The sequence below is a fragment of the Actinokineospora bangkokensis genome, from assembly GCF_001940455.1.
GTDB classification, from domain to species: domain Bacteria; phylum Actinomycetota; class Actinomycetes; order Mycobacteriales; family Pseudonocardiaceae; genus Actinokineospora; species Actinokineospora bangkokensis.
Genome location: NZ_MKQR01000002.1, coordinates 169,906 through 219,029, shown reverse-complemented (window position 1 = coordinate 219,029; position 49,124 = coordinate 169,906). Strand labels below are relative to the sequence as shown.

Below are 49,124 nucleotides of genomic sequence, written 5' to 3'. Positions count from 1 at the left end.
GGCGTGGGATTGTGGGGGTATGAGCGGTGGGGCGGGTGAGGGGTTGTCGGCGGGGACGTTGGATGCCGTTGACCGGGCTTCGGGGAAGTTGGCCTCGGCCGCTGTGGCCGCGATGGACGAGCAGTTCGCGTGGTTCGGGCGGATGCCCGCTGACCAGCGGGCGTCGGTGCTGCTGGTGGCGCAGAACGGGGTGGCCGGGTTCACCGCGTGGCTGCGGGACCCGCGGGAGGCGCTGCGGCTGACCACGGACACCTTCCGGGGGGCGCCGCGGGACCTGTCGCGGTGGATCAGCCTGCGGCAGACCGTGGAGATGGTGCGGGTGTCGCTGCAGGTGTTCGAGCAGCTGGTGCCCGACCTGGCCGCCGACGACGCCGAGCGGGCGGTGCTGTCCGAGGCGGTGCTGCGCTACGGGCGGGAGGTCGCGTTCGCCTCCGCGATGTCCTACGCCTCCGCCGCCGAGGCCCGCGGCGCCTGGGACGCCCGGCTGGAGGCGCTGGTGGTGGACGGGGTGGTGCGCGGCGACGCCGAGGAGTCGCTGCTCTCCCGCGCGGCCGCGCTGGGCTGGGACCCGGCCGCCGAGGCCACCGTGCTCGTGGGCAACCCGCCCTCGGAGGACCAGCCCACCGTCGTCTACGAGGTGCGCAGCCGCGCGGCCAGGGCCGGGCGGCCGGTGCTGCTCGGCGTGCAGGGCTCCCGGCTGGTCGTGGTGCTCGCCGGGCCCACCGAGGACCCCACCGACCAGGAGGCGCTGCGGCGGATGGCCACCGCGTTCGGCGCCGGACCGGTCGTCGCGGGCCCCACCACCCCGAGCATCGCCGAGGCGCACCGCAGCGCCTCCGACGCGCTGTCCGGGCTGCGCGCCGTCGTCGCCTGGCCGGACGCGCCCCGGCCGGTGCGCTCCTCGGACCTGCTGCCGGAGCGGGCGCTGGCGGGCGACCCGGAGGCCGAGTGGCAGCTCATCGAGCGGGTCGCCCGGCCGCTGGAGGAGGCGGGCGGCGCGCTCCAGGAGACCGTCGAGGCCTACCTGGCCTCCGGCGGGGTGCTGGAGGCGTGCGCGCGGCAGCTGTTCGTCCACCCCAACACCGTCCGGTACCGGCTGCGCAAGGCCACCGAGACCACCGGGCACAACGCCAACGACCCCCGCGACGCGCTCGTGCTGCAGGTCGCGCTGGCCGTCGGCAGGCTCTCGCGCGCCCGCGGCCTGTGGTGACCGTCGGCAACCGGGGCCGAACACTGGGCGAAAAGGTGGTAGCCGTCACCGCAACGCACAAGGAACCGGGGGCTTTGCCGGTCATTCCGGCCCAAGCTTTGTAGGGTTCCTCCAACAGCCGCTGGGGAACGTGGTGAGCTGGGAGCATGCTGGTCAGGCGGCGTCGGGGTGTTCAGTAGGCAGCGTGATCGCACTCCTCGCACCCGGGCAGGGCTCTCAGGCGCCGGGCATGCTCAGCCCCTGGCTCGACCTGCCGCACAGCGCCGATCGGCTGGCCGCCTGGTCGGAGGTGACCGGGCTGGACCTGGTCCGGCTGGGCACCACGGCCGAGGCCGAGGAGATCAAGGACACCGCGATCACCCAGCCGCTCATCGTCGCGGCCACCCTGCTCGCCTTCGAGGAGCTGGCCCGCCGGGTCGAGGTCCCCGCCGACGTCGTCGTCGCCGGGCACTCCATCGGGGAGTTCGCCGCCGCCGCGATCGCCGGGGTGATCAGCGCCGAGGACGCGCTGGCGCTGGCCGCGGTGCGCGGCCGGGAGATGGCAGCGGCCTGCGAGCTGGAGCCGACCGGCATGTCCGCCCTGGTCCGCGGCACCGAGGAGGGCATCCTGGCCCGCCTCGACGAGCTGGGCTTGGTCGCGGCCAACCGCAACGGCGCGGGCCAGATCGTCGCCGCCGGGTCCAAGGACGCGCTGGCGAAGCTGGCCGCGGAGCCGCCGGAGGGCGCCAAGGCGATCACGCTCAAGGTCGCGGGCGCCTTCCACACGCACTACATGGCCCCCGCGCAGGAGAAGCTGCGCGCGCACGCCGCGGGCCTGTCCGCCCCGGCCGACCCCGCGCGCACCCTGCTGTCGAACCGCGACGGCGCCGTGGTCACCAGCGGCGCCGAGGTCATCGAGCGCCTGGTCGACCAGGTCACCAACCCGGTCCGCTGGGACCTGTGCATGCGCACCATGGCCGAGCGCGGCGTCAGCGCCGTCGTGGAGTTCCCGCCCGCGGGCGCCCTGGTCGGCCTGGCCAAGCGCGAGCTGAAGGACACCCCGAACGTCGCCCTCAAGACCCCCGAGCACCTGGACGCGGTGGTCGAGCTGATCGGGGGTGCCGCGTGACCACGCTCAACCAGCGCACCGGCGCCGCCGCGACCCGCCTGCTCGGCGTGGGCAGCTACCAGCCGGAGCGGGTAGTCACCAACGACGAGCTGTCGCTGATCATGGACACCAGCGACCAGTGGATCCTCGACCGGGTGGGCATCTCCGAGCGCCGGTTCGCGGGCCCGGACGAGCGGCTGGTCGACATGGCCGTCATCGCCGGGTCCAAGGCGCTGGCCGACTCCGGGCTGGCCCCCTCCGACGTCGACACCGTCATCCTGGCCAACTGCACCATGCCGCACCCCATCCCCAACGGCGCCGCCCAGGTCGCGGACCGGATCGGGGTCAAGGCGGCTGGCGCGTTCGACCTCAACGCCGCCTGCGCGGGCTTCTGCTACTCGGTGGGCACCGCCTCCGACCTGGTCCGCGCGGGCTCGGCGGGGCGGGTGCTGGTCATCGGCGCGGAGAAGCTCACCGACTGGGTCGACCCCACCGACCGGGCGAACGCGATCATCTTCGCCGACGGCGCGGGCGCGGCCGTGGTGGGCCCGGCCGACGAGCCGGGCATCGGCCCGGTGGTCTGGGGCAGCGCGGGCGACCTGGTGGACACGATCGGGATGAACCCGACCGGCCCCACCGGCAACAAGGTCCTCTACCAGGAGGGCCAGTCGGTGTTCCGCTGGGCGACCACGCAGATCGCGCCGATCGCGCTGCGCGCGGTGGAGGCGGCGGGCATCACCCCGGCCGACATCGACGTGCTGATCCCGCACCAGGCGAACCTGCGCATCGTCGAGTCGATCGCCAAGAAGCTGCGCGCCGCGGGCGCGCGCCCGGAGATGGTCGTCGCCGACGACATCGTGCACTCCGGCAACACCTCCTCGGCCTCGATCCCGATGGCGATGGACCACATGCGCGCCGCGGGCCGGATCAAGCCGGGCGACGTCGCCCTGCTGGTCGGCTTCGGCGCAGGCCTGTCCTACGCGGGGCAGGTCGTCATCTGCCCCTGAGCGGGCACCACGCGCTCCGGCCGGGCAGCACGCCCGGCCGGTGGAACTACGAGAAGGGACCCAACCCCATGGCGGACAAGCCCAGCGACGCGGACATCCTCGACGGCCTCGCCGAGATCGTCGAGGAGGTCGCGGGCGTTGCCAAGGACGACGTGACCGAGGACAAGTCCTTCGTGGACGACCTGGACATCGACTCGCTGTCGATGGTGGAGATCGCCGTGCAGGCCGAGGACCGGTTCGGCGTCAAGATCCCCGACGACGAGCTGGCCAACCTCAAGACCGTCGGCGACGCGGTCACCTACGTCTCCAGCAACGCCTGAGGCTCCCCCCCGCAGCACCAGCACCACCCCGGGTCCCCCACGTGCCGCAAGGCACCCGGTCAGGCACACCCACCCGTCGTGAAGGAACCCCCCATGAGCAACGTCGATGTCGTCATCACCGGGCTTGGCGCCACCACGCCGCTCGGCGGGGACGTGACCTCCACCTGGGACAGCCTGCTCGCGGGCGGCAACGGCGTCCGCCGCAACGAGGCGGACTGGGTCGAGCGCTTCGGTCTGCCCTCGCACCTGGCCGCCCCGCTCGCGGTCGAGCCGACCGAGGTCCTGCCGCGCGTGCAGGCCCGGCGGCTGGACCGGTGCGAGCAGATCGCGGTGATCGCCGCCCGGCAGGCGTGGGCGGACGCGGGCTTCGAGCTGCCCACCGACGAGCACGAGCCGGTGGACCCGGACCGCCTCGGGGTCAGCATCGGCACCGGGATCGGCGGACCGCTGACCCTGCTCGCCCAGGACGACATCCTGGAGGAGCAGGGCCTGCGCAAGGTCTCCCCGCTGACGGTGCCGATGCTGATGCCCAACGGCCCGGCCGCGCACGTGGGCATCGAGCTGCGCGCCAGGGCGGGCGTGCACACGCCCGCCTCCGCGTGCGCCTCCGGCGCCGAGGGCCTGGCGAGCGCCTGGCAGATGATCCAGAACGGCCGCGCGGACGTGGTCGTGGCGGGCGGCGCCGAGGCGTGCCTGCACCCGATCACGGTCGCGGGCTTCTGCCAGTCGCGCACCCTGAGCACCCGCAACGACGACCCGGCCGCGGCCTCGCGCCCGTTCGACACCGACCGCGACGGGTTCGTCCTCGGCGAGGGCGCGGGCGTGCTCGTGCTCGAGCGCGCCGACCACGCCGCCGCCCGCGGCGCCCGCGTCTACGGCAGGCTGGCCGGCTACGGAATGACCTCCGACGCGTACCACATCACCGGCAACCACCCCGAGGGCTTGGGCCAGATCAAGGCCATCCAGCACGCCGTGCGCACCGCGGGCCTGACCGCCGCCGACATCGGCCACGTCAACGCCCACGCCACCTCCACCGTCGTCGGCGACGTGGGCGAGGCCGCCGCGATCCACAAGGCCCTGGGCGACCACCCGGTCCTCACCGCCCCCAAGTCCGCCATGGGCCACCTCGTCGGCGGCGCGGGCGCGGTCGAGAGCATCATCACCATCCTGTCGCTCTACTACGGCGTCATCCCCGCCACCCGCAACCTGGACAACCTCGACCCCCGCGTGGACCTCGACGTCGTCACCGGCCAGCCCCGCAAGGTCGAGATCACCGCCGCCGTCAACGACTCCTTCGGCTTCGGCGGCCACAACGTCGCCCTCGTCTTCACCGCCTGACCGGCCCAGCACCACCCGGCCCCGCTCCCCGGAGCGGGGCCGTTCCCGTCTCAGACCCGCGGCAGCCGGGCGACGAAGGCGGGCATCACCACGCGGACCCTGGTCTCGGGGACGTCTCCCGCGAGCGCCGCCACGGCCATCCGCACGCCTTCGGTGTCCCGAGCCCCGAACTGCCGCCGCAGCAGCCGGAGCCCGATCCCGGTGACCTCACCGACGACGGGGTGGGCGAGCAGCGCGGTGAACGCCGCCGCCACGGCACCCGCGTCCGCCGTGACCATGATCCGGTAGACGTCTCCCGCGTCCTTGTCCACCAACCGGTCCGGCCGCGCCGCACGCTGCTCCAACCGGTCACCGATCTTGTGGGCCTTGGCCACCAGCAAGGCCACCTCCCCGGCGACGTGCACTGTCACGGCGCGGTCATCCCGGGGGTCGAGCGAACCGATGACCATGGCGCTCCGGTCGACCGCGGCGGTCTCCAGCCCGCGAACCCGGTTCACCGCCATCCGGTCGTGCGGTTCGATGTCCGCGCTGCGCCTCCCGCCGCGGACCAGGGTGAACCCGGTGAGGAGGTCGACAGCCACCTTCGTCGGGACACCGCCCACGGCCACGGTCCGCTGCCACAGGCCGGGCAGGTCGGCGTGCTTGCGCGCGAAGCCCGCAGCGCGCAGGGCTTCTTCGATGCGCGGCTGCTCAGCGATCCCCCTGGGGTCCAGGTGCAGATCACCATCGGAGGTGTACGCGGCCGAGCGCAAGGGGGCAGGGCTCGTGCGCAGGTGCACGGCCTGCCCGCCGACCACCGTGAGGCGGTCGAGGTGGGGTTCGAGCGCCCAGAGGGCGTCGAGCAGGACGCCGCGGGCCGCTGTGGTCAGTTCATCGCGGTCTGCGCCGGGTGGTGCCTTCGACATCGTTCTGCTTCCGGTCTGCGCTGAGGTGTCGCGCGTCAATCGGTCGGGGTGCCGCGGCGCCACACAGCCTCGTTCTCGGCCATCCAGGCCAGCACCGCTTCACCGTCCGCGGGCATCCGGCCGGGGCCCGCGAGGCTGTCGAGCACCAACTGCGGCAATGCCACATGCGGCACGCCCTCGACGTCGCGTGTTTCACGGAAGACCACCTGATCGTGCGCCCGCAGCACCAGGACGTCGGCACCTTCGTCGACGCGCACCATGCCGAGCCGCGTCGCCCACTCGTCCGGGGTGTGCGGTCCGCACTCGACGTACAGCATCAGCTGACCGCCGCTGGAGAGCGGGGAGATCCTGCGCGCCGCCCACGGCCCGGTGATCGCGATGAGGCCTTGGCCGTGGACTCGCCGCACCCGCTCGAGAACTCCCCCCGGACCGTCGGGCGCGACGAAACCGACAGCGGGGTTGTGGCGGAGCAGGTCGTAGGTGCCTGCCCGTTCGCGGAGGAGCCCTTGCCAGTCAACGCGCACGACCTCCCGGCCCACGCGCTCGACCAACATCTGTGAATCCAACTTGGACAGCACCTTCGACACCCACGGCAGGCTGACATCAGCCAGGGTCGCGATGGCCGAGGGCCGCAACGGCGGCGGGAAGTCGACCAGCGCGCGCACGATCCGCCCGGCCCGGGGACCCGCGAGGGTGACGGTGTGCTCGGCCGAGCGCAGGTGCTCCGGCGCCTTGTCCGCCCCCTGCCAACGCACGTGGACGGCAGGCACCGGGACCGACAACCGGATGTTGCCGGTCAGGTCGAGGTAGGAGATGCCCTCCACTTCCAGCAACTCCCGGGTGCGAGGGCTCAACCACGGCGCGACGATCACCAACGTCCCGCCACCGCCCGCAGCGCGCAGGGCCGCCGCGAACCGCACCGTGTGCTTCAGGATGTGCTTCGGGCCGACGGCGTCGAAGAGGTCGAGGATGAGGTCAGCGTGGGAGTCGGGCGATGACCGCGGCGACAAGCGGACCACGGCGTCGTGCACGGTCCCAGCCGAGGCGGAGCGCTGCAGGACCTCCACGGCCCACGCCCCGCCCAGCACGGTGCGGAGTTCTTCCGCGGCCGCATCGAGGAGCGCTCCCGGCCGTGTGCCCGACATGGCCCGAGTTTACTCCCAACGCCAATTTCCCCGAAGGGGAAAATAGACGAACGGGGAAAGTTCCTCCTGGCGTGGCCGGGGTCAGCAGGCGACGTGCTGGGGGGTGGCGGCGGTGCGGGTGAGGTCGAGCAGCCAGGTGCGGTCGTCGGCGCGGGTGAGGGGGTAGACGACGTTCCAGCGGATGCAGGCGACCGGGAGCTCCGGTGGGGCCTGGGCGGGGTCCTGGGTGCTGACGAAGGTCAGCAGGACCACGGCGGTGTCGCCCGCGGTGGTCTCGATGCGGTGGACGACGACCGAGCCGTCCTTGGTGGTGCCGTACTGCTTGCGCCACTCCTTCTCCGGCATGGTGCGGGCCCTGGCCTCGGTCACGGTGGTGACCCAGCGGGCGTAGTTGCGGCCGTTGATGGCGTCGAAGTGGGTCTGCAGGAGTTGGCGGACGGGTTCGTAGAGGGGGTGGGCCACCGCGTCGGCGGTGCCGCGGACGTCCGGGGGGCCGGGTTGGGCGGAGGGGGGCAGCGACACGCCGGTGGGGGCCACGGCCGAGGCCGCGGGGGTGGTGTCGGCCTGGTCGGGGCCGTACAGCTCGCGGGCGAGCAGTCCCGCTGCCGCCGTGACGACCACCGCGACCAGCACCACCGGCAGCACCCACTGCTGCCGCCCCGCCCCCGACTCGCGCACGGCGACCAGCCTGCCACAGGCGGGTGCGGGGCGGCGCCGGGCCTGGTCAGCCCACGCGGTGCAGCCAGGTGACGGGGGCGCCGTCGCCCGCGCGCCGGTAGGGCTCCAGCGCCTCGTCCCAGGAGGCGCCGAGCAGCTCGTCGACCTTGAAGGCGAAGGACTCCCCGCCGCGGGCCGCGGCCGCCACCGCGCGCAGCTGGTCCTCGCCGACGACGATGTCGCCGTTCGCGCCGGTGCGCGCCCGCCACAGGCCCAGGGCCGGGGCATAGCAGAACCGCTCCCCGTCCACGCCCGCGCTGGGGTCCTCGGTGACCTCGAAGCGGATCATCGGCCAGGCCCGCAGGGCGGCCGACAGCTTGGCGCCGGTGCCCGCCTCGCCGGTCCACGCGCACTCGGCGCGCAGCTGGCCGGGGGCCGCGGGTTGCGCGGTCCAGCGCAGCTCGGCGCGGACACCGAGGGTGCCCGAAATGGCCCACTCGACGTGCGGGCACACCGCAGACGGCGACGAGTGGACGTACACCACACCTTGGGTGCTGCCACGGGTGCTCACTGCCTGACCTCCGCTGCTCGACGAGGATCGTCTTCCCCTACGTCCGTCGCGACCGGCGGTGATCACGCTGCGATAACCCGGGATCATTGTGCCCTGCCGCCGAACACTTTGGCCACACGAACGACCAAAGACGCCGACCACCGGGTGAAGTGCGCCGCCCCTGGTGGGCACACCCAGCGACCACCCCGTCGCGGTGCGCCCGGGCGCGGGCCCCGAGGTGCGGTGCGCGCGGTCGCGGGACCGGGTGGCCGGAGGCGGGCGCGGGCCGCCCGTGGGCGTGGTGGCCACCCGGGATACCGTGTCGCACACTGACAGTGGTATTCACGTGACGGTCCCGACTGGGGAGGTACCCGCGGTGCGCACCTTGCGGCTCGGTGGCACCGCGTCCGCGGTCGGGGACGACCTGCGCGCCGCGCTCGCGTCGTGGGGGCGGGGCGATGGCATCGCGGGCGGCGTCGCGCTGCTGGGGTACCAGCCGCCGGACCACCCGGACCCGGTGGAGGCGGTGCTGCTGCTGCCCCGCGCGGTCGTGGTGGTGGTCGGGATCGACCTGCCCGACCCGGCGATGCGCCTGGAGGCGCCGCTGGCGGGGCAGTGGAAGACCGACGGGTGGCCGCTGGTGCGGCCCGACGGCCCGGTGAACCCCGCGGTCGACGCGCTCGCCGCCACCTCCGCGGTGTCCGACGCGCTCGACGCCGCCCGGGCCGAGCCGCTGCCGATGGGCACCGTCGTCGCGGTGGGGCCCTACGTCGGCCAGGTCGCGCAGCCCTCCGCCGACCTGGTGCGCGGGGTGCGGATCCTGCACCCGGAGCCCCGGTCACTGCTGGCCGCGGCGCGCGAGCTGTCCACCCACACCCGCACCTGCCCGGCCACCGACGCCCGCCGCATGCTCTCCGCGCTGGGCGTGCAGGTCGACCACGCCGACCTGGTGGCCGAGGGCTTCGGCGACGTGGTCACCCGCGAGGTCGCGGCGGCGAGCACCACGTTCATCCCGAAGGTCGACCTGCCCACCGGGCGGTCCGAGGCGGCGGCCGAGCCCAGGCAGCGGTCGGTGCGCTGGCTGCCGATCGCGGCGGTGCTGCTGCTGGCGGTCCTGCTCGTCACCGGCATCGCCGTGGCGATCAGCTCCGCCGACGACGACGTCCGCGGCGCCCGGGCCCCGCAGCCCAGCGGCACCGCGATCCCCGTGGGCGGCGTGGGCTTCACCGCCCGCGGCAGCGCCGAGGCCCCCGACTGCGCCGCGCACGCCTACGGCGACGTGCAGGCCTACCTCACGACCGCCGCGGGCAGCGGCTGCGCCAAGCTCATCCGCGCCCGCTACGAGGCCTCCGGCAAGAACGGCGCGAAGGCGGCCGTGCTGCTGTCGGTGCTGCGCTTCACCAACAGCACCACCGGCGCCGAGCTCAAGGCCGTGGCCGACCGGCCCGGCGCGGGCGGGGTCCGCGACCAGCTCGCCGAGGGCGTCGCCTGGCCCGGCACGGCCGCGCCGACCTTCACCTCCGCCGCCTACGCCAGCGGCCGGGAGGGCAACAGCGTCAAGCTCGTGCAGGCCGTGTGGCTCGGCAAGGCCTCCACTCCAGAGGACCCCGCGCTCCAGGACATCGCCACCAAGGCGTTGCAGCTGCACGCGGGCAGCTGACCCCGCTCAGAGGGCCTGCAGGAGCTGCGGGGCGTAGGCGAACAGGCCGGGCAGGCCACCGGTGTGGAAGAACACGACCGTCTCCCCCTCGCGGTACTCGCCGGTGCGGGCGCGGTCGAGGAAGCAGGCGGCCGCCTTGCCGGTGTAGACGGGGTCGAGGGTGACGCCCTCGGTGCGGGCGAACAGGCGCAGGGCCTCCCACATCTGCGGGGTGGGCACGCCGTAGGCGGGGCCGACCGCGCGGTCGTCGAGGACGAGGGCGTCGAGGGTGGGGGCGGGGTGGCCCAGCAGGGCGGCGGTCGCGCTCGCGATGCGCTCGATGTCGGCTCGGGACTCGGCGGCGGTGTGGGAGATGCACGCGGCCTCGACCCGGACCCGGCGGCCCAGCAGTTCGGCGGCGAGGGCGACGCCCGCGACCGTGCCCGCGCTGCCGACCGGGACGAGCAGGGTGTCGGCGCTGGTGCCGAGGGTGTCGAGCTGGGTGAACAGCTCGATGGTGGCGGCCACGTAGCCCAGGGCACCGGTCTCGCTGGAGCCGCCGACGGGGAAGGTGGCGGTGGTGCGGCCCGCCCGCTCGGCGTCGGCGACCAGGCTCGCGTACACCTGCGCGGTCTCCTCCGGGCCGTCGCACAGGTGCACCGCGGCGCCGTAGAGGTGGTCGAGCGCGATGTTGCCGGACTCGTCGTACGCCGCGCCCGACATCGGGACGCTCCTGGTCAGGACCAGGTCGCAGCGCAGGCCGAGGCGGGCGCAGGCGGCCGCGGTCTGCCTGCCGTGGTTGGTCTGCACCGCGCCGAAGGTGATCACCTGCTCGGCCCCGTCGGCCAGCGCGCGGCCGAGCAGGAACTCCAGTTTGCGCAATTTGTTGCCCCCGGCGCCGACCCCGCCCACGTCGTCGCGCTTGAGCAGGGGGCGAATGCCACCCAGCTCCGCCCCCAGGCGCGGGCACTCGTCCAGCGGGGTGGGCCAATGGCCCAGCGGGACGCGTGGGAACGGTGTGAGGTCGATCGTCATGGCGCCACCCTATCCGGCATTCCGGCGGGCCAGGCGGCCGGAAATGCCACAGCCGGGCCGGGCAGCGGGGAACTCTGCGGCGGAACACCCCGAAATTCACCCACCTGCTTTCCCTGTGAACGCCCCTGACCTGCGGTGATGCCCGGCGGCCCGGCTCCGGCCCCACCAGCGGGATTGCGCCGCGGGCGGTGAGCACCACACCGGATCGGATTAATACCCGTACGACACACGGTGGGTTGTGGGGACGAACCGGCGCGCTGCCGATAGGCTTCCGGGTGAGCGCCCGCAATAGCGGGCCCACGTCGGGACGCCACCGGGGGGAATGCGCCCGGCGCCCCAGCGGAAAACGCCCCACACCACGCGGAGGAAACCGTGGCGCAGAAGACCGTTGTCGAACTCGTCGACGACCTCGACGGCGGAAAGGCCGACGAGACCGTGGCCTTCGCCATCGACGGCGTCGAGTTCACCATCGACCTGTCCAGTGACAACGCGGCCCGGCTGCGCGACTCGCTGGCCCCCTACGTCGGCCACGCCCGGCGCACCGGTGGCCGCAAGGCCGCCACCAAGCAGCCCGGCGCGCGCAAGTCGCCGTCCGCCAGCGAGAAGGCCGACAACCAGGCCATCCGCGAGTGGGCGCGCAGCCAGGGCGAGACCATCGCCGAGCGCGGCCGCATCCCGCAGGCCCTGGTCATCAAGTTCCAGGAAGCCCACGGCGGCTGACAGCACCCCCGACCGGCGCCCGCCCCCGCCCGGGGGTGGGCGCCGGTCGCGTGCCGGGGGTCAGAGCCGGGGCAGCCGCGCGGGCGAGGGGACGGCCCAGTCGCCCAGCCGCCGGGCCGCGGCCACCCAGGCGGGCTGGGCCTCCCAGTCGTCGCGGCGGACCCTGGGCAGGATGGCCAGCGCCGCGGCGCGCAGCGCCCGGGCGGCCCCGGTGGCCAGCGGCCCCGGGTAGCCCGCCCGGCCGTGCAGTGCCCTGGCCCAGCGCGGCAGCAGCGAGTAGGACAGGTGCGAGATCGTCGGCTCGTAGACGCGCACGCCCAGCGCCAGCCAGCCGGTGAGCGGCGGGCGGTGCAGGAAGTCGTAGATGACGTCGCTGTCGGGGGTGCGGCGCAGGGTGGGGTGCACGCGGCGGAAGTAGGCGGCCATCTGCTCCACCGAGCCGGGCACCTCGCGCGGGTCGAGGCCCACCAGTTCGGCGCTGGCGCGCTGCTCGTCGAGGTAGCGGTCGGCCTGGGCCGCGGTCAGCGGGTAGCCCGCGCGGCCGCAGGCGGTGAGGAAGGACGACACCTCCGCGCAGTGCACCCACAGCAGCAGCTCGGGGTCGTCGAGGCGGAAGGGGCGGCCGTCCTCGTCGGTGGCCCGCAGGGTGCGGTGCACCTTGCGGACTCGGGCAGCGGCCTCCTGCGCCTGGGCGACGGTGCCGTAGGTGCTGATGCCGACGAAGTCCGCGGTGCGCACGAGGCGGCCGAGCGGGTCGGACTGGAAGTCGGAGTTCTGCACCACGCCCGCGACCGCCAGCGGGTGCAGGGACTGCAAGTAGAGGCTGCGGACGCCGCCGAGCCACATGGCGGGGTCGGCGTGCAGCTGCCAGGTGACCGAGTCCGGGCCGAACAGGCCCAGCTCATCCGCGTCGAGCACCGCAGGCCTCGTCATGCCCCCAGTCTGCCCCCGCGCGGTCGGGGGTGCTTACTTCGCCGACTCGCTGTGCTGCTTCTCCGCGACCGGCTCGCTTTCGGGCGCCCGATCCGATGACCCCTCGGATTCCCGTTCCGGAATATCCGATTCGTCCGCTATTTTGTCCGCGGGTTCCTCGACGTGATCCACAGGACCGCTCCCGGGTTCGTCGCCGCCGGTTTCCCCGGGGTCGGTTTCCCCGCCCTCGGTTTCCTCGCCAGCGGTGTCCTCGTCGTAGTACTCCCACGCCATCTCGTCGACGGTCGCGCGCAGCTTGCGCACCCGGCGGGGCTCGGTGTCGCGACCCAGGCTCAGGAACGCCATCGAGTACAGCGACAGCCGCTCGCCGTCGCCGGTGAGCAGCACCGGCCTGCGCAGCACGCGCCCGGCGGGCACCTCCACGTCGACGATGTCGTCCCAGTCGACCACCCGGGAGCGCACCAGGACGGAGCGCTCCTCCACGCCGTCGTCGGTGAGCCGCACGCCGGAGTTGTAGAAGGTGTCGATCAGCACGAAGCTGAACACGATGAACACCCCGGCCAGGGCGAAGCCGAGCACGTCGTCGAGGCCGATGAGCGACAGCGACACCAGCAGCACCAGCAGGCCCAGGCCGACGCCCCACCACCGCCACCGCGGGTGCAGCTCGTACGGCAGCCGCGGCGGCTCGGCGGACCGCTCGACGGCGGGCTGGTCGTCCACGTCCCGTCACGCCCTCTCGCTCGGCGACACCGAGAGCCGAACATAGTCGGCCGACCGCCGCCTGCACACCAGCCGCAGGCCACAGTCCGGTGACGACGGCGAAAGTGCTCACTTCGTGCGCCGTCCGGGACGAGAACAACCCCGGTTTGGATGATTATCGGATCAACAAGTCCGCCGCCGGAATTTCTCACGTCAGGCTGTGTTGGCCATCACAAGCATTTGTGTACGATTCCCGGCGAGCAGGGCGGCGCACCGCGCCACCGGCGATCAGGCGAATTAGCGAGGACGGCGCCAGTGGGCCATGCCGAGCGCGATCAGGCGCAGCTGCTGCTCGGCCGTGCCGACGACCTCGGCCAGCGCCCGCGGGTCGCCGGAGACGTCGAGCAGCGCCGTGACCACGGACAACATCGCCCCGACCATGAGGTCGGCGACCATCCGCAGGTCCTCGGGGTCCCACTGCCCCATGCCCGGGTAGCGGGCGAGGTCGGTGGCCAGCTCGCTGCCCAGCAGCCGCAGCTCACCGGCGATGGATTTGCGCACCGCGGCCACCCCGCCATAACGCTCCCTGATCAGGAAACGGAAATGCGGCTGGTGGTCGCCGACCTGGCGGACCAGAATCGCCACCGACCCGCGAATCGCGTCGTCGGCGGGTTTGGCCCTGGCCGTGCGCAGCATGGCCCGCAGGGTGCGCATGCTCTCCTGCACCAGGGCCACGCCCAGCTCGTCCATGGACGGGAAGTGCCGGTAGAAGGCCGTGGGCACCACCCCGGCGGCCTTGGTCACCTCGCGCAGGCTCAGCCCGGCCAGGCTGGTGTCCTCCAGCAGCCGCAGCGCCGAGTCGAGCAGGGCTTGGCGCGTGCGGCGCTTGCGCTCCTGCCGGGTACCGGCAGCGCTCGCCACATCCGCCACGCCGATGAGCCTATCGCCCCTGTTGGCGGGGTCGCAGGCGCGCACTGTTCGTCAGCTCACACGGGGCAGGCGTTGACACACCCGGTCGCCGCACGTTGTGCTTTCGGTGCACGCACGTTCACTGAAACTCCCGGAGCGACCCAGGAGGAAGGGACACCCCGGTGACCGCACAGATGGACCGCAAGCGCAGGTTGCCCGGATTGGGCCTGCTCGAAGCCCTGGCGACGCCGCACGGCATCGACAGGTACCTTGAGCTGGTCCACCCCATGCTCACCATCCGCGAGCTGCGCGGTGAGGTGACACGTGTGCACCGGAGCACCGCGGACTCGGTGACGCTGACCATCCGCCCGACCCGCCGCTGGCGCGGGTTCACCGCGGGGCAGTTCGTCCGGGTGGGGGTGCGGGTCGACGGCGTCCGGCACACCCGCTGCTACTCGCCCGCCACCTCCGAGCACAGCGCGGACGGGCGGTTCGAGCTGACGGTCAAGGCCCACGACCGCGGCGTGGTCTCCCGCTGGCTGCACGCCAACGCCCGCCCCGGGCTGGTGCTCCAGCTCGCCCCCGCCGAGGGCGAGTTCACCCTCCCGGCCACCCGGCCGGACCGGGTGCTGCTGATCAGCGGCGGGTCCGGCATCACCCCGGTGATGTCGATGCTGCGCACGCTGTGCGACGAGGGCCACCGCGGCGAGGTCGTGTTCCTGCACTACGCCTACACCGAGGCCGACGTGCCGTACCTGGCGCAGCTGCGCGAACTGGCCGCGGCCCACCCCAACGTGCGGCTGCTGCTGGCCTACACCGACGTCGACGGCGGCGACCTGAGCGGGTTCTTCACCGAGGAGCACCTGCGCGCGGCGGCGCCGTGGTTCGCCGAGGCCGACACCTACCTGTGCGGGCCGCCCGGGCTGATGGCGGGCGCCCGCGAGGTGTTCGCCGCGCTCGGCGCCGCCGACCGGCTGCGCACCGAGGACTTCGCCCCCGCCCCGGTCACCACCGACGCCGCCGACGCCACCGGCGAGGTCACCTTCGGCCGGTCGGGCACCACCGCGGCCAACACCGGGCGCACGCTGCTGGAGCAGGCCGAGGCCGCCGGGCTCAGCCCGGCCTACGGCTGCCGGATGGGCATCTGCTTCACCTGCACCTCGGTCAAGACCTCCGGCTGCACCCGCGACACCCGCAACGGCGAGCTGTCCACCGACCCCGACACCGAGATCCAGCTGTGCGTCTCGGTGCCGGTGGGCGACGTGGACATCGACATCTGACGGCCCGCCCCCGAGTTCCCTGGAGCCACCCGACATGAGCACCCCGAAGAACCCCAGGCTGACCCCGGAGCAGTTCGAGGCGCTGGGCCGCGACCTCGACGCGCTGCGCCAGCGCCTGCTCGACGACCTGGGCGAGCAGGACCGCAAGTACATCTACGACGTGGTCAAGGTCCAGCGCGCTCTGGAGGTCACCGGCCGCGGCCTGCTGATGGCCAGCTCCTTCCCGCCCGCCTGGGTGGCGGGCACGGTCGCGCTCTCGCTGTCGAAGGTCCTCGACAACATGGAGATCGGCCACAACGTCATGCACGGCCAGTACGACTGGATGCGCGACCCGGCGCTCAACTCGAAGATGTTCGAGTGGGACACCGTCGCCCCGGCCGAGAACTGGAAGCACTCGCACAACTTCGTCCACCACACCTACACCAACATCGTGGGCAAGGACCGCGACATCGGCTACGGCGTGCTGCGCATGGACGAGGGCCAGCGCTGGCAGCCGTACTACCTGGGCAACCCGGTGTACGCCACGATGCTGATGCTGTTCTTCCAGTGGGGCGTCATGCTGCACGACCTGGAGGTGGACAACCTGCGCACCGGCCGCAAGAAGTGGTCGGAGACCGCGGGGGTGCGCCGCCGGATGTGGCACAAGGGCCTCAAGCAGGTGCTCAAGGACTACGTGCTGTTCCCGGCGCTGAGCGGCCCGCAGTTCCTGTCGACGCTGACGGCCAACGCCACGGCGAACCTGGTGCGCAACATCTGGGCCTTCTCCATCATCTTCTGCGGGCACTTCCCCACCGGGGTGCAGAGCTTCACCCAGGAGGAGACCGAGGACGAGACCCGGGGCGAGTGGTACTTCCGGCAGATGCTGGGCTCGGCGAACATCACCGGCAGCCCGCTGTTCCACATCATGACCGGCAACCTGTCCCACCAGATCGAGCACCACCTGTTCCCGGACATCCCGGCGCGGCGCTACCCGCAGATCGCCGCCGAGGTGCGGGCGATCTGCGAGAAGTACGGCCTGCCCTACAACACCGGCGGCCTGGGCAAGCAGCTGGGCTCGGTGGCGGCCAAGATCGTCAAGCTGGCGCTGCCGGACCGGTTCTGGGCCAAGCCGTCGACCCCCGAGCGCGGGGGCAAGGACGGCCGCGCGCTGCGCGTGGCGTGAGGGGGCTGCCGTGCTGAGCGAGCAGGAGACGGCCAAGGACGTGGTGCAGGAGATCGCGGAGTCGACCGCCGAGCACGTCGGCCGGATCGCGCAGATCATCACCGGCGCGGTGGTGGGCGTCATCCGCGAGATCGGGGACCTGGCGTCCGAGGTCTTCGAGGTCCGCGAGGCGGGCAGGCGCGCGGTGGCCGACCGGCCGCCGGTCGAGGAGTGACGGGACCGGTCCCGGGGACGGAGCACCGGGCAGGGGTATCCGCAGTGGACAGTCGTCCCCGACCGGCGGACCCACGACCGGAGTAGCACTACCAGGTGGCGCACCGCGCGGTTGTCGCGGTGCGCCACCGCTTTGTTGGGGCACGAGCCGCAGAGCGCGGCCGTCACCGGTTCCGACTTCGCTCCACAGTGGTCACACGATCGAGGGCTCGTCCGCGCGTTCGCCGCTCTGCCAGGCTCGACCTCGACGTCACCGTCAGCGAAGGGGAGCAAGCAGAATGCGCACAGCGACTCGACTGGGCCTGATCGCGGGCACCACGGCCCTGGCCATCGGCCTGGCGGCGGGCACCGCCTCGGCCGACACCGGCGCGGTCACCACCACGACCGCGAACGTCTCCACGCAGGGCATCGGCGTGGGGATCGGCATCGGCGGCAGCGTGGGCGGCACCCTCGGCCTCGGCCTGGTGCTCGACCTCAACGGCCTGCTCGACCTCAACCTCAACGGGCTCATCTCGATCGGCATCGACCTGGGTCGCTGACCCCGGCCCGACCACGCGCGACGCCGCCGCTCCCCCCGGGGAGCGGCGGCGTCGCGCTGTCCGGTCCTCGCTGGTGCGGGCGCCCCCGACGGCCGTGGTCGGGGGCGCCCGCGCGCGCGGACCCCACCGGGCGGCCTGCCAGGCCCCGCCGTCGTGGCGACGGGGTCAGGCGGCTTCGCGGCCGCCCGCGGGCGGCCGTCCCAGGGAGGGCACGCGCGCGGGCGCGCGCCTGCGGCGCTGCCCGAGGACGGGGACGGGCGGCGGGGCGGGCAGCGGGCGCAGGGCGGCGCGCAGCGAGCGCAGCAGCTGCGGGAGGCCGTCGCGCACGGGGGTGGGCCGACCGGGGTGCGGGCCCGGTTCGGCGGAGGCGCGCAGCGCGGCCGTCACGCGGTCGGTGTCGCGCGCCGCGGGGGCCAGCACCCAGGTGGGGCCCGCGGTCCCCGGGCGCGGCGGTCTGCGGTCCATGTCGTCCTCGCTCGTCGGTCGCTCGGTCGTGGCGGCACCGCGGCGCGGCCCGGAACTGCTCGCGGAATGCGCGACCGGGTGTGGAAAAGCGATAATCCCGCGGATTCGCCGTTGAATGCGGTGCCACCGGAGCGCAACGGTAGTACACCGATCGCACCCGCGGCGATGGGGCGTCCCAGCGGATTATTCCGGCCCCGGAATTGACACCGACCGGTCGCCAGCGTTGTTTCCCCGACCAGCCACCGGACGTGGGCGGGCAGTGGTGGACGATCGGCGGGATGATCACGTCATCGGGGAGATGTCGTCACGCAGAGCGTGGGTCAGCTCACCCACCGTTGCGCTCCGATTATTCCACTGGCAGGATTAATCCTGTTGAGGGACACCCTTTCGAGTGGGAGCCAGGATGACGTCTGACGAGGGCGGCGCTGCCCGCACCCACCGCGCGTGGCGCGCGGCGGGGCAGTGCGAGCCCAACGGCGACTGCGTCGAGGTGCGGCCGCGGACCGCGGGCGGGGCCGACGTGCGCGATTCCAAGAACCGGGGCCGCGGCACGCTGACGTTTCGGCACAGCGCGTGGGCCGGATTTGTGGATTCGTTGAGAATGCGCTGAACCCCGTCACGCGGAGCACACCGGTGCGCGGAATCACGACGCAGGGTGGTGGAACCGATTAATCGGCAGCACCGCCGGGTGATGTACGGCCACGACCGGGCACGGCTGCACTACCCACCGTCATATACCCTGGACCGGCTGTGGTCGGCCGGACCGGGAAGGTGGAGACCGGGTGCAGGACAACGCCGCGCGCCGGGCCCTCGCCCGCCGCATCCAGGCCGCCAGGCAGGCCGGGTCGATGACCCAGGCCGAGCTGGCCGAGCACCTGGGCTGCACGCAGAGCAAGGTGCAGAAGATCGAGGCGGCCAAGGTCGGGGTCAAGGCCGAGGAGCTGCGGCTGATGCTGCGGGTGCTGGCCACCCCCGACGCCGAGGCCAAGGAGATGGTGCTGCTCGCCGAGCGGCTCAGCGAGCGCCGGATGCGCTCCGGGCTGCAGGAGACCGACGAGTTCGCGCTGCTGGTGGACCTGGAGTCCACCGCGGAGACCATCCTGAGCTGGCACACCGAGCGCATCCCCGGCCCGTTGCAGTCCGAGCGGTACATGCTCAAGCAGTTCGAGGTCGCCTGGCGCGGCGGGGTGACCCAGTCGGCGGTCACCGAGCGGTTCCGGCGCAGGCAGGCGCGGCGGGAGATCTTCACGACCGCCGACCCGCCCGCCTACCGCGCGGTGCTCAGCCCGTCGTGCCTGCAGCGGCTGCCCGGCGGGCGCACCAGGGGCCTGGTGCTCGACCAGGTGGAGCACCTGCTGTCCATGGTCGCCGCCCACCCCAACCTCGACCTGCGGGTGCTGCCCTACGAGGCGCCGCTCTCGCACGTGCACTCCGGGTTCACCCTGCTGGACTTCCGCGGCGGCGACCCGGAGAGCTTCGCCTACATCGAACTGCCCGGCGACGCGCGCACCATCACCAGCACCGCCAAGCTCAACGCCTACCGCACCGAGTGGCAGCGCATCGCCGAGGCCGCCCTCGACCGGGAGGCCTCCGCGGACTTCCTCCGCGCCATGGTCGACTGACCGCCCCACCCGGTCACCCCCGATCACCCCCGCCTGACCCACCCAGCCCCACCGGGTCCCAGACCCACCCAGCCCCACCCGCCGCGCAGCACAACCCGGGAGCACCCGTGCGAGACGACCTCTCCGACCCGATCCCCCCAGCGGGCATCGACCTCGACCGGCCCAGCGTGGCCCGGGTCTACGACTACTACCTCGGCGGCACCGCCAACTGGGCCGTCGACCGCGAGTTCGGCAACCGGGTGCTGGCCCAGTTCCCGCTGATCCGCGACGTGGCGCTGGCCAACCGGCTGTTCCTCAACCGGCTCGTGCGGCACCTGACCAAGCTCGGCGTGCGCCAGTTCCTCGACATCGGCGCGGGCGTGCCCACCGCGGGGGCCACCCACCAGGTCGCCAGGGAGATCAGCGACGACGTGCGGGTGGTCTACGTCGACAACGAGCCGGTGGCGGTCGCGCACGCGGAGATCCTGCTCGACGAGGAGGGCTCGCGGGACAACAACGCCGTCATCTCCGGCGACCTGCGCGAGCCGGACAAGCTGTGGGCCGAGGCCTGCGCCACCGGCATCCTCGACCCGGAGCAGCCCGTCGCCCTGCTGCTCATCGCCGTGCTGCACGTGTTCCAGCCCGGCCCGGACGGCGACGACATCGGCGCCGAGTGCGTCGCCCGCTACCGCGAGCTGCTGCCCAGCGGCTCCTACCTGGGCATCTCCCACATCAGCGACGACGGGGTCCCGCCCGCGCTCGACGAGAAGCTGGTGGCCCTGCGCGAGATGTACGACCGGTCCTCGGCCAGCCGGGGCATCTGGCGCTCGCGCCCGGAGATCTCCGCGCTCATGGGCGACTTCGAGCTGCTCGACCCCGGCATGGTGTGGACCCCGCAGTGGCGCCCCGAGGAGACCGGCCCCAACGCCCCCCGCATCTCCTTCGCCGACCCCAGCGAGGCCGTCGTCTGGGCGGGCGTGGCCCGCAAGCCCTGACAGCGCGCGGCGGCCCCGGGGGGACGGGTGTCCCCCCGGGGCCGCCGGGCAGGCCCGCTAGCCGATGTCGACGTAGTCCTTGAACTGCACGGTGATCGAGTGCTGGTCCGACGGCCAGTTCCGCGCCGCGATCGTGCGGGTCGCGCCGCCGCTGCCGCGCACGGTCTCGGTGACCCGGACGGTGCGCCCGGCGTCGGGCTGGGCGGGCACCCGCAGGTCCGTGCCGGTCACGAACGGCAGCAGGGCGAACGGGGGCAGCACCAGCCCCGGCGCGGAGACCCCGTCGCAGCCGTCGTCGAAGACGAAGGCCCCGATCACCTGGCGCAGCCGCGGGGCGGTGGCGGCGGTGACGACGTCCACGCCGTCGAACCGCAGCCGGTCGTCGGCGCCCGGGGCGAGCTGGTCGCCCCACCACTCGCGGTTGCGGATGACGGTGAAGGCGGAGTGGCCGGGGCACCGGTCGACCTGGTCGGCGACGCCGCCGGGGCTCGCGACCGGCAACCGCACGAAGCGGTCCGAGCGCTCGAACGGCTCGAAGTAGAAGTGGTGCACCAGCTCCCCCGGGCGCACCAGCTCGGCCTCGTAGTGCGCGCGGCCGTCCACCCGCAGCGGGCCGAACGAGCCGTCCGCGCCGGTCGTCACCGAGTGCGCGGGCGCCCCGACCCGGGCGCCGGTGCGGTCGTCGAGCAGCCAGACCCGCAGCTGGCCGACGAGCCCCCGGTTCTGCGGGTAGAGCGCCGCCCGCCCCGCGATCACGACCTGCCCGGGCAGCTCGGGCAGCACCGCGGTGGTCGTGGCGGGCCGGTCGCGCAGGAACCGGAAGATGTGCCCGAAACCCTCGGCCGAGGTGGTCGACTCGGTGTGCGCCGAGTTCGGCAGGTGCACGTTGGTCGCGCCGCCGATGGACCCGTTGGGTTGCAGGCTGCTCCAGAGCGCGAGCGTCGGCACGCCGCCGGGCGGGGTGGCGCTGGTGCGCCCGTCGACGTTGACGTACCGGCGCACCGTGGCCGCCCGCGCGGGCGTGCCGAGGTAGGCCTGCGCGATCCCCGTGCCCCTGGAGTGGGCGATGAGGTCCACCTGGGGCGCGCCGGTGCGGGCGCGCACGCCCGCGATGAACTCGTCGAGGCCCGCGATCGCCTGGTCGTCGGTGGTGATGCTGGAGTCGTACTCATAGGCGTGGAGCAGGTCGTCGGCGTACCCGTTGACCGAGAAGCGCTTGGCGTTGGACTGCCACTGCTGGGCGGAACCCTGCTGGCCGTGCACGAACACGACCGGGGCGAACCCGCTCGGCGCGGTCGCGGCGCCCGCCGGGGCGACCGCGGTCAGCGCGGTGGCGACGAGCGCCAGCAGGCAGGCGACCACCCCCGCTCGGCGCCACCGGCGCGGTGTCATGGCGTTCATGCTCCTCCTCCGTGGTGGGTGGGCAGCCCGACGCCGCTGTGCACGGCCTCGCGCAGGTTCTCCCGCTCGTCGGCGGGAATGGAAAATCCTGAATGGACAGTGCAGGCCCCGGCGGCGGGGCTGCCGCGTCGGGTGGGGCCGCGCCCGCGCAGCCGCTCGACCCCGGCCCACCGGGCACGGGGGAGGTCGTCGACGGGCGGGGCGAGCGCGGCCACGGCCAGGCCGACGCGGTGCTGAGGGCGGAGCGGCATTCCGGCTCCCGCGGCGTTGGGGAAGGGGACCACCGGAAAGTAGCCGGCCCCTGACGCTGCGCACCAGGACGCGCGCCGATCGTGAGACCGCTGTCGCAGACCTCAGCCCGCGGGCCGCAGCACCGCCCTGGCGGCCTGCTCGGCCACGTCCGGGTCGACCGCGACACCGCCGAACAGCTCGGCGTAGAGCACCGACTCGACGATGCGGACGTAGAGGTAGGCGAGCTGGTCGAGGTCCGGCCACGCCTCAGCGGGACCGCGCACCTCGCGCAGGATGTCCCGCTGCGCCAGCACCGCCCGCCGGTGAACCCCGCCCGCGGCGTTGAACAGCACCCGGGCGGCCGTCTCCGGCTCACCGCGCAGGAACTCCCGGAACGGCCCGGCCTGGCGCAGCTGGTCGACGAACCGCCGGGTCACCTCCAGGACGCCGTCGACCCCGCCGCGCCTGCGCTCGCGCCGCGCCCGCGCCAAGGCCCGCTCGCCCAGCAGCCAGAGCACGTCCGCGAGCAGGCCGTCGCGCCCGCGCACCACCCGGTACAGCGTGGCCCGGCTGATGGCCAGGCCCACCGCCAACCGGTCCATGTCCACCGTGCCGTGCTGCAGGAAGAACCGGCAGGCGCCGCGCACCACCTGCTCCCGGCTCACCACCCGCCTGCCCCCGCCCGGCCCCGCCATGGCGCCTCCCCGCTCCCGCAGGCCCGCCGGCCCGCGCTCCGACCCATCATGGCCCCGGGCGCAATCCCCACCCCTCGGCGTCAGCGGGGTACCGGGGTCACATCAGCGGCGGGATGACGGCGTCGATCAGGTGCGGGCCGGGCTCGGCCAGCGCCCGGCGGAACTGCTCGGCCAGCTCCTCCGCCGTCGTCGCCCGGCTGGCCGGGACGCCCATGCCCTCCGCCAGCTTGACGAAGTCCAGGTCGGGGGTGCCGATGTCGAGCAGCGACCGGGCCACCGGGCCCGCGGACTCGGCGCCCACCCGGGACAGCTCGACGCGCAGGATCGCGTAGGCGCGGTTGTTGAGGATGACCGTGGTGACGTCGAGGTTCTCCCTGGCCATCGTCCACAGCGCCGAGATCGTGTACATGGCCGAGCCGTCGGCCTGCAGGCACACCACGGGCCGGTCGGGGCAGGCGACCGCCGCGCCGACGGCCACCGGCAGGCCCTGGCCGATGGACCCCCCGGTGAGGGTGAGCACGTCGTGGCGGGGGGCGCCCGCGGTGGCGGCGGGCAGCACCAGGCCGGAGGTCTGCGCCTCGTCGGAGATGATCGCGCCCTCGGGCAGCAGGGCGCCGATGACCTCCACCCAGTTCTGCAGGGTCAGCTCACCGGTGGGCAGCGCGGGCCGCGACGGCTCGGCCAGCACCGGCTCGGTGCCGGGGGCGACCAGGTCCGCCAGGCGCTCCAGGGCGTCCGCGACGTCGTCGGCCGGGGTCGCCACGGTGTGCACCGCGCAGCCCTCGGGGGTCAGCTCGGAGGCCTTGCCCGGGTAGGCGAAGAACGACACCGGCGCCGCCATGCCCGCCAGGAGCAGGTGCTTGACGCCGGTGAGCTGCCACTGCGCCTGCTCGGCCAGGTACCCCAGGCGCTCCACGGCGGGCAGGCCCGCGCCGCGCTGGATGCGGGCCGGGAAGACCTCCGCGAGCACCTTGGCGCCGGTCGCGGCGGCGATGCGGGACGCGGCGCGCAACCCGCGCTCCAGGCAGCCCGCGGCGCCGAGCAGCAGCGCGGTCGACTCCCCCGAGCGCAGCGCGTCCGCCGCGGCCGCCAGCACCGGGTCCTCGACGAGCAGCGGGGCCGCGATCGGGGCGGGGTCGGCCACCACTCCCCCCTCGCCCCACGACACGTCGGCGGGCAGGATCAGGTTCGCGATGCGCCCGGCGGCCGCGGCGGCGACGGCCTCGGCGGCGTCCGCACCCACCCGCGCGGTGTCGGTGGTGGTGCGCGTCCAGCCCTCCGTCCACGCCGCCAGGGTCTCCACATCGGACTCCAGCGGGGCGTTGAGCGGCTTGTGCGGCAGCGCGTGGTCACCGATGACGTTGACGATCGGCGTGTGCGCCTTGCGCGCGTTGTGCAGGTTCGCGCCGCCGTTGGCCAGGCCGGGGCCCAGGTGCAGCAGGGTGGCCGCGGGCTTGCCCGCCATCCGGGCGTAGCCGTCGGCGGCGCCGGTCACGACCCCCTCGAACAGCGCGAGCACACCGCGCATCTCCGGGACGTCGTCGAGGGCGGCCACGAAGTGCATCTCCGAGGTGCCGGGGTTGGCGAAGCACACCTCCACGCCCGAGTCGACGAGGGTGCGGATCAGGGACTGGGCGCCGTTCATGTCGTCCTTCGGCCGGAGGGGAGGGGTGCTGGTCTCGTCGGGGGTCAGTGCGTTTCGGGCGTCAGAGCAGGACACCGGGGTTAAGCACGCCCGCGGGGTCGAAGGCCTGCTTGAGCCTGCGCATCAGCTCGACCTTGGCCGGGTCCTCCAGGGCCAGGAAGTGCTCGCGCTTGGCGTGGCCGATGCCGTGCTCGCCGGAGATGGCCCCGCCCAGGGCCATCGCGGCGGCGAACAGCTCGTGCAGCACGGTGGACCGCGTCGCGGTGTCCTTCTGGAACACCGCGAGGTGGACGTTGCCGTCGCCCGCGTGCCCGCAGCCGATCACGAACGTCTGGTGCGCCTGGGCGATCGCGGTGACCCTGGTCATGAACTCGGGCAGGGCGGCGCGCGGGATCACGGTGTCGATGATGTCGTCGGCGCCCGCGGCCTTGGCGGTGTAGAAGGCGCGCTCGCGGGCCTCGATGAGCTTGCGCGCCGACCCGGCGGGCAGCACGTAGGCGTCGACCGCGCCCAGCTCGGACAGCAGCTGCGCGACCGCCTCCACGTCCTCGTCGAGCCGTTCCTGGGTGCGCCCGTCCAGCACCACCACCAGGTACGCCTGGGCGGACTCGCGCACGGCGTCGGGGATGCCCAGCTGGAGGTCGGCCGTGTGGGTGATCGCCGCCATCGTCATGCCGTCGATGTACTCCAGGACCTGCGGCTGCAACCCGCTGCCCACCACCCGCGGCACCGCGCGGGTCACCTCGGGCAGCCCGGCGAACGGCGCGAGCACGGTGGCCTGGTGCGCCACGCGCGGTTGCAGCTTGAGCACCGCCTCGGTGACCAGGGCGAGCGTGCCCTCCGAGCCGACGATGAGCTGGGTGAGGTCGTAGCCGGTGCTGGCCTTGGCGAACTTGCCGCCGGTGCGGATCAGCTCGCCGGTGGGCAGGGCCGCCTGCAGGCCGAGGACGTGGTGGCGGGTGACGCCGTGCTTGACCGCGCGCATGCCGCCCGCGTTGGTGGCGATGTTCCCGCCGAGGCTGGCGCTCAGCTCACCGGGGTAGACCGGGTACACCAGCCCGTGCTCGGCGGTGCGCGCGTCGAGCTCCTGCAGGGTGACCCCGGGTTGGACGACGGCGACGTGGTTGTCGGTGTCGATCTCCAGCACCGCGTTCATCCGCTCGAACGAGACCACGATCCCGCCCGGGCTGGGCACGGCCGCCCCGGACAGGCCGGTGCCGGACCCGCGCGCGGTGACCGGCGTGCCCGCCTCACTGGCGGCCTTGAGCACGGCGGCGACCTGCTCGGCGGTCTCCGGGCGGACGACGTGCGCGGGCTCGCGGCCCGCCACGGTCAGGCACTCGTCGTGCCCGTCGTCGGGGCCCGGGGTGGTCGGGCCCCCGGTGATCTCGGTGAGCCTCGCCGCCAGTGCCGCGTCCGTCATTGGACCCCCTCCGCTCCCGGGTGGGGCCCACGATAGCCGTCAGCCGGTCGGCAGCGCGGTCGACGCGGCCAACCGCTTGAGCGCGGCGGCGGCGGCCCGGCCCGCGCGGGTGGCGCCGATGGTGCTGGCGGACGGTCCGTACCCGACCAGGTGCAGGCGCGGGTGGCCCGCGACCTGGGTGCCGTCCATGGTGATGCCGCCGCCGGGGGCGCGCAGGTGCAGCGGTGCCAGGTGGTCGAGGGAGTGCCGGAAACCGGTGGCCCACAGGATCGTGTCGGCGGCGACGAACCGCCCGTCGTCCCACGCCACTCCGTCCCGGGTGACGCGGTCGAACACGGGCAGCCGGGTGAGCACCCCGGACTCCTGGGCGGCGATCACCTCCGGCGTGCGCACCAGCCCGGTCACGCTCACCACGCTGGCGGGCGGGCGCCCCTCGCGCACGGCGTCCTCCACCATCGCCACCGCTTCGCGCCCGAGTTCGGGGGTGAACGGCCCGTCCCGCCACACCGGCGGCCGCCGGGTGACCCAGGTGGTCGCCGCGGCCCCGGGCGCCAGCTCCATCAGGGCCTGAACGCCGGACGCGCCGCCGCCCACCACGACGACGCGCTTGCCCGCGAACTGCTCGGGGCCCCGGTAGTCGGCGGTGTGCAGCTGGGTGCCCCGGAACGTCTCCTGCCCCGGGTAGCGGGGCCAGAAGGGCCGATCCCACGTGCCGGTGGCGCTGACCAGCGTCCGCGCCCGCCACGTGCCCTGCTCGGCCTCGACGGTGAACACCGCGCCGTCGTCGTGCACGGCCGTGACGCGCACCGGCCGCACGACGGGCAGGTCGAACTCGCGCTCGTAGGCGCCGAAGTACGCGCCCACGACCTCCGAGGCGGGCCGGGAGTCGTCGGCGTGCGGCAGGGCCATGCCCGGCAGGTCGTGGATGCCGTGCACCTTCCCCAGCCGCAGGCTCGGCCAGCGGTGCTGCCACGCCCCGCCCGGCCCGGGGTTGGCGTCGAGCACGACGAAGTCCAACCCCGCCCGCCGCAGGAAGTACGCCGTCGACAGCCCGGCCTGCCCCGCACCGATGACCGCGGTGTCGAACACCCGCCCCGCGCGCTCCCGCTCGCTCGCCATGCCCAGCACAACGACCCCCGTGCCCGATTCCTTCCGCGTCGATCCCTCTTGCGCGGATTCCTCCTGCGTGGATCGCTCCTGCATGGATTCCTCCTGCGTTGATTCCTCCTGTGTGCCCGGCTCCCCTGCGGTGTCGGTCACCACCCCGGTAGGTGCGACCTGCAAGCGAAGTAGCCTCACCGGCGAGATGAACACGCACACCAGCCTCGTGGCCCTCGGTGACTCCTTCACCGAGGGCATGTCCGACGACCTGCCCGACGGCACCTGCCGGGGCTGGGCCGACCTCGTCGCCGCCCGCCTGGCCGCGCTGACCCCCGGGTTCCGCTACGCCAACCTCGCCGTCCGCGGCAAGCTCGTCCGCCAGATCGCCGACGAGCAGCTCGCCCCGGCGCAGGCGATGGGCGCCGACCTCGCGTGCTTCGCGGGCGGCATGAACGACGTCATGCGGCCCGGCTGCGACCTCGACGCCGTGACCGGCCAGGTCACCCGCATCGCGGACGGCCTGGCCGCCTCGTGCGGGCGGCTGGTGCTGATCCGGGTGATCGACCCCTCCCGCCGGATGCGCGGCGGGGCGCGGCTGCTGCCCCGGGTCCACCGCCTGCTTGCCACCGTGGACGCGCTGGCGGACAAGCACGACGCGGTGGTGGTGGACCTGTTCTCCTCCCGGGTGTTCGACGCGCCGGAGCTGTGGGCCGAGGACCGCATCCACCTCAACGCCGAGGGGCACCGGCGGGTGGCCGAGGCCGTGCTGCGCGCGCTGGGGCTGCCGCCGGAGTTCGACTGGGACGAGCCGGTGCCACCCTCGCCCGCCCAGCCGCTGCGGGAGCGGGTGGCCGCTGACCTGCGGTGGGCGCGCAAGCACCTCGGGCCGTGGATCGGGCGGCGGGTCACCGGGCGGTCGTCCGGGGACGGGCGGTCGCCGAAGCGGGCCGAGCTGCTGCCGTTCGAGTGACCGCCCGGCCGCGCGGTCAGACGGTGAGGACGAGCTTGCCGCGGAGGTGGCCGCCGTCGAGCAGCCGGTGCGCATCCGCGACGCGCTCGAACGGGAACGCCTCCTGCACGTGGACCCGGAGCCTGCCCCGCTCGACGAGGTCGACGAGGCCGCGCAGGGCGATCTGGTCTGGTTCGACCCCGATCCCGCTGAAGCGCATGCCCGCCGCCTCGTACCTGGCCGCGAGCGCGGTGTCCTCGTCCGCGACCGCCGTCACGAAGTGCCCGCCCGGGCGGAGCACGGCGAGCGAGCGCTCGGCGGCGTCACCGCCGAGGGTGTCGAGCACGACATCGATGTCGCGGACCACCGCGGCGAAGTCGACCTCGGTGTAGTCGACGACCTCGTCGGCGCCGAGCCCGACGACGAACTCCCGCTTGCCGCCGCTGGCGGTCGTGGTGACGTGCGCGCCCAGCGCCTTCGCGACCTGGATCGCGACGTGCCCGACCCCGCCGCCCCCGCCGTGGACCAGGACGCGGTCCCCGGCGGACACGCAGGCGATGTCGACGAGGCCCTGCCACGCCGTCAACCCCACCACCGGCAACGCCGCCGCCTCGACGTGGGACAGCGACGCGGGCTTGCGCGCCAGGTGCACCGCGGGCGCCACCACGAACTCGGCGTAGGCGTTCGCCGCCCGCGGGAACAGCGGCATGCCGAACACCTCGTCGCCGGGCTGGAACCGCCACGTCCTGGACTGCTCGACCACGCCGCTGATGTCCCAGCCGAGGACGAACGGCGGCGCACCCAGCAGCGGGAACTCACCCCCGCGCAGGCGCGCCTCCAGGGGGTTCAACCCGATCGCCGCGACCCGGACGAGGACTTCGGTCGGCAGCGGCTCGGGCCGGGGCGCGTCGACGGTGGTGAGGACCTCCGGTCCCCCGATCGCGTGCTGGGTGATGACTCGCATGGCTCTCCTGGCTCAGTGCGTCGACGAGGCGGCCGCCCCATCGGGACCAACCCGATGGTCGTCGCGGGCGCACGGGTGCTGCCACCGGTTTCTCGACAGGAAATACCGATAACCCGCCAGCCCGGGTCTAGCATGGTTCCCGTGGCCGCCCCCGTCGACGATCCCCCGGGCTGCGAGCCGTTGGCCCACGGCGAGGACATCGCCGCGCACTCCCACGACTTCGGCCAGCTCCGCTACGCCGCCTCCGGCGCCCTGGTCACCGCCACCCGGGGCGGCACCTGGGTGGCCCCGGCGAACCGCATCAACTGGGTGCCGGCGTTCCACGTCCACAGCAGCCGCTCGCACGGCAGGACCGACGTCCGGTTGCTGCGCGTCCCGGCGCACCTGGCCGAGCGCCTACCGGCGGAGCCCGCGGTGTTCGCGGCCAGCGCGCTGCTGCGCGAGGCCTTCCTGGCCCTGGTCGACGACCACGACCCGCCGGACAGCCCCCGCGCCCGCCTGCTGCTCGACGTCGTCGTCACCGAACTGGGCCGCGCACCGCAGGAGCCGCTGCGCCTCCCGGAACCGGTCGACCCGAGGCTCAAGGCCGTCACCGACCTCCTGCACGCCGACCCGGCGACCCCGGCGACCCTGACCCAGCTCGGCCGCCGGACCGGCGCGGGCGAACGAACCCTGAGCAGGTTGTTCAGCCGCGAGCTGGCGATGAGCTTCCACCAGTGGCGCACCCTCCTGCGCGTCCAACGAGCACTGCTCGAACTCGCGGACGGCACCCCGGTCTCCGACACCGCGCTCCGCCTGGGCTGGGCCAACCCCAGCAGCTTCATCGACGCCTTCACCCCCCTGGTGGGCCAAACCCCCGGCCGCTACCAAGCCGCGGCCCGCACCACCCCGTAGACCTTCCTCACCCACACACATGCGACCCGACCTCCCCCGTCCACAAGCACCAGTCCTTCCTGAGAACCCGCCCCCCTACGAATGCGGCGCCCCGGCCACGACAATGCCCGATGCCGCAGGCGAGGCGGAGCGACACCGAGCACCCCTCTAGAGTCCCCCCATGGCATGGGATTTCGCGGTCATCGGCGGTGGCATCGCCGGTGTCTCCGTCGCCGCTGAACTGGCCGAGCACGGGTCCGTCGTCCTCCTGGAGGCCGAGGGCGAGCTGGCCCGCCACACCACGGGCCGGTCCGCCGCCGTCTACCTCCCCAGCTACGGCGGCCCCGTCGTGCGCGAGCTGACCACGGCCAGCCGCGCCGGGTTCGACGCGCGCTCCCAGGACGCGCCGCTGCTCACCCCGCGCGCGACCCTGTGGATCGCCGCCACCGAGGCGGGGGCGGCCGAGCTGCCCGCCGAGCCGATCACCACCGCGGAGGCGAACGAGCTGTGCCCGGTGCTGCGCACCGGCACCCTCACCGGCATCTCCGTCGACCGCACCACCTGCGACATCGACGTCATGGGCCTGCACCAGTCCTACGTGCGCGACCTGCGAGCGGGCGCGGGCACCGAGATCCGCATCGGCGCCCGCGTGACCGCAATCGAGCGCCAGGGCGACGGGTGGCTGATCGACACCCCAGGCGGCACCGTCGCGGCGGGTCAGGTTGTCAACGCGGCGGGCGCTTGGGCCGACCGCGTCGCAGCCCTCGCGGGCGTTCCCACGCTCGGGTTGCGGCCCCTGCGCCGCACCATCGGGATCGCCCCGGCGCGCGAGGTCGACCCGGGGTGGCCGATCGTGTCCGACATGGAGGACACGTTCTACTTCCGCCCCGAGGGGAGCCAGGTCCTGTTCTCCCCCGCCGACGAGACCCCGTCCGAGCCCGTGGACGCGCGCGTCGACGAGCTCGACGTCGCGCTCGCGCTGGAGCGGGTCAACGCGATGACCACTTTGGACTTGCGGTCGGTGCGCACGACCTGGGCCGGGCTGCGGACCTTCGCCGCCGACCGGGAGCCGGTGGTGGGCGCGCTGCCGGACCACCCCGGGTTCCACTTCTTCGCCGGGCAGGGCGGCTACGGCATCCAGATGGCGCCCGCGCTGGCCCGGGCCGCCGCCGCGATCATCACCGGCGGGACGCCGGGCGTGGCGGCCGAGCGGGTGTCGCCCGCCCGGCTCGTCTGACTCACCCCGCGCGCCACCCGGGGTCGCGGCCCGCGGCGGCGAGGGCGCGGTCCAGGGCGGTCGCGCCCTCGCCCACCGGGACCTCCGCGCCGAAGACGCCGTGCTCGCGGGCCATGGGGGCCATCCCCGCCACGTAGGCGGTGAAGGCGTCGACCACCTCGGGGGTCACCGGGAAGGGCGCGTCGATGGCGCGGGCCAGGTCCCAGCCGTGGGCGACGAGTTCACCGAAGGCCATGGAGCCGACCTGCGCGGCCGGGATCGGGCCCCGGGTCATGGTCGTCTCGCCCTGCCACGCCTGCGGTTCCGACCAGGCCTCGGCGGCGTCGCGCAGGCCCGACCGCAGGTGGTCCTGCCAGTCCGGGCGGGTCAGGTACTCCTGCTCGACCTCGGTGTCCGGGCGGGGCAGCTTGCGGGCGCTGCGGGGGGAGACGACCGCGTTCCAGTGGGTGAGGTGGTTGAGCAGGTCGCGCACGGACCACCCCTCGCACGGGGTGGGGCGGTCGAGGTCGGCGGGGGTCACCCGGTCGAGCACGATGAGCAGGGAATCGGTGGCGGTGGCCACGAGCTTCGGGTTCTGCATGGCGGGCAGGCTAGTGACCCCGGCGCGGGCTCCGAGCGGGACACCCGGCGGTGGCGCGGGGGGCGGTCGTACGATCACCGTCTTCGACGACGAGGAGGCACGGGATGTCCGGGGTGCGGGTCGAGCGGATCGGGACCCACGCGTTCACCGCGGCGAACGACCGGGGCGCGCGGGTGCGGGTGGGCCGGGTCGGTGAACCGGGCGCGTTCACCCCGGTGGAGCTGCTGCTGGCCGCGGCGGCGGGGTGCGTCGGGATCACCGCGGAGGACCTGGTGGTGCGCCGGACCTCGCCCGGGGCGCGGATCGGGGTCACCGCCGAGGACGTGCGCCCGGTCGGCGCGCACCAGCTCGACGCGGTGGACCTGGCCGTGGACCTCGACCTCGACGGCCTCGACGACGCCGCGCGCGCCGAGCTGGTCGCGGTGGTGGAGCGGGCCGTGGGCATGGTCTGCACCGTCACCAGGACGTTGAAGGCTTCCACCCGGGTGGACATGGCTATCCGGTGATCACCGCGACCACCGTGGTGCCGGGCTTGAACTCCCCGGCGGCGGCGCGGGCGTAGACGCCGTAGAGCATCTTCGCCACGTACAGCCGCTCCACGGGCACGGCGTGGCGGCGGGTGAACTCCTCGGCGAACTCGTCCAGCTCCGGCGGCACCTTGGCGTAGCCGCCGAAGTGGTAGCGCTCGTCGACCTCCCAGCCGCCGTGCCCGCCGGTGAACCCGCGCACCGCCTCGGGCAGGAAACCCCCGCGCAGCACGGCGAAGCCCACCGCGGACTGCCGGGGCCCCAGCCCCAGCGCGAGCCCGGCCAGGGTGGCGCCGGTGCCGCACGGGCAGCACACCACGTCGAAGTCGGGCAGCTCCGCGATGATCTCGCGGCAGCCGCGCACGCCCAGCTCGTTGCTGCCGCCCTCGGGGAGCAGGTGGTAGGGGCCGAAGCGGCGGTCGAGGGTGGCCAGCACGTCCGGGTCGCCCTTGCGCCGGTAGGTCGCCCGGTCGAGGTAGGTCAGCTCCATGCCGCACGCGGTGGCGAAGGCCAGCACGTCGTTGAGCGGCAGGTGCTCCTCGCCGCGGATCACCCCGATGGTCTCGAACCCGTGCTCCACCCCCGCCGCGGCCACCGCGCGGATGTGGTTGGAGTGGGCGCCGCCGAAGGTCAGCACCCGCCCGGCGGCGCGCGCGGGCGCGAGGTTGTGCTTGAGCTTGCGCCACTTGTTGCCGGGGATGTCCGGGTGCACGAGGTCGTCGCGCTTGAGCAGCAGGCGCACCCCGCGCAGGCGCTCGTCGACCACCTCCACCAGCGGTGCGGTGGTCGGTTCGGGCAGCATCGGACGATCCTAGGCCCCCCACCGCCCGCCGCGGCTACGATTTCGCCGCGGGGGGCGGGAGGACGGGGGCACGTGGACGCCGACGACGAAGCGCGGGCCTGGGCGCCGAGACCGGCCGCGGGCGCGCCGCCCGGGGCACCGGTGCCCGACCTCGGGCTGCCCGGCTACAGCGACTTCCGGCTGGTGGCGCAGGGTGGCGAGGGCGCGGTGTACCGGGCGCGGCAGGACGACCTCGACCGCGACGTCGCGGTGAAGGTGCTGCGCGCGGCGGACCAGGGCACCCTGGCCCGGTTCCGGCGTGAGCTGGAGATCACCGTGCGGCTGGGCCGCCAGCACCCGCACATCGTCACGGTGCTGGCCACCGGCACGACCACCACCGGGCAGCCGTGCCTGGTGATGGAGTTCCACGACCTCGGCTCGGTGCACGACCGGTTGCGCGAGCACGGGCCGCTGCCAGTGGCCGAGGTGGTGGCGGCGGGCACGGCGGTGGCGGACGCGCTGGCCTTCGCCCACACCCAGGGCTACCTGCACCGCGACGTCAAGCCGCAGAACGTCCTGGTGCTGCCGACCTCGTACGTGCTCACCGACTTCGGCATCGCCCGCGGCGCCGACGCCGGGCACACCGCGTCGTTGCAGCTGATGAGCTACCGGCACGCCGCCCCGCAGATGCTCGACGGCGCCACCCCGGCCGCGGCCGACGACCAGTGGTCACTCGGGTCGACGCTGTTCACCCTGCTGGAGGGGGAAGCGCCCTTCGCCACCGGGAAACCGGACGAGGACGCGGTGCTGCCCTACATCGCGCGGGTCAAGGCCGGGGGCAGGCGCCCGTGGACCCGCGCGGACGTGCCCGCCGAGCTGAAGGCGGTGGTCGAGCGGTGCCTGAGCCCGGAGCGCGACGACCGGTTCCCGACCACCGGGGCGCTGCGCGACGCGCTGATGGCGATCCGCACGGAGACCCGCGGGTGGGACGTGTCGGCGGTCGACCCGGAGGCGACGCGGTTGGCGCCGGGCACGCGGCTGCCGTCGCTGGACCCCGCCCCGGTCGGTGACTTCGGTCCCCGGCCCGCGCCTGCCGCCGACGACGACGCGGACGCCACCGCCGTCACGCCATCGGGAGCCCCCGTGGAGGAGGACCGGGGCACGATGACCGGCAACCTCGCGGAGCTGACCGTCCGCCACGCCCCGCCTGCGGCGCCGGACTTCGGCCCGGACGCGGCGTTCGCACCCCAACCGCCGGTGGCGCCCGTGCTGCCCGCGCCGCCGTGGCAGGGGCGGGCGGAGCCGGTCATCACCCCCGCGCCGGAGTGGCCCGAGGACACCGACGAGCGCACCCAGGCCATCGGGGGCGAGCAGCGGCGGCGCTCCCGGGCCGGGATCTTCACGGCGGCGGCGGTCATCGCGGTGATGGCGGGCCTGGTGGTGGGCTTCCTCGCCACCCGCGGCGCCCCCGCACCCCCACCGGCGGCGTCGTCGACCGCCGCCCCACCGACGAGCACCACGGCCACCCAGCCGACGAACCGGCCGACGAACCAGCCGACCACCGAGCAGCCGACCGCGCCGAGCCAGCAGGTCGGCGGGGACCCGCGCTTCGCGCCGGACCTGCGGCGGGTGGCGGATTCCGGCAGCACCGTCGACCTCACGTGGGTCGACCCGACCGGCGGCCAGGCCCAGTTCGTCGTCGTCGACCTCACCACCGAGGGGGCGCCGCGGGCGGTGGCCACCGTCGCCGCGGGCGCCACCACCTACACCGTGACCGGGCTCGACCCGGCGCAGCCGCGCTACTGCTACCAGGTCATCGCCATCGGCCTGGCGAACCCGGAGACCGAGCGGGGCGCCTCCGCGCGGGTGTGCGTCGAGCGGAACTGAGCGGGGGCTACTTCCGCCACAGCGGGCGCGGGTCCACCGACCACAGCACGCGCCGGTACCAGGGCACGCCTCGGCCCAGGGCGGCGCGCACCTGCCTGGCCAAGCCCCACGCCTCGTCGGGCGCGCGGGCGGTCCCGGGGGCGAACGCCTCCCAGTCGGCCATCGCCGCGAGCCGCCGCGCGGGGCCGGGCAGGGACTCCGCGAGCGCGGGCGCGGTCGTCGAGCGCGCGGGGCTGCGCCCGGCCAGGACGAGCGAGTCCAGCACCTCCGCCCACGCCCCCGCGGCCCCCGACCGCCGCCACCGCGCACGGCGAGCGGCACGCAAACCCAGCAGCAGCAACAAGAGCAGCACGGGGGCACCGATGGCGAACGCAATCCACGCCCGGGAGGGCTGCTCCGGCGCGGCCGCGGCGGGGGGTGCAGGCGGCGGCAGGATGATCGGCGGCCCGGCCTGCGCCGGGGTGCTCGGCGCGGCTGTCGTCGAGGCCAGCCGGTTCAGCACCTCCCGCTTGGCCGCCGCCGAGGGGCCGCTGTCGGTGCCCGAGACCGGGTCGAACGGGACCCAGCCCAGGTCGTCGAAGTACACCTCGGGCCACGCCGTCGCGTCGACCCCGCGCAGGACCCGGGTGCCGTCGGCCTCCTCCGGCACGGGGTGGAAGCCGACCACGACCCGGGTGGGCAGGCCGACCGCGCGCGCCAGGACGGCGTAGGAGGTGGCGAACTGCTCCGCCGTGCCCTTGCCCGCGCCGACCTCGCCCGGCGGGCCGAACAGGAACTGCTCGACGCGCGCGTAGGACGACCCGGCGGGGGCTTGCGCGTCGGGCGTGCGGTTGAGGCGCACCACCTGCTCCAGGGCCACGGCCTGCTCGTAGGGCGAGCGGGCGTTGCGCACGGCGGCGCGCGCGTACTGGGCGAGCTGCACCGGCAACCCGGGCAGGGCGGTGTAGCGCTGCGCCTCGGGTCCACTGGGGACGGTGGCGTCCTCCAGCGCGGCGTCCTCCGGCCGGTCCACCACGCCCGTCATCGCGTAGGTGAGGCCGGGGCTGATGCCCCGGGCCAGCGCCAGCGAGCCGGAGTCGGTGTCCACCAGGGCGTCGCCGATGCTGGTGGACAGCGGCCGCCCCACCGCGGGCAGCCACGTCCCCTGCAACGCCCCCACGCTGACGCGGACCTCGACCGTGGCAGTGCGCTTGCCAACGGGCAGGTCGGGCTCGGCCACGGTGCCCAACGGGCTGTAGAGCGACGACGCCCGCCACGTCGAGCCGGTGAAGTCCGACAGCGCCACGATCCGGATGGGCAGCTGCGGCCCGGTGACGCGCAGCAGTTCGGTGCCGCCCTGGGCCGCCCACGCCGACAGCCGCGGCAGCGGGTTGGACACGGTCAGCTCCACCACGGGCGGGCGCACCAGTTCCCGGGGCTCGAACGGGTCGCGCGCGGGCAGCAGCCCGGCCACCAGCGCCACGGCGGCCAACGCGGACAGCACCGCCGCCGAGGGCCCGACCGGTGCCCGCGCGACACCCTCGCCCTCCACGCGGTCGAGCACCACCCACCCCGCGGCGGCCACCACCACGACGGCGACGGCAACCAGTCCGAAGGGGTCGGCAGCCCCGGCGGTCAGCAGCGCGCCCGCCAGGTAGAGCACCACCGCGCCGATGGGCGGCCCCACGAGGGTCCTGCTCTTGCCCGCCAGGGACACGCCGACCACCAGCGCCACGCAGAAGACCAGCACAGCCCCGGGCATCAGCAGGTCGGCGGTGGGCGGGGCTGGTCGGGCCGCTGTCAGCAACCGGGGGACCGAGTCGCGCAGGACCTCCAGCGGTCCGCCCCCGATCGCCCCGCGCGCGACGAAGTACCCGCCCAGCAACGCGCCGACGACGCCCACGGCCAGGACCGCCTCCCCGCCGACCCCCACCCGGCGGGCCAGCAGCACCACCAGCGCGGCGAGGGCGATCGCGCCCGCGAACACCCCCCACGCCAGGCTCCCCGACCAGCCCGTCGACAGCGGCACGACGGCCACCCCGAGCAGGACGACCACCCACAGGGTCCGCAGCGGGGTCACCGCGCCACCGCCACGTCCCAGGCGTGCAGGAGCGCTTCGGCCGTGGGGCCGCGCAGCACGAGCACCGAGCCCGCCGCGGCGGCGGGCGCGGGCTCGTCGACCACCAGCAGGACGCCGACCGCGGCGCGGCCCGCCTCCAGCAGCAGCGGGTCCTCGGCGCCCGCGGGTCCGGTCACCGCGACCACGACGTCCAGGTCGCGCAGCGGCACGCGGGCCTGCTCCGGCCCGGCGGTCGTGCCCACCTCGGCCAGCGCGGCCAGCACCGGGCCGGTGCCCGCGTCGTCGAGCGCGGCGTCCACGCCGCCGGAGGTGGTGAGCAGCCTGCCCGGGTTGCCGTCGCGGGCGGCGGCGGTCAGCAGCGACGCGGCGCACTCCACGGCGTGCTCGAAGGCCACCGGGTCGGGGTAGGCGGCCGCGGCGTCGTCGAGCAGCACGACCAGGTGCGGGCGGGCCGGGTCGGCGTCCTCGCGGACCATGAGGGTGCCGGTGCGGGCGCTGGTGGCCCAGTGCAGGCGGCGCAGGTCGTCGCCGGGGACGTACTCGCGCAGCCCGACCAGGTCGGTGCCGCCGCGCTCCACCCGCTCGTCCGCGCCGACCACCCCGCGCCGCACCCCGGACGGCAGGCCGCGCACCGGCAGCACGCGCGGCACCACCCGCACCTCGACCACCCCGCCCACCTCGGTCCGCGCGACCGCCAGGCCCGCGGGCCCCAGGCGCAGCAGGGTCAGCGGCCCGATCTCCAGCACGCCCCGGCGCTCGGTGGGGATGGGGTACTCCACGCTCGTCGCGCTGCCCGGCTCCAGCAGCGGCACCCGCACCGGCAGCGGCTCCCCCGCCACCCGCTCGGTCGCCTCCACCGCCACCCGCAAGCGCTTGCTCACGCTCGTGATCACCAGCGTCCCGGTGCACCGGCCCAACCGCGCCACCGTCAGCGGCCGCACCGCGCGGTCCGGGCGCACCGGGGCCGCGACCAGCACGGCCGCCAGCCCCGCGGCCGCCAGCAGCACCAGCGCGACCCCGAGCGCGGCCGGGCCCGGGTAGCGCCACCACAGCCCCGCCGCGACCAGCAGCACCCCCAGGGCGAGCGCGGTGGCGCCGCGCCGGGTGGGGCGGCGCCTCACGGCGTCGGCCGGGGCACCTCGACGGACTCGACCACCTCGGACAGCACGTCCTCGGTGGTCGTGCCCGCCAGCAGCGCCTCCCTGGTCGGCACCAGCCGGTGCGCGAGCACCGGCACCGCCAGCGCCTGCACGTCGCTGGGCACGACGAAGTGCCTGCCCGCCGCGGCCGCGCGCACCTGGGCGCAGCGCACCAGCGAGCGCAGTCCCCGGGTGCTGGCGCCCAGCCGCAGCCGGGGGTCGGCGCGGGTCGCGGCGCCGAGGTCGGTGATGTAGCTCAGGATCGGGTCGGCCACGTGCACCGCCGTCAGCCGCCGCGTCAGCTCCGCGACGCGCCGCGGGTCGGTGGCGGTGGGCACCCCGGCCACCACGCCCGCCCCGCTGCCCGGGCGCAGCACGTCGAGCTCGTGGTCGCGCTCGGGGTAGCCGATGGCGGTGCGCAGGGCGAACCGGTCCAGCTGCGCCTCGGGCAGCCGGTAGGTGCCGTCGAGGTCGATGGGGTTCTGCGTGGCCACCACCAGGAACGGGTCCGGCACCGGGTGCCCGACGCCGTCGACGGTGACGGTGCGCTCCTCCATGACCTCCAGCAGCGCCGACTGGGTCTTGGCCGCCGCCCGGTTGATCTCGTCGGCCAGCACGACGTTGGCGAACACCGGCCCCGGCCGGAACCGCACGGCCCCGGACTGCGGGTCGTACACCGAGGTGCCGGTGACGTCCGAGGGCAGCAGGTCGGGGGTGAACTGCACGCGCCGCGACACCCCGCCCAGGGCGGTGGCAACCGCCCTGGCCAGGGTGGTCTTCCCCGTGCCGGGGACGTCTTCGAGCAGCACGTGCCCGCCCGCGAACAACGCCGTCAGCACCAGGTCGATGACGGGTCGCTTGCCGCGCAGGGCGGTCTCGACGGCGTCACCGACCCGCGCGTGCAGGGTGCGGAAGGCGGCGATGTCCTGCTCGCCCACCGCGGGGGTGGCAGCGGTTGTCACGGGGTGTCGTTCTCCTCGTCCTGTCCCCGACCATCAGCGGTGTCCTCGCGCCTGCGCCCGGTGGCCCGCACGACGACGGCGGTCAGCAGCAGCCCGACCCCCGCCGCGGCCATCGTCGTCCGCGTGGCCTCGGAGGTGGTGGGCGACGAGGACACCGGTTCCTCGTACGACGCCGGGATCTGGCACGGCGAGGGCGAGCAGCCGACGGGCTCGCGGACGGTGAAGGTGTGCGCCTTGGACACCGACGTCCGCCCGTCGGCGGCGGTGGCCACGACGGTGACCACGTTCGCGCCGTACTCGCCGTAGATGGTCGCCGAGGTGTCAGCGCACCCGATCGGGGTGTCGTAGCCCGCGCTGGAGTTGCGCACCACGCACGTGCCCGGGAACGACGCCCAGTCAGCGGGCGGCTCCAGCTTCAGGAGGCGCTCGGTGACGTCGGCGCCCCGGACCGACCCCGTGATGACCGTGGCGCCCGGGGTGGGCATGGCGGGCAGCGGTGGCTCCGTCGTCGTGGTGGGCGGCGGGGGCGGCGGGGGCTCGGTCGTGGTGACCGGCGGCGGGGGCGGCGGCTGGGTGGTGACCGGCGGGTTGCCACCGCCACCGCTGAGCGCCACCGACGCGCTGCCCGCCGGACCCGAGCCCACCGCGTTGGACGCGACGACCGTGACCGTCACCCGGCCGCCCTCGGAGCACTCCACGGCCAGCACCAGGCTCGTGCCCACGGTGTCCTGCAAGGAGTAGGCACCGCCCTCGCACTGCGCCTTGACCCGGTACCCGGTGATCGGGGACCCGTTCGACGCGGGCGCGGTCCAGGTGGTGCTCACCGACACCGTCGTGCGGGTGGACCAGGAGACCTCGGTGGCCGTCACCCCGGCGGGCGCCCCGGGCACCCGCGCGCCCGCGCTGGGCGCCGTCGACCCGCCCGGGCCGCTGCTGGGCACGCCCGGCCCGCTCGGCGGACCAGCGGGCACCCCGCCGCCGGGTTGGCCGTCGACGGGCACGACCGGCGGGGCGGTGGGCTGGTGGGGGCGGGTGCGGGTCGGCTCGTCGGGGTCCGGTGGCGGCGGGGACGGCGGGGTGGGCGGCACCGGCGGCTTCTCCGGCTTCTTCACCGGCAGGTCTGGGTTGCGGATCGTCACCGGCTTCGCCGAGCCGTCCGGGTCGATGACCAGGCCCTTCTCCGCGCCGGGCGCGTTCACCACGATCCGGTCGTCGTCCAGGACGAGCTGCGGGTTGGGCGAGCCGGGGGTCTCCAGGTCCGCCCCGCCCCGGCCGCCGCGGGGGTCCAGCACGATCACCTTGCCGTCGCCGCGGCAGGGCACGTACACCTTGTCCTTGAGCACGGCCGGGCGGTCCGGGTGCGGGCAGCCGCGCCCGCGCACGTCCACCTGGAGCACGTCGGGGCCGCTGAGCAGCACGACCACGCCCGCGTCCGGGACGGCGGCGGGCACCAGGCCCGACGGGCTGGCCTGGGCGGCGAGCACGGTGCCGGTGCGCTGGTCGGTGCGGCCGCGCCGGTCCTCGCCGGTGCCCGCCTGGAGCACGACCCCGCCCTCCAGGCCGAGCAGCGTCACGCCCCGGCGGTGCGGGACGAGCACGGTGGCCGGGCCAGCGCCCGCGACCTGCTCGGCGGAGCGCTCGACGAACCGCGCCGCGGCGCCGTCCCAGCCCAGGGCGCGCAGGGTGCCGCCGTGGTCGACCGCCCACAGCACGCCGTCGTCGTCGGCCACCGCGTCGGCCAGCGGCCTGCCCGCCCGCCACGGCGCGCCGACGTCGACCAGGGTCACCGGGTCGACGTCGACGACCACGCCCTCGTCGCGGTCGACGACGTAGAGCAGGCCCGCGGCGGCCAGCACCTTGCTGCCCGCGCCCGGGGCGGCCTGGCGGCGGCCGCTGGCGAGCAGGGTGGCCAGGTCGACCACGGTGATCTGCCCGGTGCGCCGGTCCAGCACCACCAGCCGCCCGTCGCGCTGGGTGATGTCCAGGACGGCGTCGCCGCCCGCGACCTGCAACCGGGTCTCCGGCCTGCCGCTGGCCGGGTTGACCTGCACGACCTCGCCGCGCTGGTCGTCGCCCACCCAGGTCAGGCCGTCGGAGACCTGCACCTCGGTGCGGGCGATCCCAGTGCCCAGCACGGCACCGGCGAGCAGCAGCGCGCCGAGCGCGGCCGCGCCGAAGCTGGCGGACTCGCGCGCCCGCCCCTGCCTGCTGAAGATCCTGCGGGTCACTCCCCCGACCCCGCTGCGCACGCCCATCGCCCGCCCCGCGTCCGTGTGCTGGTGCCCTGGTCCTGATCCGGTGCTCGAAGTTCCCTGCTCGACTTCCGTGCTCAAAGTTCCGTGCCGGAAACCCGCGCTGGAGATCCGTGCTGGAACGCCGTCCCCGAACGGCCCCCCGGCTGTCGGGAATCGTACCCCGCACCCCCGACGAAACCGGCGGGAACCAACCAGCCCAACGAGCCCGGGACAGCCGGGGTTGCCCGCGGCTACCGGCCATAGGATCACCACCGTGACGGGAAAGCACTCGCACTGCGCCACCTGCGGCAGCCCCTACCCGCCGGGCACCGGCTGGCCGAAGCGCTGCCCGACCTGCGGGGACACCGCCTACCGCAACCCGCTGCCGGTGGCGGTGCTGCTGCTGCCGGTCGACACCGCCGACGGCGGGGACGCGCTGCTGGTCGTCCGCCGCGACATCGACCCCGGGCGCGGCCTGCTCGCGCTCCCGGGCGGGTTCATCGACTTCGGCGAGGCGTGGCGGGACGCGGCCGCGCGGGAGCTGCGCGAGGAGACCGGGGTCGTGGTCAAGGCCGCCGACGTGGCGCCGTTCCAGGTCGAGAGCGCCCCGGACGGCACGCTGCTGGTGTTCGGGCTGGGCCCGCGCACCGCCGAGGCCGCCCTGCCCGCCCCCGTGCCGACCGCCGAGACGACCGGGTGGGAGCTGCTGCGCGGCCCGGCGGAGCTGGCGTTCTCCCTGCACACCGCCGCGGCGGCCGCGCACTTCGCCCGCCGCGTCCACTGAGGACGCGCGGCGGGGCTCACCCGGACGGGCTAGCCTTGCCCGTTGTGACGATCCCTGTCCTCGTGGTCGCCGGCTTCCTCGGCGCGGGCAAGACCACCCTGCTCAACCACCTGCTGCGCACCGGCTCGACCAGGGTCGGGGTGGTCGTCAACGACTTCGGCAAGGTCAACGTGGACGCGCTGAGCGTGGCCGCGCAGGTCGACTCGATGGTGTCGATGGGCAACGGTTGCCTGTGCTGCCTGGTCGACGTCTCCGACCTCGACGCGCTGCTCGACAAGCTGACCGCGGCCGACGAGGAGACCGGCGAGGCGCCGGTGGACGTGGTGGTCATCGAGGCCAGCGGCCTGGCCGAGCCGCCCGCGATGGCCCGCCTGGTGGCCGCCAGCGAGAACCCGCGGGTGGAGTACGGCGGCCTGGTCGAGGTCGTCGACGCCGCCGAGTTCGACGCCACCCGCGAGCGCCACCCGCAGCTGGACAAGCACCTGCGCTACGCCGACCTGGTGCTGCTCAACAAGGTCGACCGGGTGGACGCCCCCGAGCGCGACCGGCTGCTCGCGCTGGTCCGCGACCTGGCGGACGGCGTCCCGGTGGTGCCCACCGAGCAGGGTCGCGTCGACCCCGACCTGCTGTTCGACCCGGTGCACCGGCCGGAGCCGCGGTTCAAGCAGCTGTCGTTCGAGGACCTGGTCGCCGCCGAGACCCCCCACGAGGAGCACATCCACGCGGGCTACGAGAGCGTCGAGTTCACCGAGTCCCGGGCGATGAACCCGTTGCGCTTCATGGCGTTCCTGTCCGACCGCCCGGCGGGCCTGTACCGGGTCAAGGGGTTCGTGCACTTCGGAGTCCCCGGCTTCGAGCAGCGCTACACCCTGCACACGGTCGGCGCCCACCTGCGCGTCGAGGTCGACGAGTGGCCCTGGGACCAGGAGCCGTCGACGACCCTGGTCATGATCGGCGCGGGCCTGGACACCGCCGCCATCCGGCAGGCCCTGGAGGCCGCCGTCGAACCCGACCCCGAGCAGGTCGACCCGCTGGAGATGGCATCGGTGACAAGATATCTCCGGATGGGGTGACACCGCGTCACTCCCCCACGCGCTCACCCCCACGGAGGTGCGGTTTGACCACGGCCCCCACCCGCCACCGGCTGCCCGCCCGCCAACTCGCCGCCGCGAGCTCGGGCAACGCGCTGGAGTGGTTCGACTGGACCGTCTACGCCACGTTCAGCGTGTACTTCGCCACGGAGTTCTTCCCCAAGGGCAACGAGACCGCGGCCCTGGTCAACACCTTCGCCACCTACGCCCTGGCCTTCTTCTTCCGCCCCCTCGGCGGCCTGCTCCTGGGCCGCTTCGCCGACGTCCGCGGCCGCAAGCCCGCCATGCTGCTCACGATCGTGCTGATGGCGGCGGGCTCGGTGCTCATCGGCGTGCTGCCCACCTTCGAGCAGGTCGGCTGGCTCTCCCCCGCCCTGCTCCTGCTCGCCCGCATCGGCCAGGGCCTGTCCCTGGGCGGCGAGGCCTCCAGCACCTCGGTCTACCTGGCCGAGATCGGCCCCGCCGACCGCCGCGGCCGCTACTCGGCCTTCTTCTACATCTCCACCGGCTCAGCGGTGCTGCTCGCCACCGCGCTCGGCTTCACCCTCTCCCGCCTGCTCACCCGAGAAGACCTGGTCGCGTGGGGCTGGCGCATCCCCTTCCTCATCGGCGGCGCCATCGGCCTGATCGGCCTCTGGCTCCGCCGCTCCATGCCCGAGACCGCCCTGTTCCACCAGAACCGCTCGACCGCCCAGCGCGTCCGCAACCCCCTGGCCAAGACCCTCCGCGAACACCCCCGCGCCGTGGGCCAACTCGTCGGCTTCTCCATGCTGTCGACCCTCTGCTACTACACCTTCTTCAGCGCCCTGACCCCCTTCGCCGTCACCACCCGAAAGGCCGACCCCACCGACGTCTTCCTGGCCCTGACCATCGCCACAGTCATCTTCGTCGCGTTGCAGTACCCGATGGGGTGGCTCGCGGACAGGTACGGCCGCAAACCGCAACTGCTGGTGTGGTCAGGCGCGACAGCCGTGCTCATCTTCCCGCTGTCCCTGCTGGTGACGCCCTCGCTGGGCAACCTCATCGTGGTCTTCACCGTGGGCCTGGCCCTCTACACGGCCATGACCTCAATCGCCCCCGCCCTCATGAGCGAGCTGTTCCCCACCCGGCTGCGGGCCTTGGGCATCGGCGCTTGGTACAACCTCACGGTCGCCCTGTTCGGCGGCACCGCACCGCTGCTGATCAGCGCGTTGTCCGGCGCTGGAATGCCGAACGTCTTCTTCCTGTACGTCACGGTGGCAGCGGTCCTGGCCTTCCTGGTGATCCTCACCCTGCCCGAGACCAAGGGCAAAGAGCTGGACTAGCCGATGCCCCGCACCAAGTCGACGCTGTCCTCGGGGCTCAGCGCTGCCTGGGTGAGGGCTTGAAGCCGTTCCTGATAGCGGGCAGACAGCCGGGGGTCTTCGAGGAGCAGTTCAGCTCCCAGGAGTTCGAGGTGCAGCACAGGCTGGAAGTGCGGCATCTCCAGGAGCGCGAACCCCGGCACAGTCGGCTCGTCGGCCGGGATGACCCGCCACTGCCCCGGGTTGTCGAGCAGGTGCATCAACTGCGACCGCACCACAGGTGCGGCTCGGGTGAGGGTGTGTTCGGGGATCAAGCTCTCGTGCACGCGCGGGACTCCGCTCGCGATCTTCGCCCCGAAAGCGCGCGCGTACTCGTCCGTGCGCAACGGGCGCGGGATGAGGTGCGGGTCGTAGAAGAAGCCCCGAGCAGCGACCCCGAACACCCGTTCAAGCACCACCCGCCCCCACGTGCCGCTCAACTCCCAAGCCCTGTCGTCCACCGTGCGCGCCAACTCGTACAGGAAGGGCCGCTCCGCGGCAGGCACCTCCAACAACGCGCACAACCCCCCGATCTCCACCCCGCTCGGCACCCGCCGCCCCGTCATGATCCGGTTCGTCATGGCGGCCGTCATCCGCATCGCCCCCGCCAACTGCGCCGTCGTCACCTCCGCCTCCCGCCGGTACCGGTCCAGCGCAGCCGCCAGCACCAACCCCCGAACCGTCCTGGCCCGCGCGTTGACCTGCGGCTCATCACCCTCGAAACCACCCATGTCCACTGCCTTTCCACGGAGCAGGATGAGGACGCTACTGGCCGAACCTTCGGGGCAACTGACAGCGAACTGACAGTCCGTTCGGGTACGGCGAGTACGCTCGGAATTTGGGACCATCGGCCGGTGGGGGGTGCGATGCTCGACCAAGGAATCGGCAAGCGGATCAAGGTTGCGCGCAAGCTGGCGGGCTTGACACAAGAGCAGCTAGCTCAGCGGAACCACTACTCGGTATCGACCGTTCGGGCGGTCGAACAGGGCCGTGAACCGACGTCCATGGCGTTCGCGGCGGCTACCGCCTCTGCGCTGGGGGTCCCGCTGGAGGAATTGACAGGACAGCCGTACCGGAACCTCCTGGAGGAAGACGGCGGGCTGCCTGGCCTGGCAGAGCTGCGCGCGATCTTCGCCGAGGGCCGCTACGTCGTCCCCATCGAGCCGCGACCTCTCACCCTGCTGAGTGACGATGTAGGTCAGATCAGGATCCTGCGACGCGAGGACAAGGCGCGACAGGCCCTGATGCGCTTGCCCGATGTGATCCGCGAACTGCACGGCGCGATCTCGATCGGTGATTCGACGACCGCCGCGAGGGCTCACGGACTCCTGGCCCACGCATACGCGACAGCGACCCTGACCACGTACAGGTTCGGGTACACGAGCATGGCGATCCATTCCGTGGACCGCATGGAAGACCACGCGGCGAGGTCTGATGATTCCCGCTTGCCGATCTACTCCCTCATCCACCGGGGCCACATGCTCATGGCATCAGCTTCCTACGGGCTTGCCGACGACATGGTGAATCGCGCGCTCGTGATGCTGGAGAGCGAAGAGGTGGACGAGGGCACCCTCTCGTTGCGAGGTGCCGCCCACCTGCGAGCAGCCATCGTCAACGCGCGCAACTGGCGTCCCGACACGGCGCGCGACCACATCGACAGCGCCCGCGTGATCGGGGAACAGCTGGGGAGGACCACGTACGCGTACGACACCAGCATGGGCCCGGGAAACGTGATGATCCACGACATCGCCGTGTCGTTGGAGTCGGGAGACCCGGGTCGCGCCGCCCGTGACGGGTCGAAGGTGGTCCTCCCCCCGGACGTCCAAGCCACTCGCGTCGGACGTCACTGGATGGACATCGCGCGTGCGTGGTCTCTCGAAGGCAAGCCCGACAACGCCTTGAAGGCACTGCAGAACGCCAAGGCCGTCGCGCCCCAGCAGACAAAACTGCACCCGAACGCCCAGGAGACACTGCGAGCGATCGCAGAAGCGGAGCGCAGGCGCTCGAACTCGCTGGCCAACTTCGCCACCTGGATGGGGATGAAGATCTAGTCGACCGACTTGGACGATCCGGCAGGAGGTGGGACGTGGATGAGTTCACCAATCAGGACGACTTCGGTTTCGTTCTGCTCTAGGCATGGTGGCGAGGTACGGCCTTGCTGTGCTCGCCACTACCCGAGCCCTACCTGAAGCAGGTCGACGGCGGAGTCGCCCCATTACCGCTGAAGTCGCCCCGGCGTATGGACGAACCTTTGGAGAGAACGTGTTCCGCAGGGAAATCACCCATCAGCGCCTCATCCACGTGCGAGGAGCCGCACGGATAACGCACTTGGTGACCGTGGTGGAAGCCGGCGACCCGGCGGTCTTCGCCAAGGGCCCGACGTCGCGGGCCCTCGACATCGCGGTGGGCTCGCGGCTCAGCCCCGAGGGCATCCGGCAGTTCCACCAGTGGATGGTCACCGGCCGCACGTCGACCTCGCGGACGAACTCGCTCAGCGTCGTGGCCAAGTTGCCAGGTGAGGAAAACGCCCGCTTGGTGGCGCGCGCGCTCGACAGCGACACCCCCGTGCGCAGGCTGTGCCTGGCATCTGACATCTCCCGGTTGACCCGGACTCCCTGGACTGACGCGTTGCGCTTCGCTGAGGACGTGTCGGCCTTTCCGGAGCCCCGCAAGTTGGCGGCTAGGCTGACGAAGGAGGCGGTAAACCCCAGGGACTCCGAATCCCGCTGGTGCGCGTCTTACATGCTCACGCAGCTCGTCCCGGTCCTGGGCCGCTGAGCCTTACCCGCCCTGCTGTTTCACTCGCTGAAACCCGCAGGAGTGCGTCGGGACGCCCAAGCGGCGTACCCCGACTCGGCTGAACAAGGGAGAACATCGACGTGGACAGCGCTGAGCAGTTGGTGGGGCGTTCGGAGTGGGCGGCGGTCAACGAGCGGTTCGGCAGGCCGTTCGTGGTGTACAAATTCGCCGCGACCCTGGATGGGCGGATCGCCGCGCGGGACGGGACGAGCCAGTGGGTCACGAGTGGGGCGAGCCGGGCCGAGGTGCACCTGCTGCGGGCCGGGTGCCAGGCCACGGTGGTGGGGTCCGGGACCCAGCGCGCGGACAACCCCAACCTGGCCGTCCGGGGCAACGACGACCCCCGCTTGAACTTGTCGATCGTGGAGGACCCCGCCAAGCAGCCGCTGCGGGTGGTGTTCGACAGCGATGCCCGCACGCCCGCAGATGCCAACGTCTGCAACGACTCTGCGCCCACGCTGCTCGTCATCGCCGAGGACGCCGACGCCGCGCACTTGGAGGGGGTTGTCGACCTGCTTCGGGTGCCGCGGTCGGCTCGGGGGCTCGACCTCGCGGCCGCGTTGACGGGGTTGTACCGGCGGCGTGGGGTCGAGGGCCTGTTCCTCGAAGGCGGACCCACACTGGCGGGCAGCTTCATCGCCGCGGGCCTGGTCGACCGGGTGGTCAACTACATCGCGCCCGCCCTGCTGGGGTCGGGCAAGAGCGGTTTGGAGGACGCGGGGATCACGACGATCGACGACGTGCTGCGGCTGGAGCTGATCGACGTCAGCCGCTCGGGACCGGACGTCCGCTTGGTGGCCAAGCCCATCCGACGCGACGGCGACGAGTGAGGGGGCGAGCTGTGTCCGGAGATGCTGCTGGGATCGCGGCTTTCGGCTATGAGCTCGGGGTGTTGAAGCGCATCCGGCGGTCGGGGTGGTGGCACGCGGAGGTGCGAGTGCAAGCCGGCGAGTAACGGGGCACGGGCCGTGCGCGGGGCTCGACCCATCTCGGTGAAGCCACGGTGCGCGGGTCGATCCGGCGCACCGCCGACGTCCGCGCCATCCTGGACTGCTGATCAAGCTTGGCGAATCCCGCAAGTCGTGCTCTGACGACGCATTCGGCGCGCGGTTCCGTGATCAACAGACTTTGCTACTCCGTTGCGGCTGAAGCCCTGAAGCTTTCGCCGGTCGAGGCTGACGACCGACCAACCGCGGCGAGGTTTGGCTGCCCCGAGCGGCCGACGTACCTAGCTAGAAAGTGATGCCAGAGCACCCCAACACGGTGTATCGTCCCAGTTCGGCAAGTGTCTTTCCCGCGCGAGCGGGGCTGTTCCCACCGCCAGATCCCGGGCGGCGCCCTCCAACTCGTCTTCCCCGCGCGAGCGGGGCTGTTCCCGTCATCGGCTCGTCCCCCAGCGCAGCCACCCAGGCTTCCCCGCGCGAGCGGGGCTGTTCCCGTGTGGTTCCGGGGTGACGTGCGGGACAAGGGGTCTTCCCCGCGCGAGCGGGGCTGTTCCGTGGTGCGGCTGCGCCGCCTGTTCGAGCTGGCGGTCTTCCCCGCGCGAGCGGGGCTGTTCCCTCGGCGACGTCCGCGGCCCGGGCGGTCTTGTAGTCTTCCCCGCGCGAGCGGGGCTGTTCCCAGGCCGGGCCAGACGGCGCCGTCGTAGGTGCGGTCTTCCCCGCGCGAGCGGGGCTGTTCCCCAGAACGGGGCCGCCATGTTCCAGGTCAAGTAGTCCTCCCCGCGCGAGCGGGGCTGTTCCCGGTTCGAGGGCGTCGTAGCGCAGGGGTTTGCCGTCCTCCCCGCGCGAGCGGGGCTATTCCCAACCACGTCGCCGCCCCGGCGCCTGGTGCTCTGGTCCTCCCCGCGCGAGCGGGGCTGTTCCATACCAGATGGCCCCGGCCAACGCCGCGTACTCGTCCTCCCCGCGCAAGCGGGGTGGCTAGGTGGGCAGGAAGCGGCGCCGCAGGCGGGCCAACGCGGAGCGAACGCCGCGGCGGGGCGGCCGGGGAAGCCCGTACCCACCTCCGGCGACGGTCGGGCCTGCCGGA

At 73.9% G+C, this 49,124-nt stretch carries 49 protein-coding genes and 1 CRISPR repeat array (1 of these 50 running past the window's edge); of the genes, 25 read left to right on the top strand and 24 right to left on the bottom strand.

The window, feature by feature from the left end:
* Positions 1–19: 19 nt before the first annotated feature.
* The 5 genes from BJP25_RS01570 to BJP25_RS01550 all read left to right on the top strand — a co-directional run bounded on the left by BJP25_RS01570 (position 20) and on the right by BJP25_RS01550 (position 4,962).
* Positions 20–1,210, top strand: coding sequence for a PucR family transcriptional regulator (locus BJP25_RS01570; protein WP_075972924.1), 1,191 nt, complete (start codon positions 20–22; stop codon positions 1,208–1,210).
* A 184-nt stretch (positions 1,211–1,394) separates the two neighbouring features.
* Positions 1,395–2,318 carry an ACP S-malonyltransferase gene (locus BJP25_RS01565; protein WP_075972923.1) on the top strand — a complete coding sequence of 308 codons (924 nt, stop codon included), beginning with the start codon at positions 1,395–1,397 and terminating at the stop codon, positions 2,316–2,318.
* Positions 2,315–3,304 (top strand): beta-ketoacyl-ACP synthase III, encoded by a 990-nt coding sequence (locus BJP25_RS01560; RefSeq protein WP_075972922.1) that lies wholly within the window; start codon positions 2,315–2,317, stop codon positions 3,302–3,304. The genes BJP25_RS01565 and BJP25_RS01560 overlap by 4 nt, the downstream gene beginning before the upstream one ends.
* Before the next feature lie 68 nt (positions 3,305–3,372).
* The gene (locus BJP25_RS01555; protein ID WP_075972921.1) at positions 3,373–3,624 is read left to right on the top strand and encodes an acyl carrier protein; all 252 of its coding nucleotides are present in this window, start codon (positions 3,373–3,375) and stop codon (positions 3,622–3,624) included.
* A gap of 93 nt (positions 3,625–3,717) precedes the next feature.
* On the top strand, positions 3,718–4,962 hold the full coding sequence (locus BJP25_RS01550) for a beta-ketoacyl-[acyl-carrier-protein] synthase family protein (RefSeq protein WP_075972920.1): 1,245 nt from the start codon (positions 3,718–3,720) through the stop codon (positions 4,960–4,962).
* A gap of 50 nt (positions 4,963–5,012) precedes the next feature.
* Here BJP25_RS01550 and BJP25_RS01545 read toward each other — a convergent pair whose 3' ends face one another.
* The 4 genes from BJP25_RS01545 to BJP25_RS01530 all read right to left on the bottom strand — a co-directional run bounded on the left by BJP25_RS01545 (position 5,013) and on the right by BJP25_RS01530 (position 8,240).
* Complete coding sequence (locus BJP25_RS01545) at positions 5,013–5,867, bottom strand: hypothetical protein (RefSeq protein ID WP_075972919.1); 855 nt, start codon at positions 5,865–5,867, stop codon at positions 5,013–5,015.
* Positions 5,868–5,902: 35 nt separating this feature from the next.
* Positions 5,903–7,012 (bottom strand): hypothetical protein, encoded by a 1,110-nt coding sequence (locus BJP25_RS01540; RefSeq protein WP_084793588.1) that lies wholly within the window; start codon positions 7,010–7,012, stop codon positions 5,903–5,905.
* 81 nt (positions 7,013–7,093) lie between these two features.
* Positions 7,094–7,690 carry a hypothetical protein gene (locus BJP25_RS01535; RefSeq protein WP_084793587.1) on the bottom strand — a complete coding sequence of 199 codons (597 nt, stop codon included), beginning with the start codon at positions 7,688–7,690 and terminating at the stop codon, positions 7,094–7,096.
* 46 nt (positions 7,691–7,736) lie between these two features.
* Positions 7,737–8,240: a DUF3145 domain-containing protein gene (locus BJP25_RS01530; RefSeq protein ID WP_233157861.1), complete on the bottom strand. Its 504-nt coding sequence runs from the start codon at positions 8,238–8,240 to the stop codon at positions 7,737–7,739.
* Between the two features lie 355 nt (positions 8,241–8,595).
* Here BJP25_RS01530 and BJP25_RS01525 point away from each other — a divergent pair, with 355 nt between their 5' ends.
* Positions 8,596–9,879: a hypothetical protein gene (locus BJP25_RS01525; RefSeq protein ID WP_075972917.1), complete on the top strand. Its 1,284-nt coding sequence runs from the start codon at positions 8,596–8,598 to the stop codon at positions 9,877–9,879.
* Between the two features lie 6 nt (positions 9,880–9,885).
* On the opposite strand, the gene BJP25_RS01520 is transcribed toward BJP25_RS01525, so the two are convergent.
* Positions 9,886–10,893, bottom strand: coding sequence for a D-cysteine desulfhydrase family protein (locus BJP25_RS01520; RefSeq protein ID WP_075972916.1), 1,008 nt, complete (start codon positions 10,891–10,893; stop codon positions 9,886–9,888).
* A 372-nt stretch (positions 10,894–11,265) separates the two neighbouring features.
* Here BJP25_RS01520 and BJP25_RS01515 point away from each other — a divergent pair, with 372 nt between their 5' ends.
* Positions 11,266–11,613: a histone-like nucleoid-structuring protein Lsr2 gene (locus BJP25_RS01515; protein ID WP_075972915.1), complete on the top strand. Its 348-nt coding sequence runs from the start codon at positions 11,266–11,268 to the stop codon at positions 11,611–11,613.
* Positions 11,614–11,673: 60 nt separating this feature from the next.
* Here the strand turns inward: BJP25_RS01515 and BJP25_RS01510 are convergent, their stop codons facing one another.
* From BJP25_RS01510 to BJP25_RS01500, 3 genes are all read right to left on the bottom strand, one after another.
* Complete coding sequence (locus BJP25_RS01510) at positions 11,674–12,546, bottom strand: oxygenase MpaB family protein (protein WP_075972914.1); 873 nt, start codon at positions 12,544–12,546, stop codon at positions 11,674–11,676.
* Positions 12,547–12,579: 33 nt separating this feature from the next.
* On the bottom strand, positions 12,580–13,266 hold the full coding sequence (locus tag BJP25_RS01505) for a PH domain-containing protein (protein ID WP_075972913.1): 687 nt from the start codon (positions 13,264–13,266) through the stop codon (positions 12,580–12,582).
* Positions 13,267–13,542: 276 nt separating this feature from the next.
* The gene (locus BJP25_RS01500; RefSeq protein WP_233157860.1) at positions 13,543–14,175 is read right to left on the bottom strand and encodes a TetR family transcriptional regulator; all 633 of its coding nucleotides are present in this window, start codon (positions 14,173–14,175) and stop codon (positions 13,543–13,545) included.
* A 161-nt stretch (positions 14,176–14,336) separates the two neighbouring features.
* Between BJP25_RS01500 and BJP25_RS01495 the strand changes: the two genes are divergently transcribed.
* The 4 genes from BJP25_RS01495 to BJP25_RS01480 all read left to right on the top strand — a co-directional run bounded on the left by BJP25_RS01495 (position 14,337) and on the right by BJP25_RS01480 (position 17,348).
* The gene (locus tag BJP25_RS01495) at positions 14,337–15,434 is read left to right on the top strand and encodes a ferredoxin reductase (protein WP_198943302.1); all 1,098 of its coding nucleotides are present in this window, start codon (positions 14,337–14,339) and stop codon (positions 15,432–15,434) included.
* A 34-nt stretch (positions 15,435–15,468) separates the two neighbouring features.
* The gene (locus BJP25_RS01490) at positions 15,469–16,596 is read left to right on the top strand and encodes a fatty acid desaturase family protein (protein ID WP_075972911.1); all 1,128 of its coding nucleotides are present in this window, start codon (positions 15,469–15,471) and stop codon (positions 16,594–16,596) included.
* 10 nt (positions 16,597–16,606) lie between these two features.
* On the top strand, positions 16,607–16,810 hold the full coding sequence (locus BJP25_RS01485) for a hypothetical protein (protein WP_075972910.1): 204 nt from the start codon (positions 16,607–16,609) through the stop codon (positions 16,808–16,810).
* 277 nt (positions 16,811–17,087) lie between these two features.
* On the top strand, positions 17,088–17,348 hold the full coding sequence (locus tag BJP25_RS01480) for a hypothetical protein (protein ID WP_075972909.1): 261 nt from the start codon (positions 17,088–17,090) through the stop codon (positions 17,346–17,348).
* A gap of 165 nt (positions 17,349–17,513) precedes the next feature.
* On the opposite strand, the gene BJP25_RS01475 is transcribed toward BJP25_RS01480, so the two are convergent.
* Complete coding sequence (locus tag BJP25_RS01475) at positions 17,514–17,813, bottom strand: hypothetical protein (RefSeq protein ID WP_075972908.1); 300 nt, start codon at positions 17,811–17,813, stop codon at positions 17,514–17,516.
* 403 nt (positions 17,814–18,216) lie between these two features.
* Between BJP25_RS01475 and BJP25_RS01470 the strand changes: the two genes are divergently transcribed.
* The 3 genes from BJP25_RS01470 to BJP25_RS01460 all read left to right on the top strand — a co-directional run bounded on the left by BJP25_RS01470 (position 18,217) and on the right by BJP25_RS01460 (position 20,409).
* On the top strand, positions 18,217–18,423 hold the full coding sequence (locus BJP25_RS01470; RefSeq protein WP_075972955.1) for a DUF397 domain-containing protein: 207 nt from the start codon (positions 18,217–18,219) through the stop codon (positions 18,421–18,423).
* Between the two features lie 172 nt (positions 18,424–18,595).
* Entirely contained in the window at positions 18,596–19,435 is an 840-nt protein-coding gene (locus BJP25_RS01465) for a helix-turn-helix domain-containing protein (protein ID WP_075972907.1), read from the top strand.
* A gap of 107 nt (positions 19,436–19,542) precedes the next feature.
* Positions 19,543–20,409, top strand: coding sequence for an SAM-dependent methyltransferase (locus BJP25_RS01460; RefSeq protein WP_233157859.1), 867 nt, complete (start codon positions 19,543–19,545; stop codon positions 20,407–20,409).
* A 57-nt stretch (positions 20,410–20,466) separates the two neighbouring features.
* Here the strand turns inward: BJP25_RS01460 and BJP25_RS01455 are convergent, their stop codons facing one another.
* The 6 genes from BJP25_RS01455 to BJP25_RS01435 form a co-directional block, all read right to left on the bottom strand.
* On the bottom strand, positions 20,467–21,810 hold the full coding sequence (locus BJP25_RS01455) for an alpha/beta hydrolase (RefSeq protein ID WP_143218822.1): 1,344 nt from the start codon (positions 21,808–21,810) through the stop codon (positions 20,467–20,469).
* Positions 21,807–22,061 (bottom strand): hypothetical protein, encoded by a 255-nt coding sequence (locus BJP25_RS32985; RefSeq protein WP_143218821.1) that lies wholly within the window; start codon positions 22,059–22,061, stop codon positions 21,807–21,809. The genes BJP25_RS01455 and BJP25_RS32985 overlap by 4 nt, the downstream gene beginning before the upstream one ends.
* Positions 22,062–22,163: 102 nt before the next feature.
* On the bottom strand, positions 22,164–22,736 hold the full coding sequence (locus BJP25_RS32980) for a QsdR family transcriptional regulator (RefSeq protein ID WP_143218820.1): 573 nt from the start codon (positions 22,734–22,736) through the stop codon (positions 22,164–22,166).
* A 97-nt stretch (positions 22,737–22,833) separates the two neighbouring features.
* Positions 22,834–24,381, bottom strand: a complete 1,548-nt coding sequence (locus tag BJP25_RS01445) for an acetolactate synthase large subunit (RefSeq protein ID WP_075972906.1) — start codon at positions 24,379–24,381, stop codon at positions 22,834–22,836.
* 61 nt (positions 24,382–24,442) lie between these two features.
* On the bottom strand, positions 24,443–25,804 hold the full coding sequence (locus tag BJP25_RS01440; protein ID WP_075972905.1) for an FAD-binding oxidoreductase: 1,362 nt from the start codon (positions 25,802–25,804) through the stop codon (positions 24,443–24,445).
* Positions 25,805–25,843: 39 nt separating this feature from the next.
* Positions 25,844–26,923 carry an FAD-dependent oxidoreductase gene (locus BJP25_RS01435; protein ID WP_075972951.1) on the bottom strand — a complete coding sequence of 360 codons (1,080 nt, stop codon included), beginning with the start codon at positions 26,921–26,923 and terminating at the stop codon, positions 25,844–25,846.
* Positions 26,924–27,110: 187 nt separating this feature from the next.
* Between BJP25_RS01435 and BJP25_RS01430 the strand changes: the two genes are divergently transcribed.
* Entirely contained in the window at positions 27,111–27,875 is a 765-nt protein-coding gene (locus BJP25_RS01430; RefSeq protein ID WP_075972904.1) for an SGNH/GDSL hydrolase family protein, read from the top strand.
* Positions 27,876–27,891: 16 nt separating this feature from the next.
* Here BJP25_RS01430 and BJP25_RS01425 read toward each other — a convergent pair whose 3' ends face one another.
* Positions 27,892–28,818, bottom strand: coding sequence for an NADP-dependent oxidoreductase (locus BJP25_RS01425; RefSeq protein WP_075972903.1), 927 nt, complete (start codon positions 28,816–28,818; stop codon positions 27,892–27,894).
* 132 nt (positions 28,819–28,950) lie between these two features.
* Here BJP25_RS01425 and BJP25_RS01420 point away from each other — a divergent pair, with 132 nt between their 5' ends.
* Together BJP25_RS01420 and BJP25_RS01415 are read left to right on the top strand one after the other, a co-directional pair.
* Entirely contained in the window at positions 28,951–29,712 is a 762-nt protein-coding gene (locus BJP25_RS01420) for an AraC family transcriptional regulator (protein WP_075972902.1), read from the top strand.
* 160 nt (positions 29,713–29,872) lie between these two features.
* Complete coding sequence (locus tag BJP25_RS01415; protein ID WP_075972901.1) at positions 29,873–30,928, top strand: NAD(P)/FAD-dependent oxidoreductase; 1,056 nt, start codon at positions 29,873–29,875, stop codon at positions 30,926–30,928.
* A gap of 1 nt (position 30,929) precedes the next feature.
* Here the strand turns inward: BJP25_RS01415 and BJP25_RS01410 are convergent, their stop codons facing one another.
* On the bottom strand, positions 30,930–31,508 hold the full coding sequence (locus BJP25_RS01410; protein WP_075972900.1) for a TIGR03086 family metal-binding protein: 579 nt from the start codon (positions 31,506–31,508) through the stop codon (positions 30,930–30,932).
* A 104-nt stretch (positions 31,509–31,612) separates the two neighbouring features.
* On the opposite strand from BJP25_RS01410, the gene BJP25_RS01405 reads away from it, so the two are divergent.
* Entirely contained in the window at positions 31,613–32,014 is a 402-nt protein-coding gene (locus BJP25_RS01405; RefSeq protein WP_075972899.1) for an OsmC family protein, read from the top strand.
* On the opposite strand, the gene BJP25_RS32975 is transcribed toward BJP25_RS01405, so the two are convergent.
* Positions 32,004–32,837 (bottom strand): 1-aminocyclopropane-1-carboxylate deaminase/D-cysteine desulfhydrase, encoded by an 834-nt coding sequence (locus tag BJP25_RS32975; protein ID WP_075972898.1) that lies wholly within the window; start codon positions 32,835–32,837, stop codon positions 32,004–32,006. The two genes, BJP25_RS01405 and BJP25_RS32975, sit on opposite strands and share 11 nt — an antisense overlap.
* 72 nt (positions 32,838–32,909) lie before the next feature.
* Between BJP25_RS32975 and BJP25_RS01395 the strand changes: the two genes are divergently transcribed.
* Positions 32,910–34,703, top strand: coding sequence for a serine/threonine-protein kinase (locus tag BJP25_RS01395; protein ID WP_075972897.1), 1,794 nt, complete (start codon positions 32,910–32,912; stop codon positions 34,701–34,703).
* Positions 34,704–34,710: 7 nt separating this feature from the next.
* Here BJP25_RS01395 and BJP25_RS01390 read toward each other — a convergent pair whose 3' ends face one another.
* From BJP25_RS01390 to BJP25_RS32970, 4 genes are read right to left on the bottom strand one after another with little or no spacing between them, the layout of a single operon-like run.
* On the bottom strand, positions 34,711–36,762 hold the full coding sequence (locus BJP25_RS01390) for a DUF3488 and transglutaminase-like domain-containing protein (protein ID WP_075972896.1): 2,052 nt from the start codon (positions 36,760–36,762) through the stop codon (positions 34,711–34,713).
* A complete protein-coding gene (locus BJP25_RS01385) occupies positions 36,759–37,883 on the bottom strand; it encodes a DUF58 domain-containing protein (protein ID WP_075972895.1) in 1,125 nt (374 codons plus the stop codon). The genes BJP25_RS01390 and BJP25_RS01385 overlap by 4 nt, the downstream gene beginning before the upstream one ends.
* A complete protein-coding gene (locus tag BJP25_RS01380; protein WP_075972894.1) occupies positions 37,880–38,863 on the bottom strand; it encodes an AAA family ATPase in 984 nt (327 codons plus the stop codon). The genes BJP25_RS01385 and BJP25_RS01380 overlap by 4 nt, the downstream gene beginning before the upstream one ends.
* Positions 38,860–41,091: an NHL repeat-containing protein gene (locus BJP25_RS32970; protein ID WP_075972893.1), complete on the bottom strand. Its 2,232-nt coding sequence runs from the start codon at positions 41,089–41,091 to the stop codon at positions 38,860–38,862. Before BJP25_RS32970 ends, BJP25_RS01380 begins: the two co-directional genes overlap by 4 nt.
* A gap of 280 nt (positions 41,092–41,371) precedes the next feature.
* On the opposite strand from BJP25_RS32970, the gene BJP25_RS35165 reads away from it, so the two are divergent.
* The 3 genes from BJP25_RS35165 to BJP25_RS01360 are packed head-to-tail and all read left to right on the top strand — an operon-like array spanning position 41,372 to position 44,276.
* Complete coding sequence (locus tag BJP25_RS35165; RefSeq protein ID WP_075972892.1) at positions 41,372–41,881, top strand: NUDIX domain-containing protein; 510 nt, start codon at positions 41,372–41,374, stop codon at positions 41,879–41,881.
* Positions 41,882–41,925: 44 nt separating this feature from the next.
* Complete coding sequence (locus BJP25_RS01365; protein ID WP_084793582.1) at positions 41,926–42,954, top strand: CobW family GTP-binding protein; 1,029 nt, start codon at positions 41,926–41,928, stop codon at positions 42,952–42,954.
* Between the two features lie 44 nt (positions 42,955–42,998).
* Positions 42,999–44,276, top strand: a complete 1,278-nt coding sequence (locus BJP25_RS01360) for an MFS transporter (RefSeq protein ID WP_075972890.1) — start codon at positions 42,999–43,001, stop codon at positions 44,274–44,276.
* Here BJP25_RS01360 and BJP25_RS01355 read toward each other — a convergent pair.
* A complete protein-coding gene (locus BJP25_RS01355) occupies positions 44,273–45,025 on the bottom strand; it encodes a Scr1 family TA system antitoxin-like transcriptional regulator (RefSeq protein ID WP_269844511.1) in 753 nt (250 codons plus the stop codon). The two genes, BJP25_RS01360 and BJP25_RS01355, sit on opposite strands and share 4 nt — an antisense overlap.
* 135 nt (positions 45,026–45,160) lie before the next feature.
* Between BJP25_RS01355 and BJP25_RS01350 the strand changes: the two genes are divergently transcribed.
* The 3 genes from BJP25_RS01350 to BJP25_RS01340 all read left to right on the top strand — a co-directional run bounded on the left by BJP25_RS01350 (position 45,161) and on the right by BJP25_RS01340 (position 47,923).
* Positions 45,161–46,345: a helix-turn-helix domain-containing protein gene (locus BJP25_RS01350; RefSeq protein WP_075972888.1), complete on the top strand. Its 1,185-nt coding sequence runs from the start codon at positions 45,161–45,163 to the stop codon at positions 46,343–46,345.
* A gap of 280 nt (positions 46,346–46,625) precedes the next feature.
* A complete protein-coding gene (locus BJP25_RS01345; protein ID WP_143218817.1) occupies positions 46,626–47,072 on the top strand; it encodes a hypothetical protein in 447 nt (148 codons plus the stop codon).
* A gap of 101 nt (positions 47,073–47,173) precedes the next feature.
* Positions 47,174–47,923, top strand: a complete 750-nt coding sequence (locus BJP25_RS01340) for a RibD family protein (RefSeq protein ID WP_075972886.1) — start codon at positions 47,174–47,176, stop codon at positions 47,921–47,923.
* Positions 47,924–48,380: 457 nt separating this feature from the next.
* Positions 48,381–48,959: direct repeats of the CRISPR family, unit length 29 nt; unit sequence GTCTTCCCCGCGCGAGCGGGGCTGTTCCC.
* A gap of 56 nt (positions 48,960–49,015) precedes the next feature.
* Here BJP25_RS01340 and BJP25_RS36500 read toward each other — a convergent pair.
* Positions 49,016–49,124, bottom strand: partial view of a hypothetical protein gene (locus BJP25_RS36500; protein WP_408607079.1) — the final stretch only. The gene runs 287 nt beyond the window's last position; the window shows 109 of its 396 coding nt (coding positions 288–396); its start codon lies beyond the right edge, outside the window — the gene reads right to left on this strand; it ends in the stop codon at positions 49,016–49,018.

Coding starts and splice junctions, on each gene's coding strand:
- BJP25_RS01570 (WP_075972924.1), top strand. CDS start 20: ATGAGCGGTGGGGCGGGTGAGGGGTTGTCGGCGGGGACGTTGGATGCC.
- BJP25_RS01555 (WP_075972921.1), top strand. CDS start 3,373: ATGGCGGACAAGCCCAGCGACGCGGACATCCTCGACGGCCTCGCCGAG.
- BJP25_RS01550 (WP_075972920.1), top strand. CDS start 3,718: ATGAGCAACGTCGATGTCGTCATCACCGGGCTTGGCGCCACCACGCCG.
- BJP25_RS01545 (WP_075972919.1), bottom strand. CDS start 5,867: ATGTCGAAGGCACCACCCGGCGCAGACCGCGATGAACTGACCACAGCG.
- BJP25_RS01540 (WP_084793588.1), bottom strand. CDS start 7,012: ATGTCGGGCACACGGCCGGGAGCGCTCCTCGATGCGGCCGCGGAAGAA.
- BJP25_RS01520 (WP_075972916.1), bottom strand. CDS start 10,893: ATGACGATCGACCTCACACCGTTCCCACGCGTCCCGCTGGGCCATTGG.
- BJP25_RS01510 (WP_075972914.1), bottom strand. CDS start 12,546: ATGACGAGGCCTGCGGTGCTCGACGCGGATGAGCTGGGCCTGTTCGGC.
- BJP25_RS01490 (WP_075972911.1), top strand. CDS start 15,469: ATGAGCACCCCGAAGAACCCCAGGCTGACCCCGGAGCAGTTCGAGGCG.
- BJP25_RS01480 (WP_075972909.1), top strand. CDS start 17,088: ATGCGCACAGCGACTCGACTGGGCCTGATCGCGGGCACCACGGCCCTG.
- BJP25_RS01475 (WP_075972908.1), bottom strand. CDS start 17,813: ATGGACCGCAGACCGCCGCGCCCGGGGACCGCGGGCCCCACCTGGGTG.
- BJP25_RS01470 (WP_075972955.1), top strand. CDS start 18,217: ATGACGTCTGACGAGGGCGGCGCTGCCCGCACCCACCGCGCGTGGCGC.
- BJP25_RS01455 (WP_143218822.1), bottom strand. CDS start 21,810: ATGAACGCCATGACACCGCGCCGGTGGCGCCGAGCGGGGGTGGTCGCC.
- BJP25_RS32985 (WP_143218821.1), bottom strand. CDS start 22,061: ATGCCGCTCCGCCCTCAGCACCGCGTCGGCCTGGCCGTGGCCGCGCTC.
- BJP25_RS32980 (WP_143218820.1), bottom strand. CDS start 22,736: ATGGCGGGGCCGGGCGGGGGCAGGCGGGTGGTGAGCCGGGAGCAGGTG.
- BJP25_RS01445 (WP_075972906.1), bottom strand. CDS start 24,381: ATGAACGGCGCCCAGTCCCTGATCCGCACCCTCGTCGACTCGGGCGTG.
- BJP25_RS01440 (WP_075972905.1), bottom strand. CDS start 25,804: ATGACGGACGCGGCACTGGCGGCGAGGCTCACCGAGATCACCGGGGGC.
- BJP25_RS01435 (WP_075972951.1), bottom strand. CDS start 26,923: ATGGCGAGCGAGCGGGAGCGCGCGGGGCGGGTGTTCGACACCGCGGTC.
- BJP25_RS01430 (WP_075972904.1), top strand. CDS start 27,111: ATGAACACGCACACCAGCCTCGTGGCCCTCGGTGACTCCTTCACCGAG.
- BJP25_RS01425 (WP_075972903.1), bottom strand. CDS start 28,818: ATGCGAGTCATCACCCAGCACGCGATCGGGGGACCGGAGGTCCTCACC.
- BJP25_RS01420 (WP_075972902.1), top strand. CDS start 28,951: ATGGTTCCCGTGGCCGCCCCCGTCGACGATCCCCCGGGCTGCGAGCCG.
- BJP25_RS01415 (WP_075972901.1), top strand. CDS start 29,873: ATGGCATGGGATTTCGCGGTCATCGGCGGTGGCATCGCCGGTGTCTCC.
- BJP25_RS01410 (WP_075972900.1), bottom strand. CDS start 31,508: ATGCAGAACCCGAAGCTCGTGGCCACCGCCACCGATTCCCTGCTCATC.
- BJP25_RS01405 (WP_075972899.1), top strand. CDS start 31,613: ATGTCCGGGGTGCGGGTCGAGCGGATCGGGACCCACGCGTTCACCGCG.
- BJP25_RS32975 (WP_075972898.1), bottom strand. CDS start 32,837: ATGCTGCCCGAACCGACCACCGCACCGCTGGTGGAGGTGGTCGACGAG.
- BJP25_RS01355 (WP_269844511.1), bottom strand. CDS start 45,025: ATGGGTGGTTTCGAGGGTGATGAGCCGCAGGTCAACGCGCGGGCCAGG.
- BJP25_RS01350 (WP_075972888.1), top strand. CDS start 45,161: ATGCTCGACCAAGGAATCGGCAAGCGGATCAAGGTTGCGCGCAAGCTG.